Source organism: Nostoc sp. (genome assembly GCF_036918015.1).
Taxonomy (GTDB): Bacteria; Cyanobacteriota; Cyanobacteriia; order Cyanobacteriales; family Nostocaceae; genus Nostoc.
The window spans coordinates 1-57,671 of record NZ_JBALEO010000002.1 but is presented as its reverse complement, the minus strand read 5'-3'; the positions used below and the strand labels follow the sequence as shown (position 1 = coordinate 57,671).

Here is a 57,671-nt window from a genome sequence, read left to right as displayed (position 1 = left end):
TTTCTAAACTCAATGCTGAAGATCAACTAGCATTACTTTGGTTTGCTTATACCGAGATGGGTAGAAGTATTACAGTTGCGGCTCCTGGGGCAGCCAACATGATCCTTGCACAAGGCTTACTCGAACAAATTAAGCAGATGCCTTTTGAGGCTCAAACGCAAGTCATGTACGATTTGGCTAACCGTGCTGACACTCCTCTGTGCCGTTCTTATGCATCCTTCACGGTGAATATCAAGTTGGGCTTTTGGTATCAGTTAGGAGAATGGATGGCTCAGGGAATCGTTGCTCCAATCCCACCAGGTTACAAGCTTTCTTCTAAAGCTGCCGATGTGTTACAAGCCATCCGCAATGCAGATTCAGGTCAACAAATTACCATCTTACGTAATACCGTAATTAGCATGGGATTCGATCCGAATGCTCCTGGTAGTTATAAAAAAGTCTCAGAGCCGGTAGCTCCTCCCACTGCACCAGCATTTCGGACTAAAGTCACCATTGAGGGCGTCAACAATCCTACGGTACTTGGCTATATCAACAACATGAATGCCAATGACTTTGATGCTGCGGTTTCTCTGTTTACCTCCGAAGGTGCTTTGCAACCTCCCTTTGAAAGACCAATTGTTGGTCAAGACGCAATTCGCGCTTATATGCGTGAAGAATGCCAGGGATTGAAAATGATTCCAGAGCGGGGTATATCTGAGCCTGTGGAAGATGGCTATACCCAAGTTAAAGTTACAGGCAAAGTCCAAACCCCTTGGTTCGGTGCCAGCGTGGGTATGAATATTGCATGGCGGTTTTTGCTAGATCCCCAAGGTAAAATCTTCTTTGTAGCGATTGACTTGTTGGCTTCTCCTAAAGAACTGCTGAACCTAGTACGTAAATAGAGGGCTAGATTAGTTGCTGCTTAAGCGTGGATGAGGCGTAGCCCGTCGTAGACATTGCCACGCTTAAGCTGATAGCGGCTTCTTTGGTATCTTAATGTTGCGATCGCTATTGAAAAAACCGATTCATCAGCGATCTTTTAAAAGATTATTAAATAGTTTTAAGGTAAGTGCGGGTTTTTTAAGTATCATAATATACTACTTTACAATCAGTAGTATTGACTTCTAGAACCTTTCTCGCTCAAGAGCATCTCAACTATTTTTTACTTGTTTATATTTAAATAACAATATATCTTTGGATAGAGTAATAATTTATTCATCTACCAAGAGTAATAGATTATCAATGACTTTTTTAAATTCCTCTGAGCCGCTCCTGCGTGAAAAACAGCAAGAGCTAGATTTTCAAGATATTCAAGGTCTAGTCTGTCTCAACTACCAAATTGGAAATTTCACTCTCTTTTCAAAGTTTTATACTCGCGTCGATCAAGCATTTATTCTCTGGGGACTAATTTCATCTGGAATTTTCGTAACTGCCCAGTTTCTACCCATTAGCTGGAGTGACCAAGCAATTTTGTGGTCAGTGCTTACCTTATTCGGTGCAGTTGGCATGGTAAGTTTAACTTGGTTTTGGGCAACTGTAGAACAGCTACGCTGGGTTGTTTATAGTTGGGCGATTTTAATCTTAATGGGTTTAATCTTGACCGATTTGAGCATTTTTTTGGGATGGGGAGAGGTGTTGATCCGTTTGTGTCCACTGTGGTTAGGATTAAGTGCCATCGGCTACCTTTGCACCGGGATAGGAATGCGTTCACGCACATTTATTCTGATGGGGTTTATTCATTTGCTGGGAATTTTAGTTTTACCGTATTGCGGTGTCATGCAATTTCTCTCAACGGGGCTAATTATGACCGTTAGTTTACTGTTACTCGCAGAATTACAATGGGATATGCAATCTTCAAGTGATTACAACCAATTAACACCACAACAAAAGCAGTTTAACCAAGTACAGTCCCAACGGCGTCAAATGACTAGCTAAAGTTATAAAGAATTAAAATCTTACTTTAGACAAGTTTGTATAAACAATATAGCTATATCTCTTGGCTAGGTAGTGTTTATACTTGAGAGAGAGAGTTTTTCACCCAACAGTTAGCTATTCTATGTTTATGAAAACAGACAACACTGTATGGGTGTTATACCGCTGTGACCCATTATCAGACATCCAAGGAGAGCGACCGCAGATGTTTGAACAGTGTAAATCAATCAAAACCTTGACGGTGTGGAGTTTTTGTCGCTTCCTCCACTTTATTATCACTTAGGGAAGGTTAAATTCTTCATCAGAGCGGTCTAACGGTGGTAAACGTCTTGTGTTTTTTACGTTAAAAATTAGTTTTCATACTCCAATATCCTTAATTCAAAATAAATTAGGGATATTGGAGTTTTAAGGCTAATGTAACTATCTGTTAGTTGGCGTTTGTGTGTCAAAATATTCACGCCAACGACTAATTTGACTATCCTTAAAATCTACAACAATTACGTCATCAGCTTTATTACGACGACCTGTCGCCTTTTCTATATCTTCGTAGTACCATTCTACTGCTGCCTGATTTGCTCCAATGATAATCCGGTGGATGTCTATTTTGACATCTGAATACTGTTGTTTAAAATTGACAAGTCCTTCTCGAATTCTTTCTTGCCCCCGCCAGCATTGACCAGGTATGATTAGTTCTCCATCAATCGTAAACAATTGTGCAAGAGCATCGATATCTTGAGCAACCCATGCATCTTTAGCTTTTTCTATTAATATCTGGATATCTTGTTGGTTCATAGAATGACTGGCAAATAAGGGTGTGCTAAAAGTTAAGCTAACAAATATAGTTCCTAACACTAGCCATTGAGATAACCAAAGCATCTAGATTTTTCTACCCTCTAAAGGTATCAAGCTTATAGAGCATTAGTAAAATTTAACCAGAAGTTGTTTGCATTGCGATCGCACCTGCGAAAAGTCAGGTTTTTATTGGACGCAGAATGTCTGTAGCGTTGATTTTAATTCTACAACCAAAACTGGCGATCGCCCTCTAGCATACTGCTTGGATAAATCCCCCTTAATCGCAGTTTTGCCATCTTATGCGCTCCATATACTGGCATTGGTAAGCGAGCATTTTTAATGCTCCATGATGCAGTAAGGTGAGTTTCAAAGTAGTTTCAACCACTTGTTCTATGGGAGGAGAAATTAAAGCTCGATGGTTTGCAGTGATAACTGTCAAGCGTAAAGGATAAGCAAGACCCATCTTTTCAGTTACTTGAGTTGTTACCAGAACTGCTTCAGTAGAAGAAATACGCAATGCTAAACCTTTTTCTGGTGCAGCTATGGTTTTATTAACCAAATTATACAGTCGAGGAATATTAGACTTTCGACACTCTACTAATATCAATTTACAGCCAATGGCTTCAGCCCATTCTAGGAGATTAGCAACTTCTTGTCCGCGAAAGGGCCCATCACGATAAATCAGTACTGTTTTTCCTTCAAACTCCTTTTTTGGTAACAGTCCTTCTAGAAATTGTTTAGGAATTTCTTCACCTTGAATCAAAGTATCTTTTAGCAGATAGCGAATAAACTCTCCTTGCTTCCCATAAAGACGCATACTTGCACAAGCATTCATTGTTCCAGAAAGTTTTGTCTTAGACTCTCTGGAAATATCCAATCCGATGAAACAGTCGGCTATTTCTAGAGGTTCAGACAGAACAAAAGGTAAATTACCCAGCTTGGCGAGAATTCCTGGAACCACCTGATTGAGAATATTTTTATAATAATCAGGATTCTTTAATGTATCTTCATAAATCATCTGGCTAGCTATCTGGCGACGAAGCAATAGATCATATATTTTGTGATAAAGACTACCACCATCTTCCTCATCAGCGTTACGATCGCTCTGGGGCAAAACCGCCAAAACTATGTCAGGTCGAATTTCTATTAATTCATTGACTACTTCTAATTCATTAACTAATTCCTCTACTGTTGCTCTTGCCTTAGTCCCACTTAAGTTTTTTAGCGATATTGAGTTGTTAACAAATAGGCTCTCAAATTTATAGCTTTTTAACCGTTGTTTAAGTTGTTCTATAAAGTAATCTAACCCCATCTCACAAAAATTCAGAACAGTAATCCGAATTGGTCTGGATGGATCAGAAAATTTATAATAGCGGTGGTAAACTCCACCTCTAGAAAGACCTGTGAGAATTTTACTTTGAGCGCCAATAACTCCATTGCCAAACAGTAGGGGTGTATTTTCAATCGCAACTTGTGGTTGCCAAAATAACTCTGGATAGTCACGGCTGTTGATGCTGAGTCCTAACTCAAATCCATAATTATTTAAAGCATTTTCAGCTTCTTTTTTGTAGGTAGCTAATAATTCTGTTCGTTTTTTGTAAAGAATTTTGGTTTCCTTGAGTAAGTCTCCCCACTTAACGCCAAACTTATTAGCTGTTGCGGATGTAACGCAGGGGCGCAAAGCAGCCATGCCATATTCATACAGTTTTTTACCTTTCCCAAATTTAACAGCCACCAGGAGTTTATTAGATAGATTATCTTGAAGAGCTTTCTTACTAATTTCATTTTTTGCTTGACCAATAAGTTTTTGCTTGTGTATCAACGAAGGTTCTTTAATAAGCTGTATGATAGTACCATTACCTTGGATATCACCAGAAAGAGAGCGAACATTCAGATCAATCAAAAGCTTCTCTGGGTTATGCTTATCGGCATGATTAAGATAGAACTCAGCCAAAGTTTTTGTTAACAAAAACTTGCTTTTCGTTGTTAAAGTAATAGCCGGTTGTAAAGTTCCATGTATTTCGATGGGTTCTGCCCAAAATTCTGCCTCACGTCTTACTTGCACACCATTTTTAGACAGAGCAGTTATGGATGAAAAGGGATATGGTTTAGATGTCTTTAATACCTGATAAGCGAATAGAGAAATAACATTTGCTGAGACTGTTTTAGTAAGTGGAACTTCTTGAAACTGCCAAGTGCGATCGATAAAGTCTTTTATCCCTTCCGCAGCAATTTGTTCTAGTATGGATTCCCACTCTATCCCAAAATCCCGCATAGACATAGAATTATTGGATTTACCAATAGCATAAAAATATGGCTTATCCCAAACAACGACTATGTGAGGTAAAATACGACTAAGATGGAAGCTCAAACTAATGCCTTCCTCCTGTTCAATCTCAGGCTTCAGTTGAAAGCACATTATATTAAGATTTGAAAAGTTTAGACGGAAAATCTCGCTAGAAGATAAAGTTTTTGTTTGATTAATAGTTGCAGCAGCAATCACCTAGAAACCTCACTTACAGAAAATTCACAAATTGAATTAAAGGTACAGTACCTACAGGCACTACCAGGATTGGGAGGAAATATTTTGGCAAAATCATTTGGGTTTTCGCCATAACGCACTCTTTCAAGCTCATATCGTTTTGCTATATCTGCTAGCTCTATCTGCACAAATTTGAGTTGTTCAGAAGTGGCTGTAATTATGTCAGATGTCAAGCCAGTTTCTAAGTTGTAGAATGAGGCAACAGATGGTTGCTGTGGATAGAGATAGCTAGCTGCTAACAGATAGACGTAAGCCTGTCGTCGGTCAAATTCGGATTTACCTGTCTTGAAATCTAAAATATGAATAGTACCATCTGGCTGTTGAAAAATACAGTCAGTTGGTGCATATAAATTGAAAGAATAACTACCCTCTTCGATAATTATCGGTGAAGGAAATCCCTCATCGCCTTTGCTCAACTCAATAATTTGCTTGCCAACTAAAATAGGTTTTTTGTAATAGTTGTTCAGAATCCCAATAATTCGCTCTTGAACTTCGTCTGGCTCTTGATTTAGTTTTAAAATAGCTGCAACTTTTTCTACACCTTCAGACTGTGACAAAAGTTGGGGGTTTTGATAAAATTCATAAACCCCCGTTTGTGCTAATTTACCAATTCGCTGATGTTTGTTGTCTTCCAACAGAACTTTAACTTGAGGTTCTTTGTGACGAACCTTGTTAAAGCCTCGCTTCATATCACAAAACCAGAATTCTTGACCCACTCGTGAATCTGATAAAGACCAAAGATTATAACTTGCAGATGGTAGCCAAGCTTGTCCCATAAGTTTCAATTTCCTATGATGCAAGCTGGTGTTTGGCTTACCTGCTCATAAATCTCGAATCATAGACAGAATTTCTCTGTATTTAGTTAACAAGAAACTATACACCATCTTATGGTTAGCGCTCAAAAGTTTTAGCAACAAAAACTATATTGCTATATTTGGAAATTGAATTTTTGCCAATAATTATTTATGTAATTCCATCACTTATACTACGCTTGTGTATGTTCGTACTTTACGTTTTGTTGCAAGTTGTGTAAAGTGCGATCGCACTCCATTATCTCATCATGCGATCGCACCCCACACAGCACTACACTAGAAAGTAAGATGCTCAGAATAGCCTATGAACGCTACGACAACCAGTTTCCCTTCTACACTCAAATTGAAAATTGACTTGACTGATGAGCAATTTTTCCAAATGTGTCAGAAAAATAGTAATTATAGATTTGAGCGCACAGCATCAGGGGAAATATTAATTATGCCACCTACAGGTAGTGATATTGGCAACCGTAACTTTGATATGGTTGTTGAATTAGGAATCTGGAATAAACAGACTAAATTAGGCAAAGGTTTTGACTCTTCAACTGGTTTCACTCTACCTAATGGCGCAGAACGTTCTCCTGATGTTTCTTGGGTGAAAATTGAGCGATGGAATGCTTTAACCCCAGAACAACAAGAAAAATTTGCCCCGATTTGTCCTGATTTTGTAGTAGAGTTACGTTTTCGTACTGATTCCTTGAAAGAATTGCAAGAGAAAATGCAGGAGTATATCGAAAATGGCACTCAATTAGGCTGGTTAATTGACCGGAAAAACAAGCGAGTGGAAATTTATCGTCTAGGTAAAGATGTAGAAATATTAGACAATCCTGCTAGTTTATCTGGAGAAAATGTACTTCCTGGATTTATGTTAGATTTACAGCAAATTATGTAATTTTATTGATTAGGATAGATATAGCGCATTTCAAAACGACTTTGTTCCCAAAGTGGGATTAAAGCTTGTTTAGCAGCACTTAACTGAGCTTGTGAAAAAGATATTCTACCATTTTCAATAATCCAAATAAATATCCGAGTGATTAAATCTGCCTTGAAACTATTCTCGTAGTCACTATTATTTATTCTTACTACTTGTTTATCTAAGCAATCTATAGCATATTTAAAAGTTAAGTTTTTCCAGTCTGTGGAATTGCTATAATTTTCTTCTGGCGTATTTTTCCACTCAACTCTCCGCAAATTTCCGAAAATATAGTCTATGCCTGTTATGGAAGAATCTGTGTTACGCACTAAATTTGTATAGGCTTGGTAATATGGTTTCAATAGCGAAGCTGCAATATTTTCCACATAGATATGTAGCCAAGATTGTATGTCACGAAGATAAAGTACTAAATCTATAATATTATCAATTTCTTTAATCAGCGCACGTTGCCTTCTGTGATTTGTTATTTTTGCTAGTAATTCAGGTTCAGATAATTGAGAATTTTCTGAATAGTAATTAATAACCTTGGGAATATATTTATCTAATAACCACTGTTTAGTATATCTAGCTGTCCAAGTTCCTCTTACTCCAATATCTTGCTGCCACAAGCCAAATTGAGCTGCTTCAATAGATTGTAAATTGATATCATTTAGTTCGTAGATTATATTAACTTGATTGCTAGGTAATAAAGATAAATCTCTGTCAAATTTTGGGAAGATAAATGTATGATCGCGAATTCCTCGACTCACTCGAATTGATATATTTTCTCTATGAAATAGATGCCATTCTGACTTACCTTTCTTATAATCAAATTCCTTGGCAAACTGCTGCATCAACTCCCATAACTCTTGTCTTACAGAAAATAGGATAAAACCGCGAACTTCTGAGAACTTTACGAATTCAAAATCCCATGTTTCTAAAGCATTCTCAAATTCAATTATTAAATTTTGATATTTATGACAAATTTCATCAACACACAAACACAAGTCTGTTGCTTCTAATTTTGATAAAATGACTGTTGTTTGACCCAAATTTACTGTAAAATTATCTTTATCCATCTGTTTTAAAAAACGACGACAACCCCAATCTGGCTGGGTGTGTAATCCTATCATTAATTGACCTAAAATATCTTGATGATTTAAGTTAATTTTTAAACCTTTAAAAAGAATACTACTGAATTCTATTTGACAATTACCTTCTCCAAAAGCTTGGGGTAAATTACAGGCGATCGCTACTTTTGGTTTAACAACAACTAAGTGGTAGCCTTCTCGATTTATAGAAGGCTCAAAATCACATTTTTCTAAAAAATACTGTAAATCTGGATTGCGTAAAATTAAGTTTTCTATTAAGTTACATTTAGTATATGTCAAAATACTGGCTGTGTTTTTATCTATATTTTTAATTACATCAAAATTGAGTTTGTTATAAAACTTTGAGGCAATATCGTTATTTTTTAAGCTATCTATGTTTAGATCAAATACTAATTCTTCTCGATTGTAATGTAGACGCTGAAAAATCTTGATTTCATATCCATTGGTAACAATAAAAAATAGTGTATTAAAATGATTACTATAAAATTTAGCTTGTTCAATAGCCTGATTTAACTTAGTTTTTTGCGGTTCTATTGCTTCTACAAAAATTAGTGATGTATCTGTATTGTGTTTTTTAACATCATCTGTTGCAAAATAAATCTGAGCAATTTCTGGATTCTTGGCGTAAGTTTCTGATTGATATGTTTTCAAAGAGTATTCACGATGACATCTCTCTGGATAGCAGAGATAGTGAAACATGGGCAAAATAAACTTTTCTTTTACATCATCTTCATTTTGTAAAACACGATGGTCAAAACCTTGTATCCATGTAATGAATTTTTTAATTGACTCTGGAATAGTCATCAGATAATCTACCTGCTTGTATAAATTTGCTATGCCTATTTTGTTCCTGTAATTAGCAATTTATCAAGTCAGTTTGGATTATGTCGTGATTGTAGATACTAGAATGGAAGCATTCGGCTGAAACTTAACCTTGGCAAAACCTAGACCATTGAAGAAGAAGTCAGAAGTCAGAATTCAGGAGTCAGAATGAAGACGCTCGTTCTGTCTCCTGAATTCTGTTTTGATAAAAGTTACTGCGGTTATGATTAAATATCTGATGAAAATCAGGTATAGCCATTTTCAATCCGGTGAGTTACAGGTATGCAAATAGACCTAACCCCCTAATCCCCAACTCGTCGCGGGAAGGGGGAACAATTCAAAGGCTCTCTCCTTTTAGGAGAGAGGTTTGGAGAGAGGTCAAAATTGTACTTCACGCTTGTCGAGAACCGCTATAGGCAAAATTAATGAATTGTGTATAACAAGGATTTTGGACAATGCATAATAAATTGCTGGAGATGTCTATTAGATAAGAAGGAGTTAGGAGTTAGGAGTCAGAATATAGAATTTTCCTGACTCTCTAAACTTCTTATGGCTAATATATCTATTTATTCTCTTTGGGTAGCGATCGCTAATTTAGCTCCCGGAACCTGACGTACCCGATCCATCACCGCCACCACCCGGCCATAATCAACTTTTTCATCAGCATTAATAATCACTAATACTTCTGGGTTAGAACCAACTAAAGACCGCACTTGCGCTGTTAAATCATCAACTGCAATTGGTTTACGGTTCAGGCTTACCTGTTCTTTTTCATCTACCGTAATGGTAATTTTAGTGGGAACTTGCTGTTGTTTCGCTGTGGCGGCCTTCGGTAAATTTACTGGCAAACCTTCTGAACGTGTTAAAAACAAAGTTGACATGATGAAAAATGTCAAAATTGCAAAAATCACGTCAATCATCGGCACGATGTTAATCTGTAGCGGAAGCTCTGGCTCATCTGGTAGACGCATAGGTTTTTTCTCCTCGTTCATAGCGACGGCGGTAAAGTAATTCTAGCTGTCCACCATACTCCTGAATTAGTGCAATTTGCCGTTGGTACAATCCCCGAAAGGTATTGGCAAACATGAGTATAAATATAGCAACGATCAATCCTGATGCAGTTGATACCAGGGCTTCACTAATCCCAGCCGTAACATTTGTCGTTTTACTACCTCCCACATCACCAAGATTTAGGGAAGCAAAGGAGGCTATCAATCCTAAGACAGTGCCGAGAAGACCCAACAGTGGGGCAAGACTAATGATTGTCTCGAAAAGGTTTTGGAAACGTTTGAGTACAGGTATCTCAGCTTGCGATTCACTTTCTAAGGCCAAACGGAATTCCTCTGGATTTGGCTCTTCTAATTCTAAAGCCGCCAGAAAAATCCGAGCGAGTGGCAAATCTGCGTTTTTCTGAAGTTTATCCATTGCACCGACAACATTATCAAGACGGTAGAGATTCAAAACATCTCGCACTACACGGCTTTGACGCTGATTGATTCTTACCCAAAACCTGATCCGCTCGACGATCAGTGCCACACCCAATACTGAAAACGCCAACAGGGGCCACATGACCACACCGCCTGCTGCAAACAAATTTTGAATTCCCATCCCATGTAGTGCCTCTATAACGTCATCCACAATACAAAATTAGACTACCAGAATCTAGAGAAAAGCTGAAACTCATTCTCAACAAAATATAAAATATAATGAGAATTTTTTCAAATGAAAGGCTCATGATTTTTATTTACTAGTTCGTTTGTTTTACATAAATTAATTTAATTTAATTGCAATAAAAATTAATCTTGTCCAAAAACCATGATATTGGTGCTTCAAAAAGATGTTTGTGCTAGTTCGGGGTTCCGTAACGCGATCGCAAATAATTTGAATTGTTTACTTGATATTTGTAACCTTGCATTCTAAAATAACTAAATTAGTGAGAATAGGTAGCAATAGCTATGAGCTTTTCCGGCATTACTGTCGAGCAACGTTCCAAAGAAGTTGAGGCTCTCAAGTCTTTTCTGACTTACAGTCTGATAGGTTCACTGGCGCTGCATATCGGCGTACTGTCTTCTGGCGTAAGTAATTATTTGACGAGAGTGCCCACAGGAGAAGAAGAACCAATAGAATTTGCGATCGTGGATTCTCCGACTGCTGAACCAGAAAAACCAATTGCAGAGATTCCAGAAGAAATAAAAAAAGAACCAGAAGTTGTCCAAAAACAGTCTATAGAAACTCCACCAGTAGAAAAATTTGAACAGATTACAGCAGTCCCTCAGAAGCCACAGCCGATAAATACGCCGCCAAAAGCAATTCCTATCAAGCCAGAAGTTGCTGTGAAATCTGCACCTATTCCACGATCGGTACCAGAAGTACCTGTGAAATCTGCATCCATTCCCCAATCAGCTCCGTCTGAAGATTCCAAAGCAAGTTCAGCAGGTGGTGGCGGTGGCGGTGGCGGTGGCGGGGGATCTGGTGTTGGTTTAGGCTCAGGTAGTGGTATTGCTGTAGGTACAAGCAGCGGTACCGGCACTGGCGGAGGAACTGGCACTGGCACTGGAGGTGGCATTGGCAGTGGTACTGGCACTGGTACTGGCAGTGGAATTGGTAGTGGAACTGGTAGTGGAATTGGTAGTGGCACAGGCAGTGGCATTGGTAGTGGCACCGGTAGCGGCATCGGCAGTGGAATTGGTAGTGGAACAGGAAACCGTCCCACAGTAGCAACAGGGCCTACATCTCCAAAAATTAACAGTTCAGGTAATGGTAATGGTCGTGCAGCCTGCCGCGAATGTAATGCCAAGTATCCAGAGGCAGCAAGACGGCGAGGAGTTGAAGGCAGAGTAGAAGTAGCTGTAGATACTGATGCCCAAGGTAATGTTACCAATGTGCGGATTGCTCGCTCTAGTGGAAACCGCGACTTAGATGAAGAAACCGCCAGACAAGCGCGTGAGTGGAAACTAAAACCCGCAGAAGGAGGTAGACAAGGAGTATCGATCGCTACTGAATTTGCCATCAAAGGTTCACGGCGATCGCGTCAAGTCCAAGAACGTCAAGCACAAAGACAAGCAGAAGAGAGAACTCGGCAGACAACGGCTACCAACTCCACAGAGGAAACTCCAAGACGCAGACGCAGAGAGTTAGCACCCCCATCAAGACCAGCAATATCTGGATTTAGTCGGCGACTGGAACCTCAAAGAGCAGAAAGTCCTGCGAGAAACTCATCATCTGAAGCTAGAACAACTCCTACTCAAGGAACTGCAAGAGAGTCCCTACGCCGCATCCAGCGCGAGCAAACGACTACCGATTCATCACAAAAACCACAAGAAACTACAAATCGGCGGCGGCGAAGAGATAATACTAGCCAGAACAAATTGCGGGACTCTTTACGCCGTTTACGCCAACAACCTCAAGCACAACCTGCTGCTCCCAGTCAGCAGTAGTCTGTCAACGTCATTTGCCGCGTCATAAAGGGCGATTGCATTGGTGGGAGTTCTAAGCTTCGTCCAATGCCGTCTTTTTCCCTGCACCCTACCCGCTACACCCTTCTTCTTGACCCCATGAAGTTGACTTGACATACTACTAGTAGAGGGATCAAACTTATTGGAATCATACTTTGATTAACAACGATCGCCGCCTCCTGTTTTTAGGAGGCGGTTGTTTTTTAGACAGGAATGGCTCCATTAAGCATTACCCATCTAGCATGAGGAAGAGGGGTTAACAATAATTACTAATTCGTAATTCGTAATTCGTAATTCGTAATTAAACCTATAGTGACGCGCAAAGCGAGTCCGCGAGCGTCGGGTCAGAGTCCCCGACCTCTACAGGTCGTGCCGTTACGGGTGGGGTCGAAATGCCCATCCGTAACGTAATTACAAATTACGAATTGTTAATGGCTAACTTTTAAGTTGCTCACCTGTACTTTATGGTAGGCGTCAAATTCACTGATTTGAATAAAACTTCTACATAAACACACACTGATGCGGTTTGATTTGCTTGAATAGCTATATTGATAGGACATTGATAACGTCGGCAATTCACAATTCCTGATTATGGCAAGTAAATTCATTGATGTTAGGGAATATACTGTCAGGGCGCACAAAAGACAGATTCATACTCGTGTTTTCCAGTTTGTCTGTAAAGAGTGTAACGATCTGACAAAACGTGAGACTTTCGGCCCTCGACCCTTATATTGTGAGAGATGTCGCCCTCCCCAACCACCTAAGAAATCTCAGCCAGCATCTCACAAGGCAAAACCCAGAGCAATGTCTTATAAAAGTGACATCGATTTAAATTAATTAAAGCCCTATGACTCAAAATGGACAATTAGAACCGCCTCCGGGCACCTTTCTCTCACCACTGTTGGAATTACGAGACTATTATGCTCGCCTCACAGAAGAGTACGAACGCCTCTTTGTGCAGGCGCGATCGCAGCTCGATCATGTAGAAGCGTTGTTGTCTAACTGGTCTTTTTCTGATAGCAACAAGCAGATATCAAGATTAACGGCGACTGATGAAACCTCAAATCTTTCTGGGGAAAGTTCTCTGCGGTTTTTATCACCCCTTGATGACATCGGCGAAATCAACTTGGTGGAATCTTTAGAGTCAGTACAAAAAGACTTAGATCGAGTTGAGATAAATAATTCTTTTTCTGCTGCTGTTGATACAAAAGAGAGTCAATCTCAAACGACATCAACAGATCCAAAGATCGCCCCAGAAAACAACGATAGTTCAACGAAGGTAGTGGAAATCCCGATGCTACCTCAGTATCAGCACGCTATCTCCCGAATGGAAGCCATAAAACAGCTATTGCAAGAACAGATAGGTACTGTTTGTCATATCGATTTTATCGTGCGATCGCTTTATGGAGAGTTAGATTCCAATCTATTCAAAGTAGTTAAAGGTAGAGTGCAATCTTCCCTCACCCAAGGCAGAGAAAGGAATTACTGGGTAACTATTCCCGATGAGCCAGGTTGTTATACTCTGGATTTAAGTTTGGTAGCCCCAGGTAATCGCAATGGTGCTTCTAGGAATATCAAGAACAAAAATAAGAAGCCTTTCGTTCCCCCGACAAAAACAGTACCGATGCTCAAAGCCTTTGAGGGTCAATTCTTAATTGATGCCCTCACCTCTCTGTTAAAACAAAATCCAGGTAAAGTTTTCAGCGTGGCTGAAGTCATCGCCGGGATTTATGGAGAACTAGATTCTCAGCAAATTAGAGAGATCAAAAATAAGGTGCTGAATGAACTATCTAGAGGCTATCGCACAGGTAGATTCGCTAGGGTTCCTAATCAAATCGGCTTCTATACTTGGGACTCAAATCTGATATTGAAGGGGAGTTCTCGTTAAATTGGCATGGGGAAGAGGCAGAGGGGCAGAGGGGCAGAGGGGCGGAGGGGAAAGACTTACTGTAACTGCTCCCCTGCTCCCCTGCTCCCCTGCTCCCTACTCCCCGCTCCCCACCTATCCCAAAAACAGCTTGTACGCCGGATTCTTATTCTCATCCCAATAGCGATAGCCCAGATGGTCGAGAAAGGCTTGCCAATCTTGCATCTCGTAGGGGGGAACCTGGATACCGACAACGATTCGTCCGTAGTCTGCGCCATTGTTGCGGTAGTGAAAAAGACTAATATTCCAGTCGGGACTCATGGAAGTCACAAACTTCATCAATGCGCCGGGACGTTCGGGAAACTCAAAACGGTAGAGTAATTCATTGTTAGCTAGGGGAGAGTGTCCACCCACCATGTGCCGCAGATGTAGTTTAGTTAGTTCGTCGTCTGTTAAATCAAGGGTTTCAAATCCATGAGCTTCAAAGGTTTCTACCATTTTGACAGCATCGGCACGATTTTGAATTTGCACGCCGACAAAAATATGGGCTGTTTTTTCGTCGGCAATCCGATAATTAAACTCTGTCAGATTACGGTTGCCAATACATTCACAAAACTGGCGAATACTTCCCCGTTGCTCTGGAATTGTGACTGCAAATATCGCTTCGCGGCGTTCGCCGAACTCTGCTCGTTCTGCCACAAAGCGGAGGCGATCAAAATTCATGTTTGCACCACAGGCGACAGCAATTAAGGTTTGTCCTTCGATTTGTTCTCGTTCGGCGTAGGCTTTGGCAGCTGCGATCGCTAATGCACCGGCTGGTTCTAAAATGGATCGCGTATCCTCAAACACGTCTTTAATCGCAGCACAAGTATCGTCTGTATCCACCAAAATAATTTCATCTACATACTGCTGACATAAACGGAAGGTTTCTTCACCTACTTCCCGTACCGCTACGCCATCAGCAAATAACCCCACTTGGGACAAGCGCACCCGATGTCCGGCTTTGAGCGATTGAGACATGGCATCAGCATCAACTGGTTCAACACCAATAATCTTGATTTCGGGACGCAACCGTTTCACATAAGCCCCAATCCCAGAAATTAATCCGCCCCCTCCAATTGCCACAAAAATTGCATGGATGGGTTGCTGATGTTGCCGTAAAATTTCCATCCCGATTGTTCCCTGTCCAGCAATTACATGGGGATCGTCAAAGGGATGAATAAAAGTCAATCCTTTTTCTATTTCTAATTCACGGGCATAGCTATAAGCATCGTCATAAGTGTTTCCATGTAACACCACTGCTCCGCCCCTCATTCTCACCGCATCCACCTTCACTTGGGGTGTGGTTACTGGCATGACGATAATTGCTTTGGTTCCCAGGCGATTGGCTGCCAGGGCGACTCCCTGAGCATGGTTCCCCGCAGACGCGGCAATTACACCCTGCGCCAATATATCTGGCGGCAGTTGCACCATCTTGTTATAAGCACCCCGCAGTTTAAAGGAAAATACTGACTGCATATCCTCACGTTTCAACAGGAGTTGATTATTCAGCCGCGCAGACAAATTTGGAGCATACTCCAGTGGTGTTTCCTGGGCAACATCATATACACGGGCAGTCAGAATTTGGATGAGGTAGTCGCAAAACATGGGCGTCAAGGTGTTAGCAAATGCTGGATGGAAACTAATTTTACGTTACAAGCGATCGCACTGGTTTTATTGGTTTGCTCTCTCTCGAAATTTTGATTGAACTAAAATTTAAAAATTACTAATTAATACTCTTTGAAGAGAAATAAGTTCAGCTATGGAAACTTTTTGATGATTGCAAATTTCATGCGATCGCTGGTAGGTCAATCTTAAACTAGTTTTGCTAACTATCTGAGTACTTAGATCGACAGATTAAGTATAGTGTTACTTACGAACATAACTTCTGCATTTATGTTAAAGTATGCCTGGAAGATGAAATTCGGCTGTACAGTTTGTTTTTATATATACTTGTATTACAGACCTCTCCGGATCTAAATCTCTACACCCTTTGATTCTGGAGACATTCTATGTCAATTTACGTCGGCAATCTATCTTATGAGGTTAAAGAAGATGACCTCCGGCAAGTCTTTGCAGAATATGGAACTGTAAAAAATGTTCAATTGCCTGTTGACCGAGAAACAGGTCGGATGAGAGGTTTCGGGTTTGTGGAATTGGAATCAGACGCACAAGAACAAGCGGCAATTGATGCCCTTGATAATGCTGAATGGATGGGTCGAAGCTTAAAAGTTAATAAAGCCAAGCCCAAAACAGATGGCGGTTCCTCTGGTGGTAGACGAGGAGGCTATGGTGGTGGTGGCGGTGGTGGTGGCCGCTATTAAGGTCTAAAACCAAAAATTTAACTCTCAGGTCTTAAGGGCAGACAAGGAGTCTGCCTTTTTTGCGTTTTGGGACTGGTATTTTGACTCAGCACTCAGCACTGGCTCAACCTTAGCTATCCGCTAACAGCACTCAGCACTTTTAAGTCAGAGAGCAGGTGGTTACTGAGCGTAGTCGTTGGCGCAGCCTCTCGTAGAGAAGTGATGCAGGAGGTTTTAGGAAATAATTCTTATGAAGCCATGCGTTAGGGTAGCTTACCGCAGGTATCGTTTTTGTAATAGGTGTAGCAACAATGAACCCAGAAGCTAAACATATTGTTAACGAACTAAGGCATAAGTTCTACTCTAACTTTGCTGCTGCGATGAGTATGCCAGTACTTATAACTGGTACATCTTATAGTAGTAATTCACCGATCGCATCTTGGATGGATCGTAGGCAGAGACTCAACTATATAAATGTATACGCTTATACAGCACCCGATGAATTTGTCCCATTCCGCCCATTCATTTTGCGACTGGCTATTAACAAAAGTGCTGGTAGAGTGACAGTTACCAGAAAAGGACAAGTCTGCCGAGGTATGAATTTGTTGTGGGATTTCGAGTTAACTGTATTACCAAAAGAAATCTTAGACTTTCTTCCCTGGATAGTTAACTTAGTTGAGGCCCATGATAAAGGTTCGCCTTTGTTGCTAGAATCACCACCCCATTCATTTGAATTAAATGTGTCAGAGGTGGGGTTATTTAATAACGCCTGGACAGAAAAAGCTTGGCTGTTGGCAAATCCGACCATGTTCCCTAATAATAGTCTGTCAAGTTGAAATTAATAGACCTCTTGCATAAATCAAAAATAAGAAAGAACCCCACCCCGCCAAAGCTACGCTTTGTTTCCCCTCCCGAAGAGCCTACGGTGTACAGACAAGTCGTATTACCCCCCTTAATCCCCCCGATATATTGGGGGGAAATAAGATTTCCGGTTCCCTCCCCTTTACAAGGGGAGGGTTAGGGTGGGGTAAAACCTGTCTTCTTCAGCTATTTTCAGACTTATGTGTACACCGTAGCCCGAAGAGCGGGGAGGGGGTGTTAGGGACATTTGCAAGAGGTCTAATGAATCAAGCCTATAGGGCAATACAGTTCAGTTAAGCATTTTTTCTTTCTCTCTGGGTTCTCTGCGCCTCTGTGGTAGCCTGCGGCAAGCCGTTCGCGTAGCGTCTCGTAGAGAAGCGTCTACGTTAAAAAAATTGATTTCACAAAGGGTTTTAGCCTTAACGGAACCGTATTGTGCTATATATGCCTGATAATTAATAAGGCAATCTACAAATAGCAAAGATGCAGACTCTCCAAAAACTCTCACTCCCAAGTATGGGCTGCGGTACTTGGGCTTGGGGCAACCAACTGCTTTGGGGATATGACGAAAGTATGGATGTGCAGTTGCAAGCCGTATTTAACCTTTGCGTCAGCAACGGTGTAACTTTATTTGATACAGGCGATTCTTACGGAACGGGGAGATTGAATGGTCGGAGTGAGTCACTTCTGGGACGATTCAACCGAGAATATGTAGGTTCAGGCAAAGAAAATATTTGTATTGCAACTAAGCTTGCTGCTTACCCGTGGAGATGGACGCGTCAATCAATGGTGAGAGCTTGCCAGTCATCAGCCCAACGCTTGGGAAGAAATGTCGATTTGGTACAAATGCATTGGTCAACAGCAAACTATGCTCCTTGGCAAGAGGAAGGACTTTTAGATGGTCTTGCCGATTTGTATGAGCAAAGACTGGTCAAGGGAGTGGGATTATCTAATTATGGGCCGAAACGGCTGATGCGAGTGCAGAAAAAATTCGCCGAACGAGGCGTTCCGATTACAACTCTGCAAGTCCAATATTCTCTGTTGTCTACATATCCTGTCACTCAACTCAAGCTCAAAGACCTTTGTGATGAGTTAGACATTAAATTGATTGCCTACAGCCCTCTAGCGTTGGGAATATTAACAGGAAAATACTCCGAACAAGGCCCTTTGCCTAAAGGCATTCGAGGTCTGTTATTTAAGCAAATATTATCAGGAATGCGTAGAGGCAAAGCGGCTTCTGCTGGTAAATCCCTTTTGGAATGTTTGCGAGAGGTGGCACAGTTCAGAAACAAAACTATGTCACAGGTAGCAATTAATTGGTGCATCTGTAAAGGAACTATTCCCATCCCTGGAGCAAAGAGCGTGGAACAAGCGAAGGAGAATCTTGGCGCGTTGGGTTGGCAATTAGACGCTGGTGAGATTGCAGAGTTAGATAAGGCGGCGGCAAATTCAGACAAAAAAATGGTACAAAATATCTTTCAAACTAAGTGAAATTTCAACGTAGCTGAATTTGAATATGAATCATTGTAAATAGGTATTTCGACAAGACTGAGATGGGAATGGTGTAGTTCAATGATTTGAAAAGCGTTGTCAATTCAAGACTTTTGTCAGGAGTCTAGTGATGAGCTTATACAGTTTGAGTATTATTATTAGAGACTTCATCTGTACTAGCTTTTAAGCGATTGACTAAGCTTCTGCGGACGCGATCGCTTTTGCGAACACCACCCGCCATTTCATATTCATGGCTGTCTTTGCCGTACTTAAAGGCAACTCCCAGGAGCATTTTTTCAGTCAGTTCGCTCAAACTTTTTTCCAACTCTTTCATCTCACTTCTATAAGAGTCAATCACAGCTAGAGTCGTATTATAAGTATCTATTTTGCTACGGTACTGCTGAATTATTTGTCTAAGACTTTGCAAGTTCCGAGCATCCCCAAAATCCATGCCAGGATCGATTGCTTTGAGTCCGGCGATTCTCAATTCAGCTTTTTCTAGAACGCGATATGTACGCTTTTTACGAGGCATAACTATCTTCTTTTTATGGTGTTCTAGAGCTAGCTTGCCCTACTAAAGCCTAATTCTGGTTGAGTGAAATCCACAAATTTGGTGTTTAATGTAACTATCGCCTCAGCAATATCCACTAAAAATATGATGTTTGTAACAAAAATCGTCGTAGTGGTAACTAAATTCGTAACATTGTAACGAAAATAATGATGTTTGTAACAAAAATCGTCGTGGTGGTAACTAAACTCGTTATTTTAGTAACAAACTCGTAATATTGTAACGAAAAGAATGATGTTTGTAACAAAAATCGTCGTGGTAGTAACGAAACTCATAATTTTAGTAACTTAAAGCGCGATGTTAGTGGCGATGTTAGTAACGGCAACTGGTTTTAATTTCAAAAAACTTAGATATCAGACGCAATTAGTTGAAAAAGTAATGCTGAACTCTGCAAAATCTGTAACGCTGAGTAAAATATGGGTTTTTTAACTTAGCTGCGGAATTTAGAACAAAAGCGGTGTGTTAATAAGTAAATAAGATACACATAGTCAAGGCAGCATTATGATACTTGAAACTGCGGCGATCGCTGTTGGCACTATAATAGCTACCAAAGCCTTAGAAAAAACAACCGAAAAGGTAACAGAAACCTTATTAGATAAGACTGGTAAGTTTCTCATCACCCTCAAAAAACAGTCTCCCCATACTGTAGCTGCGATCGAGAAAGCACCAGAGCAACCACTTGATTATGGCAAGGCTGTACGAGAGGTAGAATCGGCTGCTAAAGCTAATCCTGAAGTGGCTCAAGCTGTGCAGGAATTGGCCGCAGCAGCTAAAGCAGAACCAAATCCTAAATTGGCTGAAATTCTGGCTATGCCTAACCTGGAAAAATTAGCAGATAAAATTGGTCAGGTAGTAATGCCAGGTGGGACAGGAAATATTCAAAATCAATCCTTTTAAGAATTACCCCCCTTAATCCCCCCTTGGAAAGGGGGGAAAAACAAATCTAGTTCCCTCCCCAATACATACGGGGAGGGTTAGGGAGGGGTAAAAGGCTTGCAGTCAACTATTTTAGACTTGTGTGTACGCATAACCGTTTTGGAGAGAGGTCTTTCAGTTTCTGTGAATAGCAAGATTTAACTATATATGCCTGAAGACTCCGGGAAGTTTGCCGAAAAAATTGGTGTTTTTGCTGCGTCTGGCGCTCAAGTTAACATTGGCACTCAAATTATTGAGGGGCAAAAACAGTTAACTCCCACAAAATCTATCCCTTATCGCGGTTCTGTTCATTTCGTCGGGCGAGAAACGGAACTGACAATGCTGCATAAAGACTTGCAGCGCGGATATTATGTAGCAATAGCGGGAATGGGTGGCGTAGGCAAAACTGAATTAGCCACCCAATACGCCAGACGATATCAACAAGATTATGGCGGCATTGCCTGGTTTAACGACAGAGAAACCAATCTCGCCGCCGAAGTTTTAGAGTTTTTCCGGTTGCAGTTCGGTTTAAAGATTCCCCAAGAATTAGGAGGAAGATTTTTAAGCCTTAAAGAACAAGTCGCCTGGTGTTGGTCTAGATATCCTAACTCTGAGTTACCGATTTTAATTGTCTTCGATGATGTAACTGATTTAAACAACCTCCGCGAAGTCGTTCCCAACGATAACCGCTTCCAAGTCTTAATTACTACTCGACTGCGGCATTTAGACCCAAATTTTATTCAAGAGATTCCCTTAGATGTTCTCTCGCCGCAAAAAGAACCAGGGAAAGCCTTAGAACTGTTAAAAGGACTGTTGGGGGAAAAAGATAAGCGAGTTGACAACCAACCACAAGCCGCAACTGCAATATGTGAATGTCTGGAATATTTGCCCTTGGGGATAGAGTTAGTTGGAGGTTATTTAGTACGCGACCCGGAAATGTCTTTAGATATGATGTTTGGGCGATTACAAGAACGTAAATTAGCAGAGTCAGCTTTACAAGACCGGGAAACTCTCAACTCAACTCAACTGGGAGTCAAAGCCGCCTTTGCTTTAACTTGGGAAGAACTCGACCCACTGGCGCAACAATTAGGAAAATTGTTAAGTTTATTTTCTCCTGCACTAATTCTTTGGGATTTGGTTATTTGGGTGGCGACAGGTGGAGGGAAAGCAGAAAATGAGGAAGAAAGACAGCTAACTTGGTCAGAAAATGAATTAAACGAAGCTAAAAAGCAACTCTACGGGCGTAACTTGCTGCAACTCTTAGAAGAAAGAGCAGGATGTTATAAAATTCATGCCTTAGTATGGTGGTTTTTGCAAGAGCAGTTAGCGGGGTCTGGTGAGATTAAATCAGCTTTAGAAACAACATTCACCACTGCCATGATAACCCTTGCGTCAAAACTTCCCGACTCACCCACCTTTGAGCATATCGAAGGCATGAGGTATGTTGTTCTTCATCTTGAAGACCTGGGAAAACGGTTAATTAAAGAGATAGGAGAAGTAGCAAAGGAAGAGATAATTTCTCCAGCATCAATACCCAATGATAAAGTAGGTTGGATATTTGCGGGAGTGGGAAGATTTTACGAGGGACAAGGATTATATCAATTAGCAGAACCTTGGTATAAGAAATGCGTCAAAGTTTGCAAATTTATGTTTGCCGATGACCATCCTCATGTGGCTACTAGCTTAGACAATTTAGCAGCACTCTATCATAGCCAAGGACGGTACAGTGAAGCCGAACCTCTTTCTATAAAAGCTTTAGCGATGACAAGGCGCCTGTTTGCTGATGACAATCTTTATGTGCCTACTAGCTTGAATAATTTAGCAGCACTCTACTATAGTCAAGGAAAGCACAGTAAAGCCGAACCTCTCTACATTGAAGCTCTAGCGATGACAAAGCGCCTGTTTGTCGATGATCATCCCAATGTGAATGTGGCTGGTAGCTTGAACAATTTAGCAGCACTGTACCGTTCCCAAGGGAGGTACAGTGAAGCCAAACCTCTCTACATTCAAGCCCTGGAGATGACAAGGCACCTGTTTCCAGGCGATCATTCCAACGTGGCTACTAGTTTGAACAATTTAGCTCTCCTCTACAATAGCCAAAAGCAGTACAGTGAAGCTGAACCTCTATTAATTGAAGCTTTGGCGATGAAAAAGCGCCTGTTTGTTCGCGACCATCCTCATGTGGCTAATAGCTTAAGCAATTTAGCATTACTCTACAATAGCCAAGGACGGTACAGTGAAGCCGAACCCTTCTACATTGAAGCCTTAGCGATGACAAAACGCCTGTTTACAGGCAGCGATCATCCCAACCTAGCTGGTAGCTTGAACAATTTAGCAACGCTTTACTGTAACCAAGGGCGGTACAACGAAGCTGAACCCCTCTATAGCGAAGCCCTGACAATGAGAAAGCGCCTGTTTGCAGACAATCATCCCGATGTGGCTGCTAGCTTAAGCGATTTAGCTATTCTCTACCATAACCAAGGTCGGTACAGCCAAGCCAAACCCCTCTACACCCAAGCCTTGGCAATATGCGATCGCATTTTAGAGGTGAATCATCCTTTAACAGCAAAAATTCAAAAAAATTTAGCAACCCTGCAACGTCAGTCTACTCCCCGTGCTATCTGGAAACGTCGCTTAGGTCAGTTTGTCCAAATCTTAAAGGCGATATTAACTTTACCATTTTCTCTGTTGTGGCGATTGGCTAAAAAATTAATTCGTCATTAAAAGAGCAAGTTCAGGCGATAGAGTTTGCAATCTAGTAGTTTAGAGCGTTCGTCGTACCACTTCGTGGAAGCAAGCTACACGTAGCGTCTCGTAGAGAAGACGTTGCCGTTGGCGTTCGCGTTAGCGTCTCTGAAAGAGAAGCCTCTCGTTCGCGCAGCGTCTCCGACAGGAGAAGAGAAGGTATCGCTATTCTCTCATCAACGAAGGTGCGATCGCTATTTCTAAGCTTTGATTACCAGATAGTCTGGACATGATACTGTGCAATTAGCTGGTCAATTGTCACAATTGGCAAATTCTCTACCTGACTTTGGGCAATCAGAATTCTGTCAAACGGATCTCGGTGAATGTTTGGCAAAGTGGCAACCTGTAGAGTGTGTGTCATTTGAATGTCTAGACTCTCGAAGCGGTTCATTGCTAGTCGGTTGGGAATATATTCTTCTACAGATTCAGGTAGAGTTAGCTTACCCGATTTAGTCTTGATGACAATCTCCCAAACACTTGCCACGCTCAGAAACAAAATATTACCTGAATCAGCAATTATAGTGCGACTAGTGGAAGATAACTGAGGGTCATCTGTTACCCACCAAAGAAATGCATGGGTATCCAGTAAAGCTCTCATCGCTAAACTAGATTAGAACTGTCAAAATCATTTAGGATATCTTCTGGTAAAGGCTCGTCAAAATTTGGTGCAATGATAACTTTACCTTTATCCAAACCTGGAATTCGAGGTGAGGTTGTATCTGTGAGAGCGACTAAGCGTGCAACTGGAATACCCTTCTGTGCAATCACCACCTCTTCACCAAGTAATACCTGACTCAGCAATTCAGAAAACTTAGCAGTTACTTCCGAAACATTAACGGTGATACTCATTAGCCTAAGTAATTGTTAATTCCTAATATTTCTTAGGATAACACTGGCTATAATTATTTTTACTTTGAGCAATATTAAAACATTGAAGTTGTGCGAATTCTCTATGCGGGACAAGATAGAGAAAGAATTTTATAACAGGAATGAGATTGATTAGCGATCGCTTGTATGATTACTTTGGTGGAGCGATCGCTTAAACAAATCCCGTAAATCATGCATCGTTTTCAGTGTCTATCTCAGATACATTCAAACCTGTTAACCTAGCTACCTGTTCTACTGTCATCCCAGATTCAAGTAAGTTGCGTGCAGTTTGTAATAACTGCGATTCTGCCTTGTCTGCCCTTTGGCGTTCTTGTTCTGCCCTTTGGCGTTCCTTTTCTTCAGGGGTTGGCAGCAACTCCCCTGTCAAATTTGCCCAGCGTAACCAAGTAGCATCAATACCTTTATAACTTCCCTGCCACAACTGCAATCCTAACCCTAAAGATTGACTCACTAACTGATTTTGAGCGTTCACTGCAATAGGTTGATAAGCTCCTTTTGCAATAGAAAAACCAGCCAAATCATTAGGGTTAAAAGGGTCATACCAGAAATATTCTGGGACACGCATTTGATTTTGATAAATCAGCTTTTTATCATTTTTATCTGCTTGGGCTGTGCTATCAGAAAGCAACTCAATAACTATATCTGGTGTTTTCCCCTCTTCCCAAACCACCCAACTGCGACGTTCTCCTTTCGGGACTCCCAACACAGCAAAAAAGTCTGGCCCTTTAAAGTCTTTGTTTCGCACTTGGGCCAGACTGTAGTAAACAAACATATTACCGCCGATAAACCCATCCTCTCGTTCTTCCAACCAAGGTATCAGAGCATCTATCAGCAAATCCATCTGGGTTTTGTGTCGTGCGCTTTCCATCGGAATACCGTCATCGTCTGGTAATTCTGCTTGAGTGGGTGGGAGTTGAATATCTGGTGCAGCTAGGGTAGTTTCTGACATAGCTTTTCACCTTGTGGGGAGGCGTGGCGGGTATTTTTATATTAAGCGATCGCAGAAATTTCAGTTAAAGAAGAATTCAGAAGTCAGAATTCAGGAGTCGGAAATTTACACCCACCACTCAATTGTTGCACGACCAAATTCAAAATCTCTATGAGACGCTGTGCGTAGCTTAACTTCTGCAAAGAAGTACGCTGACTCGCTATCCGCCAGTTCTACAGAAGACTGAACTGAATTCTGACTCCTGACTCCTGACTCCTGAATTCTGTTTGTTAAAAATTTGCTTTCGATAGTTTTGCAATTTGCCCAGTAAAGTATGCTTCTTCATGTTTGAGTTGTTGCGCCAGTTTTAACCCTTGTTGAAAAGCTGTTAGTGCTTGAGGAAATTCTTTGCGTTCTAGATACAATTGCCCAATTTGGTCATAAGCTTGCATCATTCCGTAAAAATTGGCAGCTTGCGCCTGTATCTGCACCAGAATTTGGCTAGCCTGCAAAGCCTCTTCTGTTTGTCCTTGGGAACGATACAACGCAATTAACTTCTGCAAAGCATCACCAGCCCGAACGTACTCCTTTAATTGCCAAGCAGTGGTATAAGCTTCTTGATAATTGTTAAAAGCTTCTAGCAGTAAATTAGGATCTTTCTTGGCTAGAGATTCGTAATCTGAAGCGATCGCTAGCTTTAATTCTGGTATTTCCGTAAGATTATTTTCATTGACATAAATTTCTGCTAGCTTGTTAAGTACATTCAATGACTGCTGCGGTTGGCTTGTCTGCTCGTAAATATAAGCCAGCTGTTGCAGATATGTTACTTCGTTTACACGATCGCCAAGAGATGTAGCTAAACTCAACAATTCCTCGTAGATTGGCGCAGCTTTGCGATAATCAAACCAACTCAAATGCAATTCTCCAAGCGTCTTGAGGGTTTCTAATACTGCTGTTTGGTCTTGTTGTTGTCGCACTACTAGCAAAACTTGGTCATAAGCTTCTATAGCTAATTTAGACGATCGCACATTTTTGTAAGCTTCACCTAGCGATCGCCACAATTCTAGATCGATTGGGGCAGCTTTTTTCTGAGATTGGGCTTGTTTTTGAATTGCTTGCAATCGTTGCGTAATATATTGTACTTCTTGGCTGTCATTTTGCTTCCAAGCGATCGCGCCAACTCGTGATAATGCTTGCACCTCTGCTAATGAACCTAAAAAGCGCCGCAAACGTAATTCTCGGTTCCAAATTTCAAACGCCGCAATCGGTTCGCCTGCTTGCAGTTTCGCCGCCGCTGCTTGATTTAACGCATCTAACGCTGGTTCTAACTTTTGCCGTTCTTGGGGAGTTAACGGTTGTTTATCCTTGGGCGATCGTGGTAGCAGTGGATCGGGTGTGGTAATCTCTAGAGGGCTAGGAGGAAATTGATCGGGTGGTTTCGGCGGTTTACTCTCTGCCAGTGTTAAGGAATTGCTAAAGAGTATAGTGGCAGTAGCGATCGCAATTAAGTGCCTGAGCATGAGTACTTTACTTTGCCTTGAGTGAGTTATATGAGATAATTAGCAATTATCCCCATGCCTATTATTGACTAACTATTCTCCAGCTTTTCTCCAGCTTTACAAGAAAAGCCTAATTGAGAGCTATGTGGCTTCACCTGTGCGAATTTTGCCAAAATAAATTCTTAACGAATTCTAGTTGTTAGGTACAAGATGTAAGCAGCTTAACTTGTACTGAAGCAGCCTAATTTTCTCCAGTCAGAGCATCTATCCTAGATATAATTTAAAAATTGCGATCGCAACCGGGATTTTTGAGTCTAGGGAGTGTCAAAATAATCCTAGATCATATTTAAGCAACTAGTCGATCGTTTTGTAATGACTCATTCTACTGATATCGCCACCTTAGCCCGCTGGATGGCAGCTGACTTTAGCAATCAAGAACAAGCTTTTGAAAATCCGCCTTTTTATGCCCATATCCGCGTGTGTATCCGTCCCCTTCCCTTAGAATTATTCTCAGGGGTAAGTTTGTTTCTCGAACAAGCTTATGATTTTATGCTTAATCAACCCTACCGGATGCGGGTAATGAAATTGATTCCGGCAGAAAACCACATTGCAATTGAACACTACACCGTTAAAGAAGAACAAAAATTTTACGGTGCATCTCGTGAACCCGAACGCCTCAAAGAGTTGTCTGTTGACCAATTGGAAAAAATGTCAGGTTGCAACATGATTGTAGAGTGGACAGGTAAGAGTTTCAAAGGCAGAGTTGAACCTGGTAAAGCCTGCATAGTGGTTCGTGACGGCAAAAATACTTATCTGGATAACGAATTTGAGATTGACGCTAAAGAATTTTTCAGCCTCGACAGGGGAAGAGATTTAGACACCGATGAACGTCTCTGGGGTTCTATCGCCGGCCCATTTCACTTTCTCCGCTGGGGTAGTTTTGCCGATGAAGTCAAGGTGTAACAAGCCAAGAGTGAAGAATTACAACTCTCTTTAATCAGCTAAGAGTTGCTTGTGCTGCGATCAACCTGCAATCGAAATTTTCTAGCGATCGCCTAAAGACTACCAAAAACATCCAGTTAACCTACTATCTCTACCTCAGAATCCTATGCTATCATGGTTTAACTAGCGCCCGATGACTACTAAATGGCTACTAAGATACCTTAGCAACATTAAAGTAGTTCAGGGAATCCTGCTGTGGCGGCATAGCCAAGTGGTAAGGCAGAGGTCTGCAAAACCTTTACCCCCGGTTCAAATCCGGGTGCCGCCTTAAAAAAAATATAAGCACTACAGGGTTTTCAAGCCCTTTTTTATTGGGCGTTAAAGGCTTGCTTTCAAAGCCTTCAGAGATTTTTGGGGTTATTTTGGCTAGTTTGGGTAAAGAACTGGGGTAAAACTGGGGTAAAAATGTAAGGTAGAGGTTTTTACCCCAATAAGTATTTCTGGGGTAAAACTGGGATAAAGTGGAAGGGTAAAGGTCTTTACCCCAGTTAATTACCCTTATGGAATCTCAAAAATCTCAAAGTATTGCCCGTCGGGGTTCAGTGCAGATTAAGAACTCTAACGGCAGTCTCCAATTGGTTTTTTCTCATCCTATTATTACGCCCACTGGAGAGCTAAAAACCAAGCGTTTCTATCTTTCAACAAGGCACGATGATACACCTTTTGGGAGACATCAAGCATCGGCTTTGGCGACAAAAATCCAGAGGGATATTGACTATGGAGAGTTTGATGCCAGTTTAGTTAAGTACAAACCAGCAGCGTCATTAAGCACCGTTACCCCAATTACCCCAACTACACCTTCACCTAAACCCCAACCAGACTTGGGAGAATTATGGGAAAAATACACTGAATTTAAAAAACCACAGGTTAGTCCTTCTACTTATGCAGTTGACTACCGCAAGTATCGCAATCACATTGCTAAGTTACCAACTAAAACTTTAGATGATGCGATCGCAATTCGAGACTATTTACTTGAAAATCTCAGTGCTAATGCCGCCAAACGTACTTTGACAAATATAAATGCTTGCTGTGATTGGGCACTTAAGAGTCAGCTGATTGAATCAAATCCATTCCAAAGTATGGCAAAAGATATTCAGATACCGAAGTCAGAATCAGCAGAATATGAAATTAATCCCTTCACTAAGGAAGAACGAGATAGCATAATTCAAGCATTTGAGGAGAGCAAACTCTACAACTACTATGCTCCTTTAGTAAAATTATTATTTTTTACTGGGTGCAGACCATCAGAAGCGATCGCTCTACAATGGAAGCATATCAGTGATAAATACATTACCTTTGAGCAAGCAATTACCATCAGTACTAAAGGGTTAGCTCTCAAAGATGGATTAAAAACCCAAAGCCAAAGACGTTTTCCGATTAATCATCAGCACCGTGAAATTTTAGACTCTATTAAACCTGAGAACTGTAACCCAGATGATTTTATCTTTAGAAGCAAGAAAGGCGGCATAGTAGACTTTGGAGATTTTCTCAATCATGCCTGGAAAGGTTACAAAAATCACCGTGGTACACATATAGATGGAATCGTAACTCAACTTGTAAAACAGGGTGTAGTAAGCGAATATCGCAAACCTTACCAATGCAGACACACTTTTATTACTCTTTGCCTGGAAGCTGATATTGATGCGAAGGATGTAGGAAGGTGGGTTGGTAACTCTCCAGAAATTATTTACAAGCATTACGCAGGTAATAAACGTAACTTACAGGTGCCAGAGTTATAAATTTGTTGAATTAAAAGATAGGCGATCGCCTACAAAGCAATTGTGTTAATCAGAAAATACGGTGATTTGATAAAAGTAGCTTTTGCATCGAATGCTGCTACTTAATGATTGATCACCTTGTCCATTAACTCTTAGCATTTGTGTAAATAACACAAAGACGCGATCGCGCTTTATTCAGTGTCTGCCTTTATACTGCCACCCAAATCAACGAAAGCTGCACTTTGCTCAAAAGAGATGTTAGGTGATTTCCGACAAAGAAAAGGGAGCATCCCAATTTTGCAAATTGACTAAGATAACAGATTGTCATTGCGAATGAAGCGAAGCGGAATGAAGCAATGACAAAATATATTTTTACACATTTGGGATGCTCCCAAAGAAAATACCTGTGTTGGCGAGTTTCGACTTCGCTCAACTCTCGATCTATCAGTTGGTTGAGCGAAGTCGAAACCAACGGCATTGGTATATTTATTCTTGTAAATCACCTTATTGGCACTAGGGGTTCGTCCCAAGCTGATCATCAGGGCATACAACACTAAAGGTGGCAAAGATACCAGAGAAATTCAGGTTCACCCCAGGCTCATTGGTAACAAGTTAAGTAAGTGTTAAATGTGATACAAAACCCAATACGGTTCAGTTAAGCATTTTTTTCTTCTCTGTGTTCCCTCTGTGCCTCTGCGGTTCGTTAAAAAATTTGACTTTGATAAAGAGTTTTAGCGTTAACTGAACCGTATTGATACCAAAACCTATATCTGTGATGCTCCCAGAAGATTTAGATGCCTACGTGCGGTGCGAAACAAGCCCAATCGTTCCGAGTGGTTGCGGCAGGTTATTGCTGAGGCTGTGGCTAAGGAACAAGCTTCAGCTTCCCAGGAAGATTGATTGGGAATTTTGCTCAAGCGATCGCTGGTATATTTGTAATTGAGGTAAAAGTAGCGATTAATGACAGCTTGTCCACTTTTACCCCTAGTTAACCAATGGATCTGTATTTCCCTGACAAATCCATGCTCCCCAGTAAAAGGGATGTTCTAATGGTGTGTCTTTTTCTTGACAATCAATTCTAGTATTTACTGATAACTCTTTGACCGCTAAAAGCTCCTTTAGCACTTCCAGACCCAAAGCTGATTCGCGCAATTGCTTAACTGTAATTCTACGTATATAATTCTGAGTAGAATGTAACGCTTCAGACCGACTCATGGCAGACTGCAAGTTATCAAAAAAACGCTCCATCAGTAAGGCAGTTACTTTGTCAGGAACAGACCATAGGCTCATCACCAGAGTTTTTGCACCTGCCACTGCAAAAGCACGCCGCAACCCAAATACACCTTCGCCAATTTTAATATCTCCTCTGGCAGTATCGCAGGCAGAAAGAACCGTCAATTCATTCGCCCACAAATCTAAACTGGCAATATCTTGGGCAAAAACAAAGCCTTTACCTGCTGCTTGAGGAAGTCTCCCACCAGCCAGCCAAGTATTAGCACCCGCTAACGCCAGCCCAGAACGCAACATGGGATTTTCTACCTTGGTTGTTCGCAGACCTTCCATGTTTAATAGGTTGCGCTTGTTAGTGACTGGTTGCGCCTGGGAATCGCTTTGGAATAAGCCATGAGTCGCAATTAGCATGATACTGGGACACTCGCTAGTTGTCAGGCGGGTTTCTAGTGCTTCTGCGCCTAAGTATAATTTGGCATCAGGCAGTTTTTTCGCTACACTTTCCCCCAAAAACCTTGTCCCTGGAGCGCGGAACAAGCCTTTTGTGGTGAGAGTAGTAAGTAATTCTGGTATTTTTGGTGCTGTTGTATTGCCAGTTTCTCGATCTGTGGCTGCATCTGCTGTTAAATCAAAATCAGGATCGGCAATGATTAACGGTGTCGAAATAAAAGCTGTGGGTAGCTGAACTTTGCTACGGAGAATTTCTCGCCCGACACCCAGATAACTGATGGTATACTCATCCATTAATAGACGTGAGCCTGTGGCATCAATTGGCAATATTTGAAATGGCACTAAGTTTAAGTTACCATCGGGTGCAATGATAAGATGTTTGCAATCTTTCACACAGTCCCGGATGGGGTTAAACAGTGCTTGAGTTAGTTGCATAGCATCTGTGGAATTGTATGATTTTATGTGTAGTTTTGGTGCTTGACTACCTTTACCCCAGGCTAATGTGGGGTGAGTATAGTCGGATGCTTCTAAGCGAAAGGCAATAATTAGTCTGTCGATGGTATCAGCTGCGCCTAAATCTACCATTTGTACAGTATCTAGTTTTCCGGCTGTTAAGATAAATGCTAGATACCGTGCTGGATGCCATTGTGTTTCTCCATTGGCCGAAATTGCCTGAAAATTGAATACATCAAAGCGGACAAACTCGACCAAAATGGAATTAGGCGGTAATGCTGCGACAATCGCCTCACGGTCGAAAGTTTGTTGTGATAGCTGAATTTCTGGAACTTGTGCCGCTAATTGTTTTTGTAAGTTGTTATGTCTGTTTTGCAGTTGTCTCAAATTATCTTGGTATGTAGCTAAGTCATCTGTTTTGGGAACTGCAAAAGTCAGATGGATAATTTGATTGCTCAAATCGCGCAGTTGACGGAATTTTTCTGTCAGTTGCGGGTAGCGGCCATTGTAAAATGCTTCATTTTGAGCCGCCAGCGCTGAGGCGGTTAAGGCTTTACGTTTGAGAACAAAATCTAAGGCTGCAAGTTTTGCTGTATCTGAGTCAGCAAGATGGTTGCAGACTAGGGAGAGAAATAAGTCAAAGTTATTTCTGATTTTTTGCAGAAAGGCCAGGCGATCGCTTTCGGAACTAAAAGCAAATATATTACGAATAATCTTGTCATTGATGTTACTGGCTTCGATGCGATGAGATAAAGCTTCATCTGGGCGGTTAGTCGCAGCTAACACCGTTGCGAGATTATTTAAGCTAAATGCAACATCAGGATGTTCATCTCCCAACAGGCGTTTTCTCATTGCCAAAGTTTCTACATACTTCTGTTGTGCTTCTTCATAGCGCCCCAGCGAAAAGTATAACTCTCCCAGATTATTCAGACTATTAGCGATTTGTGGGTGTTCTTCTCCGAGTAATGACTTTCTCAGTTTCAATGTTTCTAAATGGAGTTCTTCTGCTTCTTGATAACGCCCTTGAAAATCATAAATAACGGCTAAGTTATTCATCGTACTTGCTATTTGTGGGTGTTCGTCACCAAAGGCGCTTTTAACAATAGCTAAGGCTGATAAAAGTAATGATTCTGCTTCTTGATATTTAAATTGAGCATGATATAATGCTGCTAAATTATTAAGAATTGCTGCTACGAATGGATGTCGTTCTCCTAAAAGATTTTTGGTCATTGCCAAAGATTCGAGATGCAGTTGTTCCGATTCAGAATATCGTCCTTGTAACCGATAAATAACTGCTATCTGGTTGAAAGTAATGGCAATATCAGGATGCTCGTTACCTAAGAGATTTTTTTTAATTTCTAGGGCTGATAAATATTTTTGTTCCGCTTGAGAATAATTTCCTTGTTCTTCATAAAGTCCTGCCAGATTGTTTAAAGCACCGGCAATTACGGGATGCTCTTTTCCCAATGACCTTTCTAGTATTGGGAATACTTCTAAATATAGTTTTTCAGCTTCCAAATATCGCCCTTGGTAAGTGTAAATTACTGCCAGAGTTTTTAAGCTATCAACAATATCAAACTCCTCAGAACTGAACAGTTGTTTTCTCAAAGAATAAGCTTCTAGAGCCTTTTGTTCAGCTGATACATAACGTCCTTGAATCAGATAAAGTTCTGCTAAATTATCCAAGCCGCTAGCAATATCGGGATGTTCATCACCTAGCAAGCGTTTTCTCATCGCCAAGGCTTCTAGATATTTTTGCTCTGATTCTAGGTAACGCCCCTGTTCTTGATAAGTTCCCCCTAGATTACTGAAGGTAGATGCGATGTATGGATGTTCTGAACCTAATATTTTATTCCATCTGTCTAAAACATCTAAATGCAGTTGTTCTGCTTCTAGATAACGTCCTTGAACATCGTACAATCTGGCCAAATTATTCAAGCTAACAGTAATATCAGGATGTAACTCTTCAAATAAGCGTTTTTTCATCGCCAAGGTTTCTAAGTGCATTTTTTCTGCTTCTTTATAGCGTCCAAGGGATGTGTAAATCGCTCCTAAATTAGTCAAAGTTTGAGCAATATCTGGATGTTCATCGCCAAACAGACGTTTTCGCATTCCTAAAACTTCTAAATGTACTTGTTCAGCTTTGAGATATTTTCCTTGTTCTCGATAAATTTCTGCCAGATTATTTAAATTAGTCGCAATTTGAAAATGTTCGGCTCCAAAAATACTTTTCCAAAGTTCCAGGGATTCTAAAAAATATTTTTCGGCTTGTGAGTAATTTCCTTGTGAATGGTAGAGTACTGCCAGATTATTTAAAGATTGTGCAACATCAGGATGTTCTGAAACTAAGAGACTTTTTCTAATAGTTAAGGCTTGTAAATACAAGGGATTGGCTTCTAAATAACATCCTTGTATCCGATATAATTCTGCTAAGTTATTCAAGCTATCACAATATTCTGAATGCTCTGTTAGCTGCTGGCTTGACCCTAAGTTGACAGCTTTTTGGGCAATAATTATTGCTTGCTTGAAGTTTCCTTGTCCAGCAAGTTGCACAACCTGTAAGTTAAGTTGATTTAATTTTTTTATCAGTTTTTTCATCTGCTATTTCCAGATGCTTGTATATTTTTTAGTTTTGACTTTTCAATCAATTACTTATTTTACCTAAAATTGTTCATCATCAGTTTCCATCCCCGTGAGGGGTAAAGGAATTAAAACATTTTATCGATAACGGATCAACATGGCAATAGCAATAATGTTTCCATCCCCGTGAGGGGTAAAGGAATTAAAACACCAAGCATCCCGGGATGCAACAAATAGCCCAGATAAGGGTTTCCATCCCCGTGAGGGGTAAAGGAATTAAAACGGAATTGAAACCTACTTTAGAGGCAATTCAAGGTCAATCTGTTTCCATCCCCGTGAGGGGTAAAGGAATTAAAACAGCTGGAAATTTTGTTGATTCAAGCAGACAAAAACCCTGTTTCCATCCCCGTGAGGGGTAAAGGAATTAAAACTTGTGTGTTTTTGCTGCTGTAATGGTTGTCTTATCTTGTTTCCATCCCCGTGAGGGGTAAAGGAATTAAAACTGTGTTCTATAGACCCGAGGCTCAGACCGCTTTTAATGAGTTTCCATCCCCGTGAGGGGTAAAGGAATTAAAACCATTTGCACCACAAAGTGCAGATGCGGCTCTGACAAGTTTCCATCCCCGTGAGGGGTAAAGGAATTAAAACTAATGTGTGTGTTCTGTCATGAGACTGAACATACATAGTTTCCATCCCCGTGAGGGGTAAAGGAATTAAAACAATCAACAACAACAATGTTGTCGATTTTATAGGACTAAACCGTTTCCATCCCCGTGAGGGGTAAAGGAATTAAAACGACGTTGTTTCACTGGAGCGCGTGCCTTTTCAACAGTGTTTTGTTTCCATCCCCGTGAGGGGTAAAGGAATTAAAACTAGAAGAAAATATGAAGTTGGTAGCGATTGCAAAAAGTTTCCATCCCCGTGAGGGGTAAAGGAATTAAAACAGTCGTAGGGACGATAAATCAATAAGAGATACAAATGTTTCCATCCCCGTGAGGGGTAAAGGAATTAAAACCCTACTCTTTCAGAAGCCTTACCAAGATTGAGTTTGACATAGGTCAATCTGAGGGGGTTGTTTTTTCGAGTAAATAATTGAGAAAATATCTCAATAGTAGCGACCTAAAGACACATGAAATGCTTACCCAGCAAGCTATCTGAGGGGGTCAACGAAAGAATAAGGGTTTCAGCCTTTGCCTGACCCCCTCAGATGCTTATCATTCAATGACAACTTATAAGTTTGCCAAATGATTGAGACTAACTGGAAACGCTGGATTTAGACTTTATTGATTTTTCATGGTTCAGTAATACTTCAGTATACATAGTATGAAAACAAACTATTAAAGTCAACCCACTTTACAATTTTTAACTACACAAAATTAAGCATTTTAGACCCGCGTAGGCGGTTTTGTCTTTGTAGTTGCGAGTTCTATTTGCACAGGTGAGTAATAAATTAGACTTTTTACTTGTTAACGTGCAGTAATCATGTAATCTGTATACCAAAGTTGATAGTCTCCGCGTTCAGTCACGTATTTTAGTAACTCTATAAGATGACTTGCTTCTAGTGACAAAACCTCATCATTCTCTTGCCGTAACCAGTCTAATGCAGGTACTTCCTTGGTAAGGACTGCGATAATTTCCTCCTTACCTGGTTCGCCTTCTACTGGAAAAGCCGTCATTGGCGAACCTTCTTGAGGCAGAGTTGTCTTACCTGTATTCAAGTGCGGCTGGGGAGCAAAACACGAGGGACAAAAACACGATAGTTGTCCAGATGTATCTTTTTGCAACAGTAGTAAATATCCAGGAGTCTCTAAGTTGATTTCAAAACGAATAAAGCTACCTACCTGCACTGATTTTTCGTAACGACTCGGTATTTTCTGACCCCAACCTAGTGTTTCCTCTTTTACTAAGACTAGCCCCATTTGTTCAGTAGGAGAGCTTAATAATTGAAGTTGTTGCCAAAGGTTATCGAGGGGTGTGAGTTCTTGGGGTTCTGCTTCACCAAATACAGCGATGTCTCGCCAGTCTAAGCCCAGAAAAACGCACATCTCTTGAAAATTTGTGCGATATATCGGTTTACCGTTGAAGAAATTACTAACAGTTGTGTAACCTAATTTAACCTCTATACCAAAATCTGTTTGAGTTAAATTTCTGGCTTTTAAGGCTTTTCTTGCCAGCTTCACACCTTCATCTGATGCAACCAGAGTCCTGCTCATAATAAGTAAAAAGGTAAAAGAATTTTACATAAGTCATATACGAACTCATATACAAGAGTCAATAACCCATACATGAACTCATATATGGCACTGCAACAATTAAGTCAAAGGTACTGCAAGACATTCGACACCTTTTAAAACACATATTACATTTTCAGTCCATTTTAACGGAGTTTCGCTACTCGCCCTTGGGATTTATCATCCCAAGCAGGTTGAAAGCGTGTCGATAATCTTACGTTTACCTTTTTACGTTTACCTTTTTACTTTTGATTATGTTCACCAAAGAACACCTCAATTTCGCATGGCTACAAGTTCGTGCGGGAAGTAAGACTGCGGGGATTGATGGTATTTCTGTTGACTTATTCGAGTCAATGGCTACCGAACAATTACAGAAGCTCGAATATCAACTACACCACGAAACTTACACTCCAAGCCCTGCTAAAGGGTTTTACATCCCCAAAAAAAACGGCAGTAAGCGGTTAATTGGTGTCCCTACCGTGCGGGATAGAATTATCCAGCGTTTACTACTCGATGAATTGTATTTTCCCTTAGAAGATACGTTTCTTGATTGCAGCTATGCTTATCGTCCTGGACACAGTATTCACCAAGCAGTACAACATTTATATGGATACTATCAGTATCAACCGAAATGGATTATCAAAGCCGATATTGCTGATTTTTTTGACAATCTTTCTTGGGCATTGTTGTTAACGGCATTGGAGGAGTTATCACTCGAACCAATTGTATTACAGTTGCTAGAACAACAGTTGAAGTCAGGAATTATCGTCGCTGGACAATATCGCAACTTTGGCAAGGGAGTATTGCAAGGTGGGGGACTTTCTGGTGCTTTAGCAAATTTATACCTAACTAGTTTTGATAGAAAATGTCTCAGTCAAGGTATTAATTTGGTGCGGTATGGGGATGATTTTGTTATCGCCTGTAAGAGTTGGCAAGAAGCAAACCGTATCCTTGACAAAATTACTGTTTGGTTAGGAGAAGTCTATTTAACTCTACAACCAGAGAAGACACAGATTTTTACTCCCAAGGATGAGTTTACTTTCTTGGGTTATCGCTTTGCTGGCGGTGAAGTTTATGCACCACCGCCACCCAAACCTGTACTCGCTGGGGAATGGGTAATTAATGATTCGGGTACACCTTATTTTCGCAGGAAACCAAGACCAGCGAAACCAGTTTCTCGTCCTCCTAAAGCTTGCAGTATTGACAAGCCGAGCAATTTTCCGAAAGCATCAATTTCTCATTATTGGCAGGAAACCATGACTACTTTATATATAACCGACCAAGGTGCTTATTTGAGTGTCAAAAATCAACAATTTCAAGTTTATTATCAAGGTGAATTGCGGATTAAGGTTCCAGTTAGTCGAGTCAGCAATGTTGTGCTATTTGGTTGTTGTAATGTATCGCATGGCGCGGTGAGTATGGCCTTGCGGCGACGGATTCCGATTATGTATTTGTCCCAAAAGGGGAGGTATTTTGGTAGGTTGCAAGTAGAAGGTGATGCTAAAGTTGAATATTTGATGTTACAGGTTGAGCGTTGTCAAAATCCTGATTTTACCAGAAAGCAAGCTGAAGCGATAGTTCGGGCCAAGTTGCATAATTCTCGTGCATTACTTTTAAAACTAAACCGTCGCCATCCCTCGAAAATTGCTGCGACAGCAATTAGTGGAATTGCAGAATTGATGGAGAAGTTAACTTTTGCTGAAAGTATGGATTCGCTGCGAGGATATGAAGGAAAAGCAGCGACTTTATACTTTCAAGCTTTGGGTTCCCTGTTTACGGGAGCGTTTGTCTTTGAGAAACGGACTAAGCGTCCACCAACAGATCCCGTCAATAGTTTGTTAAGTTTAGGATATACATTATTAAGTCAAAATGTATTCTCTTTTGTGCAAGTAATTGGATTACATACGCACTTTGGCAACCTTCATATTCCCCGTGATAATCACCCAGCTTTAGTCAGCGATTTAATGGAAGAATTTCGCGCCCAACTGGTTGATTCTCTTGTGGCTTATTTAATTAATTCCAAGATTTTTACATCTGAAGATTTTACTTCTCCAGATGAAAAAGACGGTGTATATCTTCAACCTCACGCCTTAAAAAAGTTTCTCAAACATTGGGAAGAGAAATTGCAGTCTGAAGTGACGCATCCCCATACAGGATATCAAGTCAGCCTGCGCCGTTGTTTGGAATTACAGGTAAGGGAATACATTGCTTCTTTGACGGGACAAGTGGAGTTATACCGGCCGATGATTTGGAAGTTGTAATGGGGATTGGGGACTATGTAAAACTAGAAAAGTTTGGTGGAGTAATTTTATACTTTATACTTCACCTTGACTTTTTTAGTAGGTTTCTATACACTGGTCATTAAATCTACCGAACCATGAAAAATTAATAAAATAAAATCAAAAGTAAGTGTTTCTAACTACTCTCAATCATTAGATAAAGTTATAAATTCTTCATTGATTGATAAGCATCTGAGGGGGTCAGACAACGGCTGAAACCCTCATTCTTTCGTTGACCCCCTCAGATAGCTTGCTGAGTAAGCGTTTGAAGTGTGTCAGAGAGTGGTTTATTGAGAGAACTTATCAATTATTTAGCTGGAAAAATGACCCCCTCAGATAGACCTATCTCAAGCTCAATCGTGACAAGGCTTCTGAACAGGTAGGGTTTTAATTCCTTTACCCCTCACGGGGATGGAAACCTTTTCAGTTTTGATAGCCTCGTCAAAGTCCTCAAGTAGTTTTAATTCCTTTACCCCTCACGGGGATGGAAACCTGAAATGACCCTTGAGCAAAAAGTTGCAAAAGCGATAGAGTTTTAATTCCTTTACCCCTCACGGGGATGGAAACAATATTCTAGCGTGTATTGCTAGAACAATACCAGTTTGTTTTAATTCCTTTACCCCTCACGGGGATGGAAACCCCTTAAAGCTGTTGATCGATTTAACCCATCAACTGTTTTAATTCCTTTACCCCTCACGGGGATGGAAAAGTTGAAAGGACGTTGCGATCGCATTTGCTTGAATAATTAAACTATGGTTAAGTCGGCGGTATTACTTGGATGGAATTGTGGGACGATAGCGAATTACATTTGCTTGAATAATTAAACTATGGCTAAGTCGGGGATAGTACCTCCGACTTTTTTTTATGCCTTTTTAGTAACTCATATAACCCATATACGAAGTCATATAAAAATAGCATTTACGCAAATACGAACTCATATATCAACCTGAGAAAATTGAAATATAGGTAAGGAAAGAAAACTTTCTCACCTACAACTAAACCTAGTTGGCTTCAATTTATGTCTACCATTTACATCACCGAACAGGACGTAACATTCCAAATTCAACACCATTATTTAAAGGTGTTTCATCAACAAAATCAACGTATCTGCATTCCAATTCGTAATCTCAGTCAATTCATAATCTTTGGTAATATCACTTTACCCAAAGAAGTCATTCAAATCGTTCATTCACATCAGATTTCCGTCTTATATCTAACCCAAAACGGTGAATATTTAGGACGGCTAGAAAACCCATCTAAACTACAAGCAAAATATCTTACCTACCAACGTAGACGCGCACGCGACATTGAATTTAACCGCGCTACAGCAGAAAGTATTATCTGGGCAAAATTGCACAACCAACATACTTTTCTGCAAAGTTGGACTCGCCACCACGCTAATGACACAACTCAACGCGCATTAAATTACTTGACGCTGTTGATGGACAACTTACCAATAGCACCAGGAATTGACGAACTGCACGAATACACCGAAGAAGCTGATAATATTTATTATTGCGCCGTCGCTTCTCTACTCACCTTCTACAACGAATGTCCGCGTACAACTGCAAAGCGCATTAGCCAACTAATAAACCTGGGAAATCAACTGCTACATCAATATATTTACACACTGCTGAACACCGCAGGACTTAACCCAGACTATGCAATTTTACACTGCAATGGTAATCACGAACTGCCCTTAGCATGGGACTTTACCGCAGAATTTAGCGCACCTATTGTCGATGACTTGGTGTTAAATTTTGTCCGCAATCTGACTAACACCAATGGGAATGGGAATGGTAACGGGAAAAGCCACTCACAGAAACTTCTACAAAAGTTTCTCCAATATTGGGAAGCAAAACTGCGAACTTTTGTATTGCATCCTTACGCTGGAGAAGTAAGTTATCGTCAATGTCTCGACTTACAGGTACGAGAATATCTTGCATCTTTACTGGGAGATGTAGAATTTTACCGTCCCTTAGCGTTGAAGTTTCGTCCAGCACATTCAGACTTCACCAATACCATTGAACCGCAAACTGTTCCCCTAAAATTGGTGAAACGATGATGTTTTATTTAGTTTGCTACGACATCGTGAGCGATACCCGTCGCAATAAAGTGGCGAAACTTCTGGAAGCTTATGGTTTGCGGGTGCAAAAATCGGTTTTCGAGTGCGTGTTAGATGAAAAGCAGTACCAAAACCTATCTAAATACCTCTTCCGACTCGTTAACAAACGCGAAGACCAAGTTAGATTCTACCCTATGTCTGCACACAATCGTTGTAAGGTCGCAGTATTGGGAACGCAACCTGAATTTGTAGTAGATGACGCTGCGTTTATAGTTTAGCTCACGCAACCCCTAACAAAGTATTACCCACACAAATTATCACAAAATGAACGCTTGGAAAAAAGCACGCGCTCCACCTGTGCAAAAATCTCTGCGCTTTCGGTCAAGTTTGGACATTGGACATTCGGAAACTTTTGAATGCACATTCAAGCTGTCAAATTCCGTTTGATTTTCGCTGAAAAAGCCCAAAAACAACTTGATTCATTATCTCCAAAAGACCGCAAGCAATACTATAAAGCTTTTGAATGTTTCGCTAATAATGGGGCTACATATCGCAGCTTAAGAACCCATCGATATCGTTGCAAAGATGGCGAACTCTGGAGTTCTTCTGCATCAATGGCGAAACGGTTTTACTGGCGTTATATGGAGGATATGACCATCATCATTACCCATTTAGATTCGCACTAATCAAGGACAGGAGTCAGAATTCAGGAGTCAGGAGTTAGGAGTCAGAATTCAGGAGAACATTTGATTAATGAATATATCAATTATACTAGACTCCTGATAAATTCTGACTTTTGACAATTCCTTGAAATTGCTGTTTTTAAGTGTCTTTTGTCTGGCAAATTTTAACTTGTTTATCATGTCTAATATTCGTCGAATCACCACACGCGAACGACATCTGATTTTACTCTATAGCAATTGGGAGTTTAGCATGACACCAACACAATTTTATGCTAAATGGGCTGTAAGTTATGAACTAATTGCCTTAATATGTTCCCGTTCAGATTCAACAGTTCGAGGCTGGTTTAGAAATGGTTCTAATCGACGCTATCCTACGCATAATGATTTACTCCATCTGGCTTTGATGGATTTTGTTCTCGAACATTTCGAGGAGATTCCCGAACAGGTTTTGGACTGGTTACACCTTAACTATCTTGAATCATAGCCGATAAAAATCCACAAATTAAGTAATTTGTCAATAGCATCTTGCTCTGTCTTAGCAAATACTCATAGCCTACGGTAATGATAGTCATTTCAAAGCTGAGTTTTTGGGTATTTTACAGCATTTGTAAGGTGGTTATTATGACTTATTTTAAGCAACTGCATCCGTGGTGCATTATTCGCGTTTTATCTAACGAACAACTGTTGGATAATGCTGGCGTGAATTCTGGTGTTCAACAGTTAAATGTTGTTGCACGGTTTCGCCGTCGTAATGATGCAGTTGCTTACTTACAAGTGTTGCAACATTCAATCAAAAATATCAAATTCTTGATTATTTTTGATGTGCAAGGAGTGCGAAATTTACCTGATAATGAAGCTTTGAGTTGATTGACTTTATCTAAACACCTGCATCTTTGTTAATATCAATTATCCTGATTCTTGCTAAAAATTATATTCTCCAAAGTCCTTTGACCGGGACAGTCGAGGGTAATTGTGATGAAGCAAGACTTGGTTAGCTGGTATGACAATAATATTATTTATCCCTAGCGATCGCTCAAACAGTTTGCTGGGGATTTTTATTTTGTCTCTGATTTGACCCTATCTTGCAGCAGCACGACTCACAGCTTTATCCCCTCGTGGGGATGAAAACAAGATAAAATATAGAAACTGTGGCTCAAATGATACTATGCCTCGACGCTCTCAAAAAAAGCCAAATATTCCTCCATATAAGCTTACATGGCCGCCGGACACAGAGTTAATCGGCTTAGAATTTGAGTTAGTCCCTGCAAAAGATTGTTACCTCTTCCCTCAGTACACTATTGGACTACACGCCTGGTTTCTCCAACAAGTGGGTTCCACAGACTCAGAACTTTCAGCTTACCTCCATGATGGCGAGTCAGAGAAGCCTTTTACTATCTCAGCTTTAAATGGAGAGATTACCAGTAGCGGTAGACAAATACAACTATCTGCAAACACCTCTTATCGTTGGTATGTGACAGCTTTATCTAATCGAGTGCAACAGTGGATGGTGCAATGGGTAGAAAATTTGCCAGAGGTGCTGGAATTAAAAAATGCCCCTTTGCAGATTCGTTCTGTCAAAATTGCCCATCCTCCCACAACTTATAAGCAACTGCTAGAATCTGAGCCTAGTGAGACTTTCGCTCTAAAATTTCTCAGTCCTACAAGTTTTCGCCGCAAAGGCCATCACTTCCCCTTACCAGTCCCAGTGAATGTATTTCATAGCTATCTGCGGCGCTGGAATGACTTTTCGGGGATGTCTGTTGACCAGGATGATTTTCTGGCTTGGGTAGATGATTATATATTGATTACTCGTTGCCAACTGACAACCGCGAAGGTATTGGCGGGGAAGAAAGGCGCAGTCACAGGATTTACTGGGGCGATTGAGTTTAGTTTAGCTAAAGATGCAGCCAAACAGCCAGAATTTGGGCAGTTATTTTCTGCTTTAGGAAAACTTGCACCTTACTGCGGTACTGGTCACAAAACTACCTTTGGCTTGGGACAAACACGTTTGGGTTGGTCATCTCAAGTTATCCAAGATATACCTGATGTGCAAACTGTCTTGGCGAAACGCATTGAAGATTTAACACAGATTTTTAAGGCACGACGCAAGCGGACGGGTGGCGATCGCGCGGATGAAATAGCCTCAAAATGGGCGACAATTTTAGCACGGCGAGAAATGGGCGAGTCATTGCAGGTGGTGGCAGAAGATTTAGAGATGCCTTATGAAACGGTGAAGACTTATGTCAAGTTGGCACGACGCGCTTTGAAGAGTGAGTAGTTTGGTATACTCTTGTTTAATCAAGCAGAACCTTGAAAAATTAATATTGCGTTTCTTAGTGAAAGTTAAAGTGTTGGTTTTTACGCTACACACGCAAATTTTTCGCGGGGGTATGCCAATGCTTGAAACCCTGGTTCTTTCGTTGACCCCCGCGAATCGCTTACTGTGTAAGGCTTTGAGATGTCTATGGTGGTGGTTTAATGTCAGTAAAGTATGCTTATTGACAGCAAAATTAGACCCCCCGCTAAAATGGCACTTTCAAACCCAGTCGTAGCAAGTGTTCTAGAAGGGTAGGGTTTTCAAGTCATTACCCCTCACGGGGATGGAAACAATTCTCCACCCGCTTAAACTCAAATTGGCCCGATTGTTGTTTTCAAGTCATTACCCCCCACGGGGATGGAAACTCTTCAGCTGATTGAGTTTTAGCGTTCACTATGAAACTTGTTTTCAAGTCATTACCCCTCACGGGGATGGAAACACTTTTGATACCTTGAGTGTGTTCTCAATCAAAGTGCAGCCTGTTTTCAAGTCATTACCCCTCACGGGGATGGAAACAAGAATCCCTATAGGACTAAGAATCCCTGAATTATTTCTGTTTTCAAGTCATTACCCCTCACGGGGATGGAAACAACCACAACCAGGCTTTTTGGCAGCCTTGATTTGAAGTTTTCAAGTCATTACCCCTCACGGGGATGGAAACAACATTAATCTGCGTACCGCACTTTGTTGAAAGTAGGTGTTTTCAAATCATTACCCCTCACAGGGATGGAAATACATTCGGGATTTAGTTAAAGTTGGATTGATGGAGTAATGCGATCGCGCATGATTAAATAAATAATTGCTATAAACAAAATATCTATGGATTGGCTACCCTCAATTGATTTACCTCACCTGTGGGATTTGGTGATTTCCCAAACTCCAACTCCTATCCCTACATCTTCACCGCTATCAGCCCCGACGAAAAACTTCAATGACCTTGAATTATTAAAAAGCCAGTTAGAATTTCTCAAAGCTACAAACGGTCAACTAGGTGAAAGCTTTAACAGATTTGTTGCAGCGATGCAATTTACCTTAGTAGTATTTGCCTTTTTAGGTGGATTTTTAGCTTTTGCTGTGGGTAAAAATTTAGATGATGCTAAGAAAGTCGCTAGTCAATTAATTAACCGAGAAGTAGAGAACAAAATTGCAGATTTAGTTCAGTCTGAAGTTGAGAGTGTCAAGCGTTCTTTGCAGCGCGAAAGGGTAATCGGTTCAACAGTTGTCGATTATTACTTACCTAGTAACGACACAACAGAACCCAATGATTGTAAGCTGCTGCGTACAAGAGGTTTTGATAAAGTTAGATATTGGAATCAAAAGAGAAAACCGAAAAAGCCAGCCGGAGATATTTTTGTTTTAGATTTAATAAATTCTAAGCTGTTGGAAGGACAAGATTTTGCTGGATTATCAAAAGAAGATGCCGAAAATAAGCGGGAAGACAAAGTAAAAGAGCAGATTAATTTAGCATTAGATTGGTTGGATAAAAATACTGTTTTGGTGATTTATGTTAAAGGAAGATATAGAGAAATAGATAATTTGGCAGCGCGAGTTGATTACTATTATATTCCTGTAAATGCACCGATAAGTTTGCTGGGAATTGTTGCGGATTCAGCCTATGTTGCTTATGGGCAGAGTAATTTGTAGGTATTGATAATGAATTATAAAGGTTAAATACTATGGTATTTAACGTGTTTGATACTGCCATCTTCTTTAATTGCCGTTACCTTGACTTTGACTTTGACGATTTGTTTTTCTTGTAAATTTTTGGCTTGTTTAGGTTCTTTTTCATTGGGAATGAAAACATCTCCTACTTGATAGGAAACCTTACTGCCAGTAATTTTAACTACTGTAGCATCGAGTATCTGGTCAATTTCAAATTTCTGGGATTGATTTGTAATAGTCTGGTTTTTGGTTTCTGGAGGTGATTTCACTACAGGTGCGATTGCAGGTAAGACTTCACCACTTTCAATTTTCTGCTTATAAAAACGAATTAAGCGTGCCGACCAGCCGAGTATTGTTAATACTCTAGTAGCATTGTCCTGTTTAATGTCAAAGTATTGTTCACAGGCATAGAGAATACTGTCATAATATTTAGGAACATTACCTGTATGCCCAATTTGTTTGCCGTATTTAACTAAATGCTCTAGATAGTTAAATAAAGTAGATAATACATTGTTTTTACTCTTACCCTCAGCTTGACGAATTTTTGCATAAAGATAAGCAATGGCTTTTTCTAACTCCGTCTTAATTCCATCGGAATTAGAACGAGATTCCCGATTGAGCTTTATTTGTTCTTCAGCCAAAATACGCGCAATATTGTGCGCGATTTGTGACTCATATTCTGTCAGCGAATAAGTGCTTTCGTCGAGATAAACAGCCATTAGTAGTTTTCGTAAGGTTGACGAGTAGTGGGATAACTTAAAATTTGACTTAATTGTTCTAACTGCGGTTTTTCAATTAAATTTTGATTATGGGCTGCTTGTATGTGTGTAAGAAGAAATTGCTGTAACAATTCACCTTTTAACTTTTTATCATCTGGATTAGAGAAAGACTTATAGTGCTTACATAAATCATCTTGATTTTGCATCACCTGAACTTCTGTGATTTTCACTATCATTGTTCCCATACCAATGGGTTTTCCTGCACCTAGTTTGAGTGCAAAGGGATAATTAGAGTCTTGTCCCAAAGCAATTAATAAAGCTCCTAGTTCTTTAGATTGAAGATTTCTAAAGTGTAACTGTGTTGAAAAAGTGTAGTTTCTGCTTGCTTGTTGGATGCGAATTCCATCCCTTTCACCTTTATCTAAAGCACGAACCATGTGATAATAAAACTTCCGTCCAGCAACCTTACCTTCATGATAATAATTGCTTCCTTGAGGTCTTGGCGACCATAAAGCAGGCATATAACCAACACCAAAACCATTTGTGTTACAATGTGCATCTCGGATGTTAATTAATCCTTGCCAACCCCAATTATCTCCCGATGCACCAAAGACAACTCCCGCCGGACAAATTTCATTTTGTCTGCGAGCAGGTAAGCGGTCAGGTGGGTTATTGTTTTTTGGCTTTACGCCTAAGCGACTATTAGTAATAGCTTCATAGATAGCGCGGAGACAACCTTTTAAAGAACTACCTGGGATTAAGAGTGTTTTATCTACCCCCTGCTCCATCGTCTTGATGAGGGGTATACCATTTTTGTCAACATCGCTACCCATCAGCGCTACCCCAGTGGCAACGTGCAGCGCTGTCTGTACTTGGAGTGTGAAAAATAAAGTACCGTGCAAGCAATTGCTTTGATATTTGTCATGTCCAGGAGGAGTGCAAGTGCTAGGTGGTTTATCGGGAAACCGAACGAGTTCGTATGGTACTGGTGCGCGTTCATCTGAACCGCCATTGGTATTAGAGCGATAAGAACTGTTAGTCATGGGAATTTTTCAGCGTTAAAGCGACAAAGTGAACCGTAGCTGTGTTCTTGTCTCGAAAATAGCGTTGGGCAATATTATTAACTACATCTGACTCTAGTCCTTTGGGAAAGCGAGTTTCATCTTGGGGATGCATGAGTACATTTTGCTCAATTATTTCCCAATCGCGTTCGATCGCCCTAAAACCTGGTATTATCTCTTGTGAACCGAGTAGCAATACCTGATACTTACCTTGCCGAATCTGCCAACGCACCTCTAAGACTGAATTAAACAGTTGCCCTTGTGGACTAGGAAAGGGTTCGGGGTGTTTTGGAATCACACCATTGATGGGATAATTTTTTAAGCGATCGCGGATATCATCTTCTAATTTGTCAAATTGGCCTTTTCTGCGCTGCCACAACCCCCCTACCCGATGCGCCCAACGTAAAAAATAGTAACTGGGTGTAGTTGTCAGTTCTTCCAATTGCTTGATTAATTCATCTGCTGAAAGAGGTTTTTCGCTTACCCAAACGTTGCACATAAAGTCCCTCCTTCTTCCAACAACTTGCTCCAAGCGGCAACGCTTTGCATAAATAATTCGGTAATATAAGTTTTGTCTTCCCAGCGCAGTTCTACACCAAAGCCGTATTCCATTGATGTTGGTGAGACTGTACTAACTTCATATTTGTCATTTGAGGGAAACCCGTAAGGATTGGCACGATCTTCTTGTAAAAATTCCCCAGCACCTGCAAGATAAACTTTATCCCAAGGCGTGGAACTGCCAAACGGATGAATTTGCCCTTTGTCGTCCAATATGCAACCAGGGTACTGCACAACAGCGCTGTTGTACTCTAAGCGAACTATACCTAAGCCCCGTGATTTGGCAAAACCAATACCAAACCAGCCTGCGTTTAAATCACGCAACACCAATGCAATTAATCCCAATTGTGCTAGAGAAAAGTTTTTCAGGTGAATTTTGGTCTTAAACGCGCCACCTGTACAAACTTGATAGTCAAAAGGCCCGTGTGCTACTGAACCAAATACCCTATCAATGGCGACACCATTACGTTCTTCAATTTTAACTGGTACTGAAGTATCAGGATACGCATCTTGAATACGGAGACGGCTGGCGATCGCAATATTGCCAAATATCTGGTCAGTAAATGATGATTCTTTATATATGGCTGGTGCTGGTAGTTTCTTTTTAGGGTCGTCTGGATCGTTTAAATAGTCATAGTCATTGGTTAACAACGGATTGCTGGCCCAGATGCGGTTTGGATCTTCTGGCTTGCGATCGTCGCCAACAGTACGCACAATGCGTTCAGCATGGGCGCGAATTGCACCTTTAAGCGAACTCCCAGGAAGATAAATTGTGCGTCCGCCAGCATGGTAAGTTTCGACAAATTCCATCTGGGGTTTGGTGGGGTCTGCACCTTCTCGACCAGATTTAATCAAAATAGGGCCATCTGGAATAATTGTCAGGTCAAGTGTGCAGTGGTTAACAAATCGCTTATGCATGATTTTGATGGGAAGAAGTTGCTGTGGTATTGGTGCGCTTATGCAGTTCGCTAGAAAGGTGATTAATAAAATTGTCTGCCCAAGCTTTTTTTAAAGGTTGGGCATCAATATAGAAAGAAGCTGGATTGGAGTTACTATCAATCAAATTTTTGAGGTAATTTTTTACCTTCTCTGGGTCTGTTTGCTTCTTGTCATTTTCATCTCGGACATCGACCCAGTTCATCTTCTCAATTATGAGCTTGACAACTCCCAATCCGCGAGAACGTCCACCACCAAGGGGAATTTGTTCAGTTTGAAACTGGTGCAAGCCAATCATCAACATACCTAATTCCCATTCTTCAGCATTTTCAATAACTGCTTGAAATATAAATGGAGTTCCGGCTGGCACAACTTGAAAGTCATAAAGTTTACCATCACTAGCAGTTTCAGTATCTCTATCAATGGCAACGCCATCACGTTCTTGATATTGCCCAAACCAGTTTTCTTCCGGTTCACTGACTGTTAAATCACGAATTTGGAATTTGCTGGCCAGCCAGGGCGAACCAAATAGCGAAGAAACTAAATCAGTGTTATTGATAATAAATTGATGTAATTCTTGTTCTTTTTCTTGTGGTGATAAATTTTTATTATCCTCTTTAAATTCAGACATTCTATCTGGAGTAATTGACCAATCTGTTTCCTGGGCTGGGTTAGCAGCAAAATCAAGATGAATCCCACGCAAAAAACTTTCGAGTCGGGAACGTAACGCACCTTTTAAACTCGAACCTGGTATTAGAGGTCTACCTAAAGCATCTTTGATAACTGGTAAATCCGAACCAATTGGTTCAGATGAACGTCCGGCACTGATTCTTAAAGCTGTAACAGTTTCGAGAATACCGATAATTTCTAGGCGATTTTTAAAGATTTCAAACATATTTTTTATTTAGTGCGAGGAGTAAGTATTGGTTTGGTTTTTTGTTCACTAACTGAATTTAAATATTTAAGATAGCGGGAACCATAGCCAAGATAGCGGCGAATTATTTCTATCCAGATATGTTTAAAATTCACCCCAGAATAATTATTAGCAATATTGTTGGCTTGGGTTTTTAAATCATTATCAATATCGTGGATGATTTTAGCCGCCAATGAATTTTTCCCCGTACCCCATTTATTATCTCGACCAACTTGATAGCAAAGGAAATTTTTGATAACCTCTGGACTATCAGTTGTATCAGCAACTCTTACTAAATTACGAAACTGTGCTTCTTCGAGCTTATCTTTCCCTTGTTTGGGATAATCGCAAGTATCTAATGCCGTTTCAATGGCAGTTACTAAGTCATCTTCCGCTTGGCGAATATCTTTTTGGATTTTGAGTTCGATTTTTGATGTTAACGATTGACTCATACTGCATCCTTACGAAATATTTGATGAAACTCGTTGCAAATTTCCACTTGGCCAAACCCCTCACTCGTACGATCGCCTACACCCCGCCACTCTAAATTAGAGAGTGCATTCTCCCACACTTGCCGATTTTCAGTGCTAAATAAATAAACCGACCCTTTATTAGTTACAAGTTCCACATCTTTCATCAAACCCCAAGCGCTATTCCAACCCGAACGGTAACTGTAACTACTGTAAGCTGTGTGGAGTTGTAAGCTAGAGTCTTCCACAACCGCAAATCCTTTGAGCATTTCTGGTGAAATCACTGTGGTACGCTGCCAATCTTCAGTCAAAATTGCATCAGAGTGCAAGTTGAGTGTAAAGAAAGTGCGATGGTCTTTGACCGACCGGAGGTCATCGCCTACAGGGGAGCTTGATACATTACCAAATGCACCAGACCAATCTTGCCAGCGTTTGTGGAATGCTTGATTAAATGCATCAATGCGGCTATAAATACTATCAGCAAGTGGAATTTCTTTTGCAGTAATTTCGACTTTACCCAACCCCCGCGATACTGAACCGCCGAGCCGAAAAACTTCAGGTTTATCCTTGATAAAAGCAGTGATTTTTTTGGCTAACGAGTTATTAGGAACGTTAATATAACCGCGATAAACGTAGTTCTTCCATTCCAGATTTTTATCCTCATTTTCCTGGAAAAACGCTTCGTTGAGAACTTCAATACTGTATAAAATATCGTCACTAGATGTGGCACGATAGCGGTTGATACCCACCCGCGTTAACAGACGACTTGTAGCAGCATGGGAGTAGTACTGCTTGTCATGTTTGCTATACAAGGAACTGTAAGCTTCAACTCGCGGGTCTACCCTGTCTTCTAATGCTCCCAAACTGCTGGGGTCATAAGGATGGTTGAATTGTTGGGCGCAAAACGAGTCAATTAATGTATCGAATACACCATGTCCTTTGGGTAAAAAGCCTGGATTGGCTTTGGAACTGACGGCAGTTGCGGGTAAAACTTTGATAGTATTATCTACTACCTGAAGCTTACTGCCCACTTTCGCAACTGCGGGGTAGGCATTTTGAAAGATGGCTGGATTATCTTCTAAAAACAGGAGTGCAAAGTCACCGCCATTAGCTGCAAGATTTTCGAGTTCCATACCAGCACGGTGTAGGATATGTTTAGCGATCGCACCACGCAACACCGAACCTGGAATGTATTGTTCGACTTCGTTGATGGAATCACCTGGTTTTTGTTTACCAATTGCCAAGGGTGATAATGCTGTGATGGTCAGTTCAATTCGCTTCATGCAGCACCACCAACTGAAACTTGATGATTTGCTAGATACTCCTTAGCATCCAAGCTCGACCATATTGCGTCATCATCAGATAACGTCGGTAAATTCTCCCAATGCAACCATCCTAAGCCTGTTGATTTACTGCCTCCCAAAGCATGGATGCGGCGTAAGGCGGCAAAAATTAACGGCTTTGCTAAGTCAGGAGTGCCAGACTGAAAGCGAGGCTGTAGGTAAATATCACCCTTAAATTCTAACTGGGCATTCGCAGGGGATGTTTCTAATAAATAGAGTTTGTTTTCTTCAGCAGTGCGGCGACGACGGTTGATAGTGACACCAGGACGAAAAACTTCTGATAGTTCGTCTTTTGGTGTTGTACAGATAAAATCATCCACAATAATGCGGGATGGTAAGATTGGGTCGCCAAAGATTTGCGAGACAACGCAGTGGTAGCCTTTGTAGCCATTAACTTGATATATTTCCTGAAATTGACTCCACACTTGGCCTTGATTTGGGCAAAGTTCTGTTGCTATTGGTGCATAAAAAACTTGCCAGCCTAACGCCCGTGCAAATTTTTCACATTCGTGGCGTAGCCTACCTTTAACTTGAGAACCAGGAATCAGCAGTTGTCCTTGGGCGTTGCGGACAATGGGTTTATCAGCAAGTGAGCCGGATGAGCCACCTGCACCAACGCACAATGCAGTATCAATAATTGCACTCACCCTCCAGTGTTTAGATACTCTTTGGGGAAGTGTATTCAGGTCAATCATTGCTTTACTCCTTGTTTTTGCTGTTCTCCTTGGTTAGCTGGTGTTTGGTCATCTTCCACTAGAAAGGGGTATAAATCTACCAAGTCACGCCAAATAGTTTCATAAATTGGTTTTTTTAAAAGGCATAAAATTTGATAATGTAACTTATATTCGGCTTGAAGGCTGGCTTCTAAAAAGAGTAACAACATCAAATTTCTGAAGATGCATCTTCTATCACTCATCCAAGGTGCTAAATTACCATCATTGGTTAAAGCTTTACACCAAGACTCTTCAAACTTGTCTTTGAGTTCAGTTTGTCCTTGTTGTAGACGCACTCGGAAATAGCGATAATTGAGAATAGCAGTATGTTTACCGCGCTCTAATAAACTGCGAATTTGATATAGTTGTGATTTGGGAAAATCAGCATTTTTGAGGACTTTTACAGTCTGCAATAACCCTCCTAATTCATGAAGAGTGTAAGGTGAAGCGTAAAACTTGAGATTACCTTTTGTTAATCCTTCTTCACGGAAATCTTTGATATTTGACGCAATCATTGTTACGGCTTTTAATACTAAAAAATCAACCGTTCCACCGTAATATTTGTAGTCGCGCTTGAGGTCTTTAGCGAGTTTCTTCGATGATTTCAGCAGTTGCTCTGTAAGTTCTTGTGCGTAATAAATCGGTGTATTTTCAGCAGTTATTAAGACACCTGCGGACATACTTAATTCACACTGGGATATATACTCAGATGGTTTTTCCCCTTGGAATCGGTGGACTTTTTCAGGGTCGTATGGTGTGTTAAGCCTAAATCCTGGTGATTCTGATGATTCTGGTAATTTTAATATTTCTCGTTCAAATTCTTCACCAATGGTTTTTGCAACATCTAAAGCTTTATCCGCAGGTACGATTAACAACACATCATCACCACCAATAGTAATAATTTCAAATGGATAAATCCACTGACCATTACGGTAAGCGTTATCTGGGTCGTTGAGATGATTGAGTTGACGAGGTTGAAGATGTTTTTTTAGGGCAATGTAAACAGAATTTCGTGTTGCATCTAAAACTTGTTTGCTAAACTCACGGTATTTTTCTGGTGTGCGGATGTGCTGACGGAGATAGCCACCCATATTGTTGCCATCTGCGTAAATATAACCGACAAAGCCGCTTGGTGTACTGACATTACCAATTTCTCTTAAGGAAAGAGCTTGTGTGACTTGAGAGCCTTCTGTTATTCGATAATATTCCTCTTGGCTTCCTGAATCTTTGTGATTTTCATTTTCTAGGAATTGTCCAAACCTAGTCACCCAACTGGGGAAATAGCCAGGTTTCCATAATTTATCTTTACCTGATGCTAAACGAAAGCGAAAATGTTTATACCACCCTCGATGCTGATGAGTATCGCGTTTGCTGCGCTGTCCGACGATTACTTTTCGTGCTAAGGCATCGGAAAAACTAGGTGTTCCTGGTAAATTTGTTTGTGCTACAGCTGCTCGATTATCAGTTGCATCCCGTTGCAAGTAGGGATGAGTTTCAAACATCGGCGGGTATGAACGACTGGGACGTTCTGGTTTTTCAGGCTTTTCTGGTTTTTCGGATTTTTCTGCGTTTGGTGATGCGTTCCCGTTACGGCGGTGAGTAAATTGGTTGGCAAGTTTTCCCACAAGTTCGTTAAAATTCTTGCGTTGCCAAAATTTCGCTTCTAAGATAAGTTCTTTGAGTTTGTCTGAGTTAGATTCAGTTTTTTTTGCTTTGTCAAGATAAGATTCGTCGTGTGACTGGTCAAAATAAGCTGTAATGATGGGATTGCTTTGTTTTTTCTTGTAATCCTCAAGCCACAGTGTATTTTCAATTGGGTTTTGCAGCAATCCAAAACGGAATTCTAAAAGCCTGAAAGTGTCACCAACAGCACAGGAATTAGCTGTCAGTGTTTCGTGAGTGTAGCGTTTTTCAATTGCATTGGCGAGTTGATCGACAAATGCCGCAGGGCAGAAAGCCAGAATGATGCCACCTGTGGAGTAGATAATCAGTTCGGGAATTAAAGCTTGTCTTAATTCGGCAAATTGGTTCCGATCAAGCCAGTCTCTCATTCGGTGCGATCGCCTGCCCTCTCCAAAAAAACCGGGAATATCATCAAGGTTAATACGGTCAAGTAAAGCCGAAGCACCACGAATATCGTTCAGTTTCGCCGCTTCAAATACGTATTGTTTGATTTTGGTAGCTCCGCCGTATACTAAGCCAATGCGCGTATTTTCCTGCCAAAGGTCTTGATAATCTTTCTCTAAGTCTTCAAGTGTCTTGGGAGCATATTTTTCAGGAATATCGTAGAGTCGCTGTGCTTGTGTAACAACAGATTTTATACTTTCCGGTACATCCTGTTCATCTTTAAGTGCCTGTCGTATTTGATGCAACGTACTGAGTTCTTTCTGATTGAGATTGTGCTTTTCACCCCAGGCTAGACACCAGGCTAGTGCGGTAATTGTGCGCGTGCAGGAGTCGTTCATAATGACTTTTGAAAATAAAGGACACCCTTTAGAAGTGTCCTTTTTGACGGTTACAAATGACCAAATCAGACTACCACTTAATTGCTAGTAGTCTTTGGAAGACTTACTCACATCTAACTTGAGTTTAATCAAAATTTTTTCATTAAACTCATAGCAGTCTTATTTACCAATGAAATAAGCTGAGTAACCAATGAAATAAGCCGGGTAATTTAGGAAGATATAATAGTACTGGCGCAGCTAATCTGATCTTATCAAAAAGCTTACTAACAGTGTTGTTCTGATCCGATCCATTGCTATAGATGATAGTCTGCGTTATTGATATATGCAATTGCAATTGTGGTAATGTTGGTAACAGTGGCATCGTCGCAAGAGGCTTTTGCTTTTCACTCTCTGATTGCAACTCCCTGTAATAGCAGGGTAAAGATGAATAATTGGTAGAGTAATTTACTAGTTTTAATGTACTGATTTCATCAAATCTCATGGCTTTTTCCTGAATAACTAAATTCACAATTCCCGCGTATCTGTGAGCCTTAAAATTATTAGTTAGGATAGAACCTAGTGGATCTACTCCTTTACTTGTCGTCATTAACACATTTGGGTGATTTATACATATTCTCCAAAAAGAGTATTCACTGAGAAATTATACCAGTTAGAGGAATGCAATTTACCAGTATTGATAAATTATAGGTGACAAGACTTGTCTTGTGTTATTTGAAATTGTGATTTTTGATACGAATTAAAAAGAAGTATTTCGCTGAACAGCGGGGAAAACAAAAACAGAAATATGTGATATCATGGATCGTGGAGTTAAGAATAAACACTTTCTCGCAAGGGAATTGAAACTCACGCTCTCGTGTATTCTGAGCATTTAAATTATTAGTTTCAATATTTCCCCGCAAGGGGACTAAAGAATTTTATAGAGCTTTGTATTTAAGTTACTAATTGTGGTGGCTACTCGCCTTGTTCTAAGTTTTAATCCCCTTAAGGGGATTAAAAAAAATTCTCAAAAAATCATAGTAGAAGGCTTAGGTTTGTTTTAAATCTACTTCCCCTCACGGAGGTAAAAACTGCCAGTTGTCCTGCTGTAGCTCGGCAAAAGGTTTTATTGAGTGAATAGTGATCGCTCTCTTAGCACTGGTTAGGTGAATTATGATTACTCAAAGCTTTTTATCCAGCGTCGAAGAATCAAATGCAGCAGTCAATAGTCCAAGCAAGTTTCAGACTGTGCAAGGTAAAGAACCACTCAAACATCTGTTGATTGGTTCTTCTAAAGCTGTAACTAGCACAATCCACTACTTGCAGGTTATTGGCTATGCAGATGTTGGGGATTGGAGTCCTTTATTACCCAGTCCTAATCCTGGTGAAGTCATGAGCATTTTGAATAGACCTATTGTGGTGCAATAGGCACTGTTACTTCGTGCAAGTCAACAATTGATGACTCCCTGCTAGGAGTCATTTTTTTAGTTTGTAAATTATTTTGTGTAGGTTGTATGCAATCGCAGAATGAAGAAATCTTAGAGGATAACTGCAAAGTGCGATCGCTGTTTGTATTGCCAACTCCCATCAGTTCTTTTATAGTTAGTCCTTGTGAGGTAAGAAACCCTGTAGCTGTGCAACATTCAAATGCTCAAGTTCTAAAAGTTGCTTGCTAATATGTTCCATAAATCGCTCAAAGTTGGGACAGCCATGACACCCTTTATCCTGACCAGGAATAGTACATTGACAAGTGTGAACAGGAGGAATTTCTTTGAAGTAGTAGTTGCACCGAATACAGTAGCAAACGCGGTTTCCCTGACTCTGGTAGGAAGTTGCAGAACCTTTGCGATCGCATTTGGGGCATTTAGCTTTACTCAAGTCTTCAGGTTGCCACTCCTGCAAAACTAGTTGGGAAGCAACTTCAAACCTTAACTGTTTTAGTCGAAGAAGTTCAAGCACATTCATCATGGTTTTTCGCTGTGACAGAAGAGGTGTTTTGAAAAATGATGGATTCTATCCGACCATCACGGATAAAAATTCTATGTACTATGCGGCGATATATCTGAACCTTCTCATTGTTAGATAGGATTATTTGCTGGATTTAATCAGTACCGCCCTCAAGGTCGAGGTAATGATCGCCAGAAATGGCTCTCTGCTTATGACGGTAAACCTATTAAAATTAACCGCAAAACTAGACCTAGAGTATCGATATCTCGTACATCTGTAAGTGTAGTAGGAACGATTCAGCCCTGTGTTTTGCGAAGGCAGATGAGTAACTTGGAAGAAGACGACGGGTTTTGGTCTAGATATCTGTGGATTCAGCTACCATTAACCGAAATGCCACCACCAGGTGCTAAAACAATTCATAACCTCCCAGTATTGCTTAAAAAACTTTACAAGGACTTAGAAAACTTGCCGTCTAAGACTTACCAACTGAATCTAAGTGGGCAACAAGTTTGGAAGGAATGGCATTGTTGGTGTGAAAAGCAGAAAGTTACTGAACCAAATTCCGCATTGAGAGCCATTTATCCAAAAGCAAAAGAGAGAGCAGCTAGAATTGCTCTCATTGTCCATTGTGTGAATGCCATTGTTGATGATCGCATACCAGAAACTATCGTACAAAGTGAGATATTGGAAGTAGCGATCGCATTTACAAAGTGGTTGATTGGTCAAGCTCGGCTTATTTATACTGACTCTGGTATAACAATTCATCCAGATTCATCAAGAATTACCCGATTTGTAGAACGGTTTAGAGGGACAGGTTGGATTACGGCAAGGAAAGTTACTCACTGGTCATCAAGCCGCGAGAAACTAAGTGCTGATGCAGCTAGAGCATTCATGAAACAGGTGGTTGATTTAGGTCATGCAACTGATAATCAACAGTCTGGTAGAGCTTACCAAATCCGAATCAAAGATGACTCTGGTAAAACTGGTAACAATGCACCTTAACTGCTTTGTGCAATAGTTTTAAAGCTGGTAACAAAATGTTAACAGGCTGGGAACAAACAGGAATATAAGGCTTGAATGCCTTAGTGTAAGGAAATCTGAGGACGGTAACAATGCTCATCAATTATTTGGGAATGAGAAGTATTTTGTTACCGTCGATGTTTATCCGCTCAAATTAACTAATATCAAAGGGTGCAGTAAGTTGCAGAAAAGACTGTTACCGAATAGTTAACAAGTTTGTTACCACTCTAGAAGCTTCCTCAGCTAAAGAATCTACGGGAATTTGTTACCAAATTACCAACTTCAATCTTTAGGTGGGCCCGATCAAGTTCATTTCAAGCGTCACAGCAATTCTCATTTTGAAAAAAAAGAAGATAAAGTTCTCTGTATAAACAAGAGAACTTCTCTCTAATTATCATTTTTTTTGAAAGATAATCA

Annotated in this window: 47 protein-coding genes, 1 tRNA gene and 3 CRISPR repeat arrays (1 of these 51 running past the window's edge); of the genes, 24 read left to right on the top strand and 24 right to left on the bottom strand. The window is 40.6% G+C overall.

What is annotated here, in order from left to right:
* Positions 1–881 carry the 3' portion of an orange carotenoid protein N-terminal domain-containing protein gene (locus V7K61_RS00540; protein ID WP_335049976.1) on the top strand. Its footprint begins 82 nt before the window's first position, so only the last 881 of its 963 coding nucleotides appear in the window; its start codon lies beyond the left edge, outside the window; its stop codon occupies positions 879–881.
* A gap of 340 nt (positions 882–1,221) precedes the next feature.
* The gene (locus tag V7K61_RS00535; protein WP_335049974.1) at positions 1,222–1,914 is read left to right on the top strand and encodes a hypothetical protein; all 693 of its coding nucleotides are present in this window, start codon (positions 1,222–1,224) and stop codon (positions 1,912–1,914) included.
* 417 nt (positions 1,915–2,331) lie between these two features.
* On the opposite strand, the gene V7K61_RS00530 is transcribed toward V7K61_RS00535, so the two are convergent.
* The 3 genes from V7K61_RS00530 to V7K61_RS00520 all read right to left on the bottom strand — a co-directional run bounded on the left by V7K61_RS00530 (position 2,332) and on the right by V7K61_RS00520 (position 6,021).
* Entirely contained in the window at positions 2,332–2,787 is a 456-nt protein-coding gene (locus V7K61_RS00530; RefSeq protein WP_335049972.1) for a nuclear transport factor 2 family protein, read from the bottom strand.
* A 193-nt stretch (positions 2,788–2,980) separates the two neighbouring features.
* Positions 2,981–5,206, bottom strand: a complete 2,226-nt coding sequence (locus V7K61_RS00525) for a Piwi domain-containing protein (RefSeq protein WP_335049970.1) — start codon at positions 5,204–5,206, stop codon at positions 2,981–2,983.
* On the bottom strand, positions 5,203–6,021 hold the full coding sequence (locus V7K61_RS00520) for a PD-(D/E)XK nuclease family protein (protein WP_335049968.1): 819 nt from the start codon (positions 6,019–6,021) through the stop codon (positions 5,203–5,205). The genes V7K61_RS00525 and V7K61_RS00520 overlap by 4 nt, the downstream gene beginning before the upstream one ends.
* A gap of 340 nt (positions 6,022–6,361) precedes the next feature.
* Between V7K61_RS00520 and V7K61_RS00515 the strand changes: the two genes are divergently transcribed.
* Positions 6,362–6,949: a Uma2 family endonuclease gene (locus V7K61_RS00515; RefSeq protein WP_335049966.1), complete on the top strand. Its 588-nt coding sequence runs from the start codon at positions 6,362–6,364 to the stop codon at positions 6,947–6,949.
* Positions 6,950–6,951: 2 nt separating this feature from the next.
* On the opposite strand, the gene V7K61_RS00510 is transcribed toward V7K61_RS00515, so the two are convergent.
* From V7K61_RS00510 to V7K61_RS00500, 3 genes are all read right to left on the bottom strand, one after another.
* Positions 6,952–8,886: a hypothetical protein gene (locus V7K61_RS00510; RefSeq protein WP_335049964.1), complete on the bottom strand. Its 1,935-nt coding sequence runs from the start codon at positions 8,884–8,886 to the stop codon at positions 6,952–6,954.
* Between the two features lie 584 nt (positions 8,887–9,470).
* A complete protein-coding gene (locus V7K61_RS00505) occupies positions 9,471–9,875 on the bottom strand; it encodes an ExbD/TolR family protein (RefSeq protein ID WP_335049962.1) in 405 nt (134 codons plus the stop codon).
* Entirely contained in the window at positions 9,859–10,512 is a 654-nt protein-coding gene (locus tag V7K61_RS00500) for a MotA/TolQ/ExbB proton channel family protein (protein ID WP_335050000.1), read from the bottom strand. Before V7K61_RS00500 ends, V7K61_RS00505 begins: the two co-directional genes overlap by 17 nt.
* A 347-nt stretch (positions 10,513–10,859) precedes the next feature.
* Between V7K61_RS00500 and V7K61_RS00495 the strand changes: the two genes are divergently transcribed.
* From V7K61_RS00495 to V7K61_RS00485, 3 genes are all read left to right on the top strand, one after another.
* Positions 10,860–12,341 (top strand): energy transducer TonB, encoded by a 1,482-nt coding sequence (locus V7K61_RS00495; RefSeq protein ID WP_335049960.1) that lies wholly within the window; start codon positions 10,860–10,862, stop codon positions 12,339–12,341.
* Positions 12,342–12,950: 609 nt separating this feature from the next.
* A complete protein-coding gene (locus V7K61_RS00490) occupies positions 12,951–13,196 on the top strand; it encodes a hypothetical protein (RefSeq protein WP_099099597.1) in 246 nt (81 codons plus the stop codon).
* 10 nt (positions 13,197–13,206) lie between these two features.
* Positions 13,207–14,247, top strand: coding sequence for a hypothetical protein (locus V7K61_RS00485; RefSeq protein ID WP_335049958.1), 1,041 nt, complete (start codon positions 13,207–13,209; stop codon positions 14,245–14,247).
* A gap of 114 nt (positions 14,248–14,361) precedes the next feature.
* Here V7K61_RS00485 and ilvA read toward each other — a convergent pair whose 3' ends face one another.
* Positions 14,362–15,873 carry a threonine ammonia-lyase, biosynthetic gene (gene ilvA / locus V7K61_RS00480; protein WP_335049956.1) on the bottom strand — a complete coding sequence of 504 codons (1,512 nt, stop codon included), beginning with the start codon at positions 15,871–15,873 and terminating at the stop codon, positions 14,362–14,364.
* Positions 15,874–16,277: 404 nt separating this feature from the next.
* On the opposite strand from ilvA, the gene V7K61_RS00475 reads away from it, so the two are divergent.
* The 3 genes from V7K61_RS00475 (at position 16,278) to V7K61_RS00465 (ending at position 18,920) form a co-directional block, all read left to right on the top strand.
* Positions 16,278–16,589 carry an RNA recognition motif domain-containing protein gene (locus V7K61_RS00475; protein WP_289798627.1) on the top strand — a complete coding sequence of 104 codons (312 nt, stop codon included), beginning with the start codon at positions 16,278–16,280 and terminating at the stop codon, positions 16,587–16,589.
* 290 nt (positions 16,590–16,879) lie between these two features.
* On the top strand, positions 16,880–17,404 hold the full coding sequence (locus tag V7K61_RS00470) for a hypothetical protein (protein ID WP_335049954.1): 525 nt from the start codon (positions 16,880–16,882) through the stop codon (positions 17,402–17,404).
* A 508-nt stretch (positions 17,405–17,912) separates the two neighbouring features.
* Positions 17,913–18,920 carry an aldo/keto reductase gene (locus tag V7K61_RS00465; RefSeq protein ID WP_335049952.1) on the top strand — a complete coding sequence of 336 codons (1,008 nt, stop codon included), beginning with the start codon at positions 17,913–17,915 and terminating at the stop codon, positions 18,918–18,920.
* A gap of 136 nt (positions 18,921–19,056) precedes the next feature.
* On the opposite strand, the gene V7K61_RS00460 is transcribed toward V7K61_RS00465, so the two are convergent.
* Positions 19,057–19,452 carry a hypothetical protein gene (locus V7K61_RS00460; RefSeq protein ID WP_335049950.1) on the bottom strand — a complete coding sequence of 132 codons (396 nt, stop codon included), beginning with the start codon at positions 19,450–19,452 and terminating at the stop codon, positions 19,057–19,059.
* 537 nt (positions 19,453–19,989) lie between these two features.
* On the opposite strand from V7K61_RS00460, the gene V7K61_RS00455 reads away from it, so the two are divergent.
* Positions 19,990–20,385, top strand: a complete 396-nt coding sequence (locus V7K61_RS00455; RefSeq protein ID WP_442936278.1) for a hypothetical protein — start codon at positions 19,990–19,992, stop codon at positions 20,383–20,385.
* A 186-nt stretch (positions 20,386–20,571) separates the two neighbouring features.
* Positions 20,572–23,127, top strand: a complete 2,556-nt coding sequence (locus V7K61_RS00450) for a tetratricopeptide repeat protein (protein WP_335049947.1) — start codon at positions 20,572–20,574, stop codon at positions 23,125–23,127.
* 232 nt (positions 23,128–23,359) lie between these two features.
* Here the strand turns inward: V7K61_RS00450 and V7K61_RS00445 are convergent, their stop codons facing one another.
* The 4 genes from V7K61_RS00445 to V7K61_RS00430 form a co-directional block, all read right to left on the bottom strand.
* Positions 23,360–23,746: a type II toxin-antitoxin system VapC family toxin gene (locus V7K61_RS00445; protein ID WP_335049945.1), complete on the bottom strand. Its 387-nt coding sequence runs from the start codon at positions 23,744–23,746 to the stop codon at positions 23,360–23,362.
* A gap of 2 nt (positions 23,747–23,748) precedes the next feature.
* The gene (locus tag V7K61_RS00440; protein WP_335049943.1) at positions 23,749–23,997 is read right to left on the bottom strand and encodes a type II toxin-antitoxin system Phd/YefM family antitoxin; all 249 of its coding nucleotides are present in this window, start codon (positions 23,995–23,997) and stop codon (positions 23,749–23,751) included.
* A gap of 208 nt (positions 23,998–24,205) precedes the next feature.
* On the bottom strand, positions 24,206–24,985 hold the full coding sequence (locus tag V7K61_RS00435; RefSeq protein WP_335049941.1) for a Uma2 family endonuclease: 780 nt from the start codon (positions 24,983–24,985) through the stop codon (positions 24,206–24,208).
* A gap of 269 nt (positions 24,986–25,254) precedes the next feature.
* Complete coding sequence (locus V7K61_RS00430) at positions 25,255–26,484, bottom strand: tetratricopeptide repeat protein (RefSeq protein ID WP_335049938.1); 1,230 nt, start codon at positions 26,482–26,484, stop codon at positions 25,255–25,257.
* A 351-nt stretch (positions 26,485–26,835) separates the two neighbouring features.
* Here V7K61_RS00430 and V7K61_RS00425 point away from each other — a divergent pair, with 351 nt between their 5' ends.
* The 3 genes from V7K61_RS00425 to V7K61_RS00415 all read left to right on the top strand — a co-directional run bounded on the left by V7K61_RS00425 (position 26,836) and on the right by V7K61_RS00415 (position 29,204).
* Positions 26,836–27,426 (top strand): chromophore lyase CpcT/CpeT, encoded by a 591-nt coding sequence (locus V7K61_RS00425; RefSeq protein ID WP_335049936.1) that lies wholly within the window; start codon positions 26,836–26,838, stop codon positions 27,424–27,426.
* 236 nt (positions 27,427–27,662) lie between these two features.
* Positions 27,663–27,733: transfer RNA gene (locus V7K61_RS00420), tRNA-Cys, on the top strand.
* A gap of 232 nt (positions 27,734–27,965) precedes the next feature.
* On the top strand, positions 27,966–29,204 hold the full coding sequence (locus tag V7K61_RS00415) for a tyrosine-type recombinase/integrase (protein WP_335049934.1): 1,239 nt from the start codon (positions 27,966–27,968) through the stop codon (positions 29,202–29,204).
* Between the two features lie 963 nt (positions 29,205–30,167).
* Here the strand turns inward: V7K61_RS00415 and V7K61_RS00410 are convergent.
* On the bottom strand, positions 30,168–33,914 hold the full coding sequence (locus V7K61_RS00410) for a tetratricopeptide repeat protein (RefSeq protein ID WP_335049932.1): 3,747 nt from the start codon (positions 33,912–33,914) through the stop codon (positions 30,168–30,170).
* Between the two features lie 82 nt (positions 33,915–33,996).
* A CRISPR array of direct repeats spans positions 33,997–34,911; the repeat unit is 35 nt; unit sequence GTTTCCATCCCCGTGAGGGGTAAAGGAATTAAAAC.
* A gap of 451 nt (positions 34,912–35,362) precedes the next feature.
* Entirely contained in the window at positions 35,363–36,109 is a 747-nt protein-coding gene (locus tag V7K61_RS00405; RefSeq protein ID WP_335049930.1) for a DUF4384 domain-containing protein, read from the bottom strand.
* 272 nt (positions 36,110–36,381) lie between these two features.
* Between V7K61_RS00405 and cas1 (V7K61_RS00400) the strand changes: the two genes are divergently transcribed.
* The 8 genes from cas1 (V7K61_RS00400) (at position 36,382) to V7K61_RS00365 (ending at position 45,115) form a co-directional block, all read left to right on the top strand.
* Positions 36,382–38,388 (top strand): CRISPR-associated endonuclease Cas1, encoded by a 2,007-nt coding sequence (gene cas1, locus V7K61_RS00400; protein ID WP_335049928.1) that lies wholly within the window; start codon positions 36,382–36,384, stop codon positions 38,386–38,388.
* Between the two features lie 402 nt (positions 38,389–38,790).
* A CRISPR array of direct repeats spans positions 38,791–39,115; the repeat unit is 35 nt; unit sequence GTTTTAATTCCTTTACCCCTCACGGGGATGGAAAC.
* 309 nt (positions 39,116–39,424) lie between these two features.
* On the top strand, positions 39,425–40,471 hold the full coding sequence (gene cas1, locus V7K61_RS00395; RefSeq protein ID WP_335049925.1) for a CRISPR-associated endonuclease Cas1: 1,047 nt from the start codon (positions 39,425–39,427) through the stop codon (positions 40,469–40,471).
* Positions 40,471–40,749 (top strand): CRISPR-associated endonuclease Cas2, encoded by a 279-nt coding sequence (cas2, locus tag V7K61_RS00390; protein WP_104898458.1) that lies wholly within the window; start codon positions 40,471–40,473, stop codon positions 40,747–40,749. Before cas1 (V7K61_RS00395) ends, cas2 begins: the two co-directional genes overlap by 1 nt.
* Before the next feature lie 138 nt (positions 40,750–40,887).
* Positions 40,888–41,157 carry a hypothetical protein gene (locus tag V7K61_RS00385; protein ID WP_335049923.1) on the top strand — a complete coding sequence of 90 codons (270 nt, stop codon included), beginning with the start codon at positions 40,888–40,890 and terminating at the stop codon, positions 41,155–41,157.
* Positions 41,158–41,332: 175 nt separating this feature from the next.
* Positions 41,333–41,638: a hypothetical protein gene (locus tag V7K61_RS00380; RefSeq protein ID WP_335049921.1), complete on the top strand. Its 306-nt coding sequence runs from the start codon at positions 41,333–41,335 to the stop codon at positions 41,636–41,638.
* 137 nt (positions 41,639–41,775) lie between these two features.
* Positions 41,776–42,021, top strand: coding sequence for a hypothetical protein (locus V7K61_RS00375; protein WP_335049919.1), 246 nt, complete (start codon positions 41,776–41,778; stop codon positions 42,019–42,021).
* A 298-nt stretch (positions 42,022–42,319) separates the two neighbouring features.
* Positions 42,320–43,432, top strand: a complete 1,113-nt coding sequence (cas6, locus tag V7K61_RS00370) for a CRISPR-associated endoribonuclease Cas6 (RefSeq protein WP_335049916.1) — start codon at positions 42,320–42,322, stop codon at positions 43,430–43,432.
* A gap of 294 nt (positions 43,433–43,726) precedes the next feature.
* A CRISPR array of direct repeats spans positions 43,727–44,206; the repeat unit is 37 nt; unit sequence TGTTTTCAAGTCATTACCCCTCACGGGGATGGAAACA.
* Between the two features lie 84 nt (positions 44,207–44,290).
* Positions 44,291–45,115: a hypothetical protein gene (locus tag V7K61_RS00365; protein ID WP_335049914.1), complete on the top strand. Its 825-nt coding sequence runs from the start codon at positions 44,291–44,293 to the stop codon at positions 45,113–45,115.
* Positions 45,116–45,138: 23 nt separating this feature from the next.
* Here V7K61_RS00365 and V7K61_RS00360 read toward each other — a convergent pair whose 3' ends face one another.
* From V7K61_RS00360 to cas10, 9 genes are read right to left on the bottom strand one after another with little or no spacing between them, the layout of a single operon-like run.
* Entirely contained in the window at positions 45,139–45,852 is a 714-nt protein-coding gene (locus V7K61_RS00360) for a hypothetical protein (protein WP_335049912.1), read from the bottom strand.
* On the bottom strand, positions 45,852–46,895 hold the full coding sequence (locus V7K61_RS00355) for an RAMP superfamily CRISPR-associated protein (RefSeq protein ID WP_335049911.1): 1,044 nt from the start codon (positions 46,893–46,895) through the stop codon (positions 45,852–45,854). The genes V7K61_RS00360 and V7K61_RS00355 overlap by 1 nt, the downstream gene beginning before the upstream one ends.
* Positions 46,888–47,412, bottom strand: a complete 525-nt coding sequence (locus V7K61_RS00350) for a hypothetical protein (protein WP_335049909.1) — start codon at positions 47,410–47,412, stop codon at positions 46,888–46,890. Before V7K61_RS00350 ends, V7K61_RS00355 begins: the two co-directional genes overlap by 8 nt.
* Positions 47,394–48,389 (bottom strand): RAMP superfamily CRISPR-associated protein, encoded by a 996-nt coding sequence (locus tag V7K61_RS00345; RefSeq protein WP_335049906.1) that lies wholly within the window; start codon positions 48,387–48,389, stop codon positions 47,394–47,396. The genes V7K61_RS00350 and V7K61_RS00345 overlap by 19 nt, the downstream gene beginning before the upstream one ends.
* Positions 48,382–49,302 (bottom strand): type III CRISPR-associated RAMP protein Csx7, encoded by a 921-nt coding sequence (gene csx7, locus V7K61_RS00340; protein ID WP_335049904.1) that lies wholly within the window; start codon positions 49,300–49,302, stop codon positions 48,382–48,384. Before csx7 ends, V7K61_RS00345 begins: the two co-directional genes overlap by 8 nt.
* 5 nt (positions 49,303–49,307) lie before the next feature.
* The gene (locus tag V7K61_RS00335) at positions 49,308–49,772 is read right to left on the bottom strand and encodes a hypothetical protein (RefSeq protein ID WP_335049902.1); all 465 of its coding nucleotides are present in this window, start codon (positions 49,770–49,772) and stop codon (positions 49,308–49,310) included.
* The gene (csx10, locus tag V7K61_RS00330; RefSeq protein ID WP_335049900.1) at positions 49,769–51,073 is read right to left on the bottom strand and encodes a type III-D CRISPR-associated RAMP protein Csx10; all 1,305 of its coding nucleotides are present in this window, start codon (positions 51,071–51,073) and stop codon (positions 49,769–49,771) included. The genes V7K61_RS00335 and csx10 overlap by 4 nt, the downstream gene beginning before the upstream one ends.
* The gene (locus V7K61_RS00325; protein WP_335049898.1) at positions 51,070–51,828 is read right to left on the bottom strand and encodes an RAMP superfamily CRISPR-associated protein; all 759 of its coding nucleotides are present in this window, start codon (positions 51,826–51,828) and stop codon (positions 51,070–51,072) included. The genes csx10 and V7K61_RS00325 overlap by 4 nt, the downstream gene beginning before the upstream one ends.
* Positions 51,825–54,311 (bottom strand): type III-B CRISPR-associated protein Cas10/Cmr2, encoded by a 2,487-nt coding sequence (gene cas10, locus V7K61_RS00320; protein WP_335049896.1) that lies wholly within the window; start codon positions 54,309–54,311, stop codon positions 51,825–51,827. The genes V7K61_RS00325 and cas10 overlap by 4 nt, the downstream gene beginning before the upstream one ends.
* Before the next feature lie 1,149 nt (positions 54,312–55,460).
* Between cas10 and V7K61_RS00315 the strand changes: the two genes are divergently transcribed.
* A complete protein-coding gene (locus tag V7K61_RS00315) occupies positions 55,461–55,715 on the top strand; it encodes a hypothetical protein (protein WP_335049894.1) in 255 nt (84 codons plus the stop codon).
* A gap of 174 nt (positions 55,716–55,889) precedes the next feature.
* Here V7K61_RS00315 and V7K61_RS00310 read toward each other — a convergent pair whose 3' ends face one another.
* Positions 55,890–56,255, bottom strand: a complete 366-nt coding sequence (locus V7K61_RS00310) for a hypothetical protein (protein WP_335049892.1) — start codon at positions 56,253–56,255, stop codon at positions 55,890–55,892.
* 114 nt (positions 56,256–56,369) lie between these two features.
* Between V7K61_RS00310 and V7K61_RS00305 the strand changes: the two genes are divergently transcribed.
* A complete protein-coding gene (locus tag V7K61_RS00305) occupies positions 56,370–57,236 on the top strand; it encodes a DUF3987 domain-containing protein (protein ID WP_335049995.1) in 867 nt (288 codons plus the stop codon).
* Positions 57,237–57,671: the final 435 nt, after the last annotated feature.

Bases quoted from the DNA above. Each gene is read 5' to 3' on its own strand.
- V7K61_RS00535 (WP_335049974.1), top strand. From the start codon at position 1,222: ATGACTTTTTTAAATTCCTCTGAGCCGCTCCTGCGTGAAAAACAGCAA.
- V7K61_RS00530 (WP_335049972.1), bottom strand. From the start codon at position 2,787: ATGCTTTGGTTATCTCAATGGCTAGTGTTAGGAACTATATTTGTTAGC.
- V7K61_RS00520 (WP_335049968.1), bottom strand. From the start codon at position 6,021: ATGGGACAAGCTTGGCTACCATCTGCAAGTTATAATCTTTGGTCTTTA.
- V7K61_RS00515 (WP_335049966.1), top strand. From the start codon at position 6,362: ATGAACGCTACGACAACCAGTTTCCCTTCTACACTCAAATTGAAAATT.
- V7K61_RS00510 (WP_335049964.1), bottom strand. From the start codon at position 8,886: ATGACTATTCCAGAGTCAATTAAAAAATTCATTACATGGATACAAGGT.
- V7K61_RS00505 (WP_335049962.1), bottom strand. From the start codon at position 9,875: ATGCGTCTACCAGATGAGCCAGAGCTTCCGCTACAGATTAACATCGTG.
- V7K61_RS00500 (WP_335050000.1), bottom strand. From the start codon at position 10,512: ATGGGAATTCAAAATTTGTTTGCAGCAGGCGGTGTGGTCATGTGGCCC.
- V7K61_RS00495 (WP_335049960.1), top strand. From the start codon at position 10,860: ATGAGCTTTTCCGGCATTACTGTCGAGCAACGTTCCAAAGAAGTTGAG.
- V7K61_RS00490 (WP_099099597.1), top strand. From the start codon at position 12,951: ATGGCAAGTAAATTCATTGATGTTAGGGAATATACTGTCAGGGCGCAC.
- V7K61_RS00485 (WP_335049958.1), top strand. From the start codon at position 13,207: ATGACTCAAAATGGACAATTAGAACCGCCTCCGGGCACCTTTCTCTCA.
- ilvA (WP_335049956.1), bottom strand. From the start codon at position 15,873: ATGTTTTGCGACTACCTCATCCAAATTCTGACTGCCCGTGTATATGAT.
- V7K61_RS00475 (WP_289798627.1), top strand. From the start codon at position 16,278: ATGTCAATTTACGTCGGCAATCTATCTTATGAGGTTAAAGAAGATGAC.
- V7K61_RS00470 (WP_335049954.1), top strand. From the start codon at position 16,880: ATGAACCCAGAAGCTAAACATATTGTTAACGAACTAAGGCATAAGTTC.
- V7K61_RS00465 (WP_335049952.1), top strand. From the start codon at position 17,913: ATGCAGACTCTCCAAAAACTCTCACTCCCAAGTATGGGCTGCGGTACT.
- V7K61_RS00460 (WP_335049950.1), bottom strand. From the start codon at position 19,452: ATGCCTCGTAAAAAGCGTACATATCGCGTTCTAGAAAAAGCTGAATTG.
- V7K61_RS00455 (WP_442936278.1), top strand. From the start codon at position 19,990: ATGATACTTGAAACTGCGGCGATCGCTGTTGGCACTATAATAGCTACC.
- V7K61_RS00450 (WP_335049947.1), top strand. From the start codon at position 20,572: ATGCCTGAAGACTCCGGGAAGTTTGCCGAAAAAATTGGTGTTTTTGCT.
- V7K61_RS00445 (WP_335049945.1), bottom strand. From the start codon at position 23,746: ATGAGAGCTTTACTGGATACCCATGCATTTCTTTGGTGGGTAACAGAT.
- V7K61_RS00440 (WP_335049943.1), bottom strand. From the start codon at position 23,997: ATGAGTATCACCGTTAATGTTTCGGAAGTAACTGCTAAGTTTTCTGAA.
- V7K61_RS00435 (WP_335049941.1), bottom strand. From the start codon at position 24,985: ATGTCAGAAACTACCCTAGCTGCACCAGATATTCAACTCCCACCCACT.
- V7K61_RS00430 (WP_335049938.1), bottom strand. From the start codon at position 26,484: ATGCTCAGGCACTTAATTGCGATCGCTACTGCCACTATACTCTTTAGC.
- V7K61_RS00425 (WP_335049936.1), top strand. From the start codon at position 26,836: ATGACTCATTCTACTGATATCGCCACCTTAGCCCGCTGGATGGCAGCT.
- V7K61_RS00415 (WP_335049934.1), top strand. From the start codon at position 27,966: ATGGAATCTCAAAAATCTCAAAGTATTGCCCGTCGGGGTTCAGTGCAG.
- V7K61_RS00410 (WP_335049932.1), bottom strand. From the start codon at position 33,914: ATGAAAAAACTGATAAAAAAATTAAATCAACTTAACTTACAGGTTGTG.
- V7K61_RS00405 (WP_335049930.1), bottom strand. From the start codon at position 36,109: ATGAGCAGGACTCTGGTTGCATCAGATGAAGGTGTGAAGCTGGCAAGA.
- cas1 (WP_335049928.1), top strand. From the start codon at position 36,382: ATGTTCACCAAAGAACACCTCAATTTCGCATGGCTACAAGTTCGTGCG.
- cas1 (WP_335049925.1), top strand. From the start codon at position 39,425: ATGTCTACCATTTACATCACCGAACAGGACGTAACATTCCAAATTCAA.
- cas2 (WP_104898458.1), top strand. From the start codon at position 40,471: ATGTTTTATTTAGTTTGCTACGACATCGTGAGCGATACCCGTCGCAAT.
- V7K61_RS00385 (WP_335049923.1), top strand. From the start codon at position 40,888: ATGCACATTCAAGCTGTCAAATTCCGTTTGATTTTCGCTGAAAAAGCC.
- V7K61_RS00380 (WP_335049921.1), top strand. From the start codon at position 41,333: ATGTCTAATATTCGTCGAATCACCACACGCGAACGACATCTGATTTTA.
- V7K61_RS00375 (WP_335049919.1), top strand. From the start codon at position 41,776: ATGACTTATTTTAAGCAACTGCATCCGTGGTGCATTATTCGCGTTTTA.
- cas6 (WP_335049916.1), top strand. From the start codon at position 42,320: ATGCCTCGACGCTCTCAAAAAAAGCCAAATATTCCTCCATATAAGCTT.
- V7K61_RS00365 (WP_335049914.1), top strand. From the start codon at position 44,291: ATGGATTGGCTACCCTCAATTGATTTACCTCACCTGTGGGATTTGGTG.
- V7K61_RS00360 (WP_335049912.1), bottom strand. From the start codon at position 45,852: ATGGCTGTTTATCTCGACGAAAGCACTTATTCGCTGACAGAATATGAG.
- V7K61_RS00355 (WP_335049911.1), bottom strand. From the start codon at position 46,895: ATGACTAACAGTTCTTATCGCTCTAATACCAATGGCGGTTCAGATGAA.
- V7K61_RS00350 (WP_335049909.1), bottom strand. From the start codon at position 47,412: ATGTGCAACGTTTGGGTAAGCGAAAAACCTCTTTCAGCAGATGAATTA.
- V7K61_RS00345 (WP_335049906.1), bottom strand. From the start codon at position 48,389: ATGCATAAGCGATTTGTTAACCACTGCACACTTGACCTGACAATTATT.
- csx7 (WP_335049904.1), bottom strand. From the start codon at position 49,302: ATGTTTGAAATCTTTAAAAATCGCCTAGAAATTATCGGTATTCTCGAA.
- V7K61_RS00335 (WP_335049902.1), bottom strand. From the start codon at position 49,772: ATGAGTCAATCGTTAACATCAAAAATCGAACTCAAAATCCAAAAAGAT.
- csx10 (WP_335049900.1), bottom strand. From the start codon at position 51,073: ATGAAGCGAATTGAACTGACCATCACAGCATTATCACCCTTGGCAATT.
- V7K61_RS00325 (WP_335049898.1), bottom strand. From the start codon at position 51,828: ATGATTGACCTGAATACACTTCCCCAAAGAGTATCTAAACACTGGAGG.
- cas10 (WP_335049896.1), bottom strand. From the start codon at position 54,311: ATGAACGACTCCTGCACGCGCACAATTACCGCACTAGCCTGGTGTCTA.
- V7K61_RS00315 (WP_335049894.1), top strand. From the start codon at position 55,461: ATGATTACTCAAAGCTTTTTATCCAGCGTCGAAGAATCAAATGCAGCA.
- V7K61_RS00310 (WP_335049892.1), bottom strand. From the start codon at position 56,255: ATGATGAATGTGCTTGAACTTCTTCGACTAAAACAGTTAAGGTTTGAA.